Below are 57,671 nucleotides of genomic sequence, written 5' to 3'. Positions count from 1 at the left end.
ACACTGAATTGATTGAAAATTTAAAATTTGATAATCAAGTACAAATGTTTAAGTTTTTTGATCACTACTATAATGTCATAACCGTTCCCAATCCCGGTTGGTTACCATCTGTAACGGAACCTCTTGTTATTAATTGCCCGACTGATTATGATTTAAAATGCTATATAACTCATGATTTTACTAATAATTGGGAAGTTTCCTACTTATACTCTTTTACAATTAATTATAAGAATAATCCTGATAATGATGATCAAAATTCTATCAATCAAAAATTAGATGCAGCTAAACTGGCTTATCAGATTATAGAAAGTGTTATCGAGGAAATGCAGGTAAATCACTAGATTACTCATTATCTAATAAACACGAATAGCCATACTTAGATAAATTTTAAATCGGAGTTATCTGCAATGAAAGATAAAAACTTATTTGAACACATAAATTAATATTAATATCTTCTATTATAATTAATTTAATAATAATTAATCAGACATTCATCTTCATTTCAATGATAAATCTGACTATGGTTTAATTGAATATCCTGCAATATTAATACAGGTAAGAATTACACCAGATTAGTTTCATCTTTATCTAAATTTTTTAATAATTATTTTAATCAATTACTACTTACCATAGCAAAATAAAAGCCATCTGTATAACAAGATGGCTGATGATTGCAAATGAACATTCATTTATAAATTCGCATTGGCATCTGCCAGATTATTCGCAATCTGACGAACGGCTGCCACATAATGCCGGCTGTGGTTATATTGCCAGATAGTGTAGAAATTATTCAGACCAAACCAGTAATCATATTCGCCGGGAGATCTTTCCAGACGATATAAAATACCCTTTTCCTGATCTTTAATCTGCGCGGGAATGACTACGCCTAACTGACGCAACTGACCTGCGGTGTATTTAAGCGAAGTAGGTTCATCAATGATTTGCTGTAATCGCGGTGTTGGCTGCATATTTACCGGAACGGCAATCGGCGCTCCGGACTGCCAGCCATGCTGTTTCATATAATTGGCCACTGAGGCCAGTGTATCACCGGAATTACGCCAGATATCCCGATGTCCGTCACCATCCCAGTCAACGGCAAACTGGCGAAAACTGGATGGCATGAACTGTGGCATACCCATTGCCCCGGCAAAGCTGCCCTTAAAGCTTAATGGATCCTGCTTTTCTTCATAAGCCAGTTGCAAAAATTCAGATAGCTCACGCTGAAAATATTCAGCCCGCCGTGGATAGTGATAGCCCAATGTTGTCAGTGCATCAGCAACCCGATATGAGCCCATAGTATTGCCGTAATTGGTTTCAATCCCAACAATCGCCACCAGCAATTGCGGCGCTACTCCATAACGTTTTGATACTGCCTGAATTATTCCGGTGTTATTTTTCCAGAAGATATTTCCGGTATTAATACGAACATTATTGGCATTATTCTGTACAAATGTATACCACGGTAAGGATGTTCCCGGTTTATCCATACCACGAACAATACTTGGCCGGTAGCTTACCTGCCGGAAAAAATTTTCCAATTGAGCCCTGCTATATTGTCCCCGCTTAACTTCAAAATCAATAAAACGATTTACATCATTACGTTTCAGTAAATCTATTCCACTGTCCGTCAAAGCAAACACTTTATTATCAGCTGGTGACGATACACTGGTTGTAGCAGTAGGCTGAAGTGGTTTTTCCTGAATTGGATGGGTACTTTGACAAGCAGACAGAAACAAAGCTGCACTTATCATCCTGACTAATTTCATTATTATGGTTCCTAGCATATGCTTCATGCACAGTTTAAACTAATTTTACCATCAATAACAAAAAAGCTGTCCGGATTAATCCGAACAGCTTACGCTTTCCTGATGTGTGTCAGTTATATTTATTCTGCAGCAGCCACAACAGTTACTGTGATAGCAGCAACAGCATCACTGTGCAGAGCTACTTCGATTTCATATTCACCAATGGCTTTCAAAGGACCATTAGGCAAACGCACATTAGCTTTAACTACTTCAACACCAATAGCAGCTTTAATAGCTTCTGCAATATCATGAGTAGTTACAGAACCAAACAGACGACCATCAACACCAGCTTTTTGCGCTACACTGATGTTCTGACCATCCAGTTTCAGTTTACGTGCTTCAGCATCAGCAAGAACAGCAGCCTGATGTGCTTCATATTCAGCACGTTTTTCTTCAAATGCAGCCAGATTGGCAGCATTGGCACGCTGAGCCTTACCCTGAGGAATCAAAAAGTTACGGGCATAGCCGTTTTTTACATTAACCAGATCACCCAGATTACCCAGGCCACCGACTTTTTCTAACAAAATAATCTGCATAATAACTCTTCCTTATTATTTATGTTGATCGGTGTAAGGCAGCAAAGCCAGAAAACGGGCACGTTTTACCGCTGTAGACAGCTGACGCTGGTAATGTGCTTTGGTTCCGGTAATGCGTGCCGGAATGATTTTACCATTTTCAGTAATAAAATCTTTTAACAAATCAACTGCTTTATAGTCTACTTGTTTGATACCTTCCGCAGTAAAGCGGCAAAATTTTCTACGTTTGAATGATTGACGAGCCATGTCGTTTAACCTTTATATTCACGAATTTGTTGGATATGCAGTACCGGACGGGAGTGGTATATACCTTTCTGGCTGAGAAATCCGCTGACTTCGACCATATTTCCCGGCTGATACGACCAGTTTTCAGCCAAATTGCCCAGTGCTTTCGCCTGAATTTCCACTTTTGCCAGATACTGCTGCTGCAGTTCCGTTTGCCATGACTCATGGGTAAGCCACATGGTCAGAACCGGCAAACCGGCTGGCGTATAGCGTAAATTGTCCAGACTTTTAATCTGTGCACACAGGCATATTTGATTCAGCAAACCGGCCTCAGTAAATTAATCAGGCTTCAGCTGCTTCTTCTGAAGCAGTTTCAGTGCTGTTACCTGCTAACAGATTTTTAGACTTCTCGTCTTTCATCATTGGAGAAGCTTCAGTCACTGCTGCGTCCATTTTTACAGTCAGATGACGCAATACAGCATCATTAAAGCGGAATGCTGTTTCAATTTCGTCAATCACTTCAGGTGTGGTTTCAATATTCATTAACACGTAGTGTGCTTTATGAATTTTATTGATCGGGTAAGCCAGCTGACGGCGACCCCAGTCTTCCAGACGGTGAATTTTACCATTAGCTTCGGTAATCATGGTTTTGTAACGTTCAACCATAGCACCGACCTGTTCGCTTTGATCCGGATGGACAATGAACACGATTTCATAATGACGCATGAGTACTCCTTGTGGCTAATCGATCCCTTTACCATGCGAAAGTGCAAAGGGCAAGGTTGGAAAACCGATTATTATAAGCACCTTTGCATTCAGAATCAAATAATAAGTTGTCTGCTTAAGCTGATTTATTAAAATCACAACAAAAATATGTTTTTTATAAACAATTTTAAATAAACCATTATTCTTAGAAGTATTATTCACCCCTATCATATGCACAGATTAAGTTATCTATATTTGATAATTTTAATAACGACAGTTTACAGAAACCAATTAGAACACCTACCATTAGGTCAATTTTAAAATTTTTTCTTTGCCCTACCATGAATAACTACTTTGACTCCATGTTTGCCCGCAAAGAATTTCTGGCACGCCTGATAGTACATAGTTTAAAAACCACTACCGGCTGGCTGGAACTGGCCTGTGCAGTGGTGATTATGATTGGTACTTATTGGCTCAGCCTGCAAATGCTGTCGGCCGTATCCAAACGTACTGAAAACCAGAACAACATTAAATTTCCGTTTCTGTACCACCTGTTTACACGCCTGCTATGGCCCGTATTGCTATTTATCTGCACTATTATTGCAATGATTATCTGGCGTGCCGGCACAGGTGAGTCGGTATTATGGTTACAAATAACTGTTTTTACTGCGCGCTGGTTACTGATGATTCGCATCATTATGGCCGTGTTGCACAACGCTATCCCGAATAACCGTTTTAATGAGCATTATGAGCGCTCACTATCCACATTCCTATGGGTATGTTTTATTCTATGGCTCACCAGTCTGGATACTTTTATTATCCGCCTGCTCAAGTCACTGGCTCTGCCCATAGGTTCAACCAGTCTGAGCCTGTATACAGTAATCACCGGTAGTATTATTGTCGGGATTGCCATTATTATTGCTATGTGGCTGTCCCGATTTACCGAAAAACGTATTCTTAAAGCAGAAAAACTCGACGTCAATCTGCGTTATGTACTGGTAAAAATTGTCAAAACATTACTGGTAGTGGTTGCCGTACTGATTGCCCTGCCAATGGTAGGAATTAACTTAACTATTCTCTCTGTTTTTGGTGGCGCTCTGGGTGTTGGTCTCGGACTTGGTTTACAGAAAATTGCCAGCAATTATGTATCCGGTTTTATCATTCTGGCAGACCATTCCGTGCGTCCTGGCGACAGGCTGAATATTAATAATTTCACCGGCTATGTAACCAAGATAACTGCCCGTTTTGTAGTACTACGCAGCAGTGATGGCTCAGAAGCCCTGATTCCGAATGATACCTTTGTTTCCAATACGGTTATCAATGATTCTTATTCCAGTAAAATTATGTCCAACAACCTGACCTTACAGGTAGCCTACAATACAGATCTGCCTCAGGCTTTGGAAATACTAAAAGAAGCTGCAGCCAAACAGGCAAGAGTATGCGATGATCCTAAACCAAACAGTTATGTTACCGGCTTTGCTGATTCCGGAATTAATCTGTATGTTAATTACTGGATTCGTGATCCAGAAAATGGTTTTCTAAGTATCAATTCTGCAATTTTGCTGGAAATCTGGAATCGTTTTAAAGAAGTTGGTATAGAATTTCCATTTCCGCAGCAGGAAATACGTATTCTCAATGATAAAGAAGATCCGATTACCTGCGATACCATAACCAGTTCAGTAAAAACTGAAACTGCTTCAGCTTATCCGGAGCCCTTACCCACCGCATTAAGCGTTTCATCTTATCGCTCAGCTCATCAACAGCATCATGATTAACAATAAACCATATAAACAACCTGTATCTGTACTGGTTGTTATTTATGATAACAACCGGCAGATACTGCTACTGGAACGCGCAGATAAGCCGGATTTCTGGCAATCTGTAACTGGCAGTCTGGAACCGGGAGAAACAATTGAGCAGACTGCAAAACGAGAACTGGCAGAAGAAACCGGCATTTACAGCAATGATATTCTTAACTGGCAGCAATCCACTATCTACGAAATTTATCCGCACTGGCGTCATCGCTATGCTCCCGGAGTTACTCATAATACCGAGCATATCTTTTCCCTGTGTGTTACAGCAGAAACACCTATTCTTCTGTCACCACGCGAACATTTAGACTATATATGGTGTTCGCCTGAACAGGCTGCGGAAAAAGTATTTTCGCCATCGAACCGTTCAGCAATACTGCAACTACCCCAACACTGGTAATTTAAAATCACCGGCCATTTTCATGAATAAAATCACTATTGCCTCCTATAACATACATAAAGGCATGTCAGCACTTAATAAAAAAGTACAGCTTCCTCAAATGGCGGCAGCACTGCATCAGCTGGCACCAGACATATTGTTTTTGCAGGAAGTACAAGGAATCAATAGTAAACGGGCAGAAAATATGCCGGATTTTCCCAAAAAACCCCATTACCAGGTACTCGGCGAACAGTTAGCCTATAACGTCAGTTACGGACGTAATGCCCGTTATAAATACCGCGATCATGGTAATGCTATTTTAAGTCAGCTGCCAATTGTAACCTGTCATAATCTGGATATAAGTGTAAACAGTGTTGAACAACGAGGACTGTTACATTGTGAAATACAGCCCCCGCACTGGACACGACCTTTGGTATGCCTATGTGCCCATTTAAACTTACGTGAACCAGACCGAATAAAACAGTATCAGACTATTTATGACTATATCCAAAGTGAAATAGATCCGGCCAATCCATTAATTTTAGCCGGCGATTTCAACGACTGGCGCCAGCGTTCCCACGATACTTTAGGTTTAAAATTAAATTTGCATGATGCATTTTATGCTTATCGCCATGCACCGAAAACTTTTCCCGCCCGCCTGCCTATTTTAAGTCTCGACAGAATCTTTACCCGCCATCTGGAAATACATGAAGCAAAACCATTAACAGGTCTGCCATGGCAAAAACTCTCCGACCATCTGCCTTTGTACGCAGTTGTCAGCCCTCTGAGTAAAACTTAATAACCTGTTTTCAAATGAATCTAAATCATGATTCCTAAACTGGATTTCATCAAAGCCATTTTTATCCAGACATTTTCCATATAATTTTAAAAACCATCGGTATTATTGAATTAATAAAGCTTCCTGCAAAATTATTAATAAAATAAACTTTTTATATAAATATACTTTAATATAACAAGTAATAGAAATTGCGTTGATTATTTTACATTTCAATAGTTTAATAGGTTAAACTCAATGTTTGCTTTGCTATCAGGACTAGGCCTTGGCTTTTCATTAATTATAGCTATTGGTGCCCAAAATGCATTTATTTTAAAACAAGGTTTAAAGCAGCAATATGTTTTCTGGGTATGCCTGATCTGCTCAGTATCAGATACTATTCTGATTTATTTAGGGGTAACCGGATTTTCTAAAGTCCTTAACCGCTATCCGGAAATTATTATTTATGCCAAATATTTTGGTGCTACTTTTTTATTTATGTATGGCATAAGAAGTTTTTATTCTGCATTGAATCAAAATTCAGCACTGAAACCCAGCCTGATTGATAAAAGTTCCTTAATGAAAGTTATTGGTGTTTGTCTGGCTTTTACATGGTTAAATCCGCATGTGTACCTAGATACAGTGATTTTAGTTGGTTCAATATCGTTATCATTTAAAGATAATCTTTATTTATTTACACTTGGTGTTATGCTTTCATCATGGATATTCTTTTTTTCATTGGGCTATGGTGCCAAATTTTTATCTCCTTTATTTAATCAAAATCTTTCATGGAAGATATTAGACTTAGTTATAGGGATTATTATGTGGAGTATAAGTTTTAGCTTGATTTTCACTAAATAGTTATATTGAACGCTAATTTCATTGAAAAATCAGCTTTCTTTCAGCAATAAAAAATTATTCTATCAACTAACTCATTTAGACTTTGTTTCAAATATTTACTGCTTATCAATTTTAATTAAATACTAAACAGAAGGAATTTTAAAAGCAATTATGCTTTTTCCTAATTACATCTTATAAATACACTTTTAATTACAAACCAAAATTTAATAGTTTTTATTAATAATCAGTACAGAATTATGTCATTAGAAGTCCTGCCTGAAAGGGTTTAGAATAACAATCCAAATTTCACTAAGCTTTACAGAACGTGATTTTAGCCAGCTTATAGGTGGCTGTAATTATTAAAAATCAGGATTACTATTATGAACTTTCCTCCTCGAATTATGCCCAATACACGTATGCGGCGTATGCGACGTGATGATTTTTCACGGCGAATGATGCGTGAAACCATACTGACAGCCAATGATTTTATTTTGCCGGTATTTGTGCATGAACAAACTGGGCGTATGCCTGTTGACAGCATGCCCGGAGTAGAACGTTTATCTATTGATGAATTATTAAAAGTTGCGGAACAGGCTTTAAAACTGGGCGTACCGGTTCTGGATTTATTTGGTGTTCCCAATCCTGATAGCAAAACCGCTGACGGACGGGCGGCATGGGATGAAAACGGTATCATTCAGCGTGCTATCCGTGCTCTGAAATCCCGTTTTCCTGAGCTGGGTGTAATGGCAGATCAGGCTCTCGATCCTTATACAACCCACGGACAGGATGGCCTGCCGGATGAAAATGGTTATATTAAAAATGATGAAACGATAGAAGCGCTTATCAAACAATCACTTTCACATGCAGCAGCCGGTGCGGATATTCTTTCTCCAAGCGATATGATGGATGGACGTATCGGAGCTATCCGCGAAGCATTGGAAGAAAATAGTTTTATTCATACCCGGATTATGTCTTATGCTGCCAAATATGCTTCAGCTTTTTACGGTCCGTTTCGCAGTGCGGTAGGCAGTGCCGGTAATCTGGGTAAAGGTAATAAATATACTTATCAGATGGATCCTGCTAACAGCAATGAAGCACTGCATGAAGTAGCACTTGATATAGCTGAAGGAGCAGATATGGTAATGATTAAACCGGGTATGCCTTATCTGGATGTAATCAGACGGGTTAAAGATGAATTTGGCGTTCCTACATACGCCTATCAGGTATCTGGTGAGTACGCCATGCTGCAGGCAGCCATCAGTAATGGCTGGCTCGAGGCTGATAAAGTAATTTTAGAAAGCCTGCTTGCATTTAAACGAGCCGGTGCAGATGGTATTCTGACCTATTTTGCCTTGCAAGCAGCGCAGCAATTACAACAAAATAGCTAGAATAAAAAGATATATAGCCATCAGGAATGCATCAGTTTGCAAACAACCCAGCCGGTATGAAAGCAAACTGATGCATTTATATATTTATATTTGAATGCATGCTGATTTATTTTGAATTTGATCACTGATTCTTCTATACCATCATACAAATATCATTAACAATATAGATAATCAGATAGTTAAAACACTTAATGATTATTTTGAGAAATTACAATAAATATGAATTCAATACAGAAAATATGCAAAATGGTATGAAAATTGCTAAACATTTACTCAAATGTTAACAAGTAAGGAAAATAAGCATAAAAACAATAAAGATAATAATTATCTAATTTGAATTAGATTGTTTACTTTAGTTATATTATTTAAACCATGTTGCAAAAAGAAATCAATCAATATTTTATTTCAGTCGATACCTTTACAACACCCGAATATTTGTTTATTTCAAAACGAGTTCATAAAAAACCATATAATACAAAATTTTAAATACAACAATTAGACGATCTGGCTTTTAATTATTGTTGAAATTATTTTAAAAAAATTATTTTTTAAAATAATTCACACAAAATTGATACAGATTAACCTTTTTATAATCTTAACATTTATCTTCTTTTTTTTCAGAAAAAAAGCTTGCTGTTTTTTTCTTAAAACATACACCCTATATTTATCTATATAAATCAGTATTTTATATTTAATAAAAATTTAAGTTTATTCATGATAAATTTAAATATTAAACTAATTTTCAAGATGACATTTATGTGTTAATAAACGGATTTTATCGGAAATCAAAGCAGTATTCTTATCTTCACGACAAAGAAATATAAAGTAATTTTTTAATATACATATTTGTTTTATATTATAAATAATAAAAATATTTTAAAAATTTTTTATTTATTCCGCTATGTTTTTTAATAATGTGTTGAATACTGCAATATACAGTTCAGCTACATTGTCTTAAAATAGTAGCACCCGTTTTTTACAAACGTTAATCGTGTTTCCCGTAATGTTGAGGTCGTTACATGAAATTAAGTAAGCTCTCAGGGATAGTATTGACGATGCTGATCGGTTCGCTTTTTTTAAGCGGCTGTGATGCAGCTCTGCTAAACCCTAAAGGCCATATAGGTCAGGAAGAACGCACACTGATACTGACAGCCTTAGGCTTGATGTTGATAGTCGTAATTCCGGTGATTATCATGGCAGTTTTATTTTCTCTGAAATTCAGAGAGGGTAGTAATGCCAAATATTCACCGAAATGGGCGCATTCCAACAAACTCGAAGCCGTAGTTTGGGGTATTCCTATCCTGATTATTCTCATTCTGGGAACAATCACATGGAAAACCACTCACTCTCTGGATCCCTATCGTCCGCTGGAAAGTGATAAAAAACCGGTGGTAATCGAAGTAATTTCATTAGACTGGAAATGGCTGTTTATTTATCCTGAACAGGGTATTGCCACTGTTAATGAAATTGCTTTTCCGAAAGATACCCCGGTGGAATTCAGAATCACTTCCAATACAGTGATGAATTCATTCTTTATTCCGCAGCTGGGTAGCCAGATTTATGCTATGGCTGGTATGCAAACCAAATTACATCTGGTTGCTGATACAGCAGGTGAATACAAAGGTATTTCATCCAGCTACAGCGGTGCCGGTTTCTCTGGCATGAAATTTACTGCCATTGCGACACCGGATGAAGCCAGCTTCAATCAGTGGGTGGATAAGGTGAAACAGTCGCCCAATACACTTAATGACATGGCTTCATTCAACAAACTGGCTGCGCCTAGTCAATTCCATAAAGTGGAATATTTCTCCAGCGCAAATCCGGGTTTGTACGGCAACGTGATTGCTAAATTTGCCAATCACAATATGCCTGCTGCTCTACAGGCCAGTGCAGCCAGCAGTGCTGAGTAAGCTTGCGAGGAAATAAACAATGTTCGGAAAATTATCTTTAGATGCGATACCGTTCCATGAACCGATTGTCATGGTAACGATTACAGCTATCATCGTCATTGGTCTGGCGCTGGTAGGTGCAATTACGTATTTTCATAAATGGGGCTATCTGTGGAAAGAATGGTTTACTACAGTTGACCACAAACGCATCGGTATCATGTATATCATTGTCGCTATTGTGATGCTGGTTCGTGGTTTTGCCGATGCAGTGATGATGCGTAGTCAGCAGGTTTTAGCCTCATCAGGTACCAGTGACGGCTTTTTGCCACCACATCACTACGATCAGATTTTCACCGCTCACGGTGTAATCATGATTTTCTTTGTTGCCATGCCTTTTGTAATCGGCCTGATGAACTTTGTCATCCCGCTGCAACTGGGTGCGCGCGATGTGGCCTACCCATTCCTGAATAATCTGGGTTTCTGGTTTACTGCTGTAAGTGTGGTACTGGTTAACTTATCACTGGGAATCGGTGAATTTGCACAAACCGGCTGGTTGTCCTATCCGCCGCTGTCTGGTCTGGAATTCAGTCCGGGGGTAGGTGTTGATTACTGGATATGGAGTTTGCAGATATCAGGTATCGGGACAACGGTTAGTGCTGTTAACTTTATTGCTACTATCCTGAAAATGCGTGCACCGGGCATGACTATGATGAAAATGCCTATTTTCTGCTGGGCATCTTTCTGTAGCAATATTCTGATTCTGACTTCCTTCCCTATCCTGACAGCCTCTGTTGCCATGCTGACATTAGACCGTTACCTCGGCACCCACTTCTTTACTAATGAACTGGGCGGTAACATGATGATGTACATCAACCTGATCTGGGCATGGGGTCATCCGGAAGTATATATTCTGATACTGCCAATCTTTGGTGTGTATTCAGAAGTTACAGCTACATTCTCACGCAAGACCATGTTTGGCTATACTTCAATGGTATGGGCAACTGTGTGTATCACCATATTGTCTTTTATCGTATGGCTGCACCACTTCTTTACCATGGGTTCAGGTGCCAATGTCAACGCATTCTTCGGTATCGCAACCATGATTATTTCTATCCCGACCGGGGTAAAAATCTTCAACTGGCTGTTTACCATGTATGAAGGTCGTATTTCCTTCCATGTGCCGATGCTGTGGACTGTAGGCTTTATCATTACATTCTCTGTAGGTGGTATGACCGGTGTACTGCTTGCTGTGCCGGGTGCGGATTTTGTATTGCATGGCAGTCTGTTCTTAGTCGCTCACTTCCATAACACCATTATCGGTGGTGTAGTGTTTGGATTGTTTGCAGCATTTAACTACTGGTTCCCGAAAGCATTCGGCTTTAAGCTGGATGAAAAATGGGGCAAACGGGCTTTCTGGTGCTGGTTTATCGGCTTCTTTGTAGCATTCATGCCTTTATACGCACTGGGCTTCATGGGTATGACCCGCCGTCTGAGTCAGCACATTGATCCGGCTTACCATAATTTGTTGTGCGTTGCTGCCAGTGGTGCTGCCATTATCGCTCTGGGCGTAGTATGCATGGTGATTCAAGTTGTAGTTTCCTGCCTGCATCGTAAGGAAAACCTTGATGTTACGGGTGATCCGTGGGATGGTCGTACTCTGGAATGGTCTACTTCTTCCCCTGTACCTTTCTATAATTTCGCTGTGCAGCCACAGGTTGAAAGCCGTGATGCATTCTGGGATGAGAAAGAAAAAGGTATTGCTTACAAGAAACCAGCCAAATATGAAGAAATTCATATGCCGAAAAATACTGCTGCCGGTCTGGTGATTGCAGTGTTCTCAATGATTTGCGGCTTTGCCCTGATCTGGCATATCTGGTGGATGGCTATCGTTGGCTTTGCCGGCATGATTATCAGCATTATTGTCAAGAGCTTTGACACGGATGTGGATTACTACGTTCCGGTTGCTGAAATCGAAGCCATTGAAAGCAAACGTTTTAATGAATTAACTAAAGCAGGACTGAAATAATGTCAACTGAAACCTTGATTCACGGTAGTGCGCATGAGCACGCTCACCACGACAACGGTTCACTGAAGGTATTCGGGTTCTGGATTTACCTGATGAGTGACTTGATTTTGTTCTCCTGTCTGTTTGCCACCTATATCGTGCTCCTGCCGGGCACAGCAGGTGGTCCAAGCGGCAAAGACATTTTCGAGCTGCCTTTTGTGCTGGTAGAAACTTTTGCTCTTTTATTGAGTTCCATTACTTACGGCTTTGCCGTGCTGGCAATGAATCGCAATAATCAGAGTCAGGTTTTATTATGGCTGGTGATTACTTTTGTATTCGGTGCATGCTTCATCGGGATGGAACTGTATGAATTTCATCACCTGATTACAAGTGGTATGGGTCCTGACCGCAGTGGTTATCTTTCTGGCTTTTTTGCTCTGGTCGGCACCCACGGTCTGCACGTTACTGCCGGTTTAATCTGGATGGCTGTAATGATGATTCAGGTAGCTTCACGCGGTCTTACTAGTGTTAACCGCATGCGCATCAACTGCCTGAGCCTGTTCTGGCACTTTCTGGACATCGTGTGGATTTGCGTGTTCTCAATTGTATATCTGATGGGGGTAGCGTTATGAGTCAGTCAAACCATCAAGACCATATCCCACAACATGGCAGTGCTAAAAACTACATTATCGGGTTTATCCTGTCTGTAGTTTTAACTCTGATTCCATTTATGATGGTAATGAATCAGTCCGCTGACAAACAAACTCTGTTTGCTGTGATTGTCATTACTGCCGTTTTGCAGCTTATTGTTCAGCTGGTATGCTTTTTGCATCTGGGCAGTAATCCTGAAGAACGCTGGAATCTGATTTCATTTATCTTCACTGCTATTGTGATTGTATTGCTGGTAGGTCTTTCCATCTGGATTATGTGGAGCCTCAACGCAAACATGGTGTTAGGTTAAAGGCAGTTCATGATTAAGCCATACCTGCAAGTAACAAAACCAGGTATTATCGTCGGCAACCTGATTTCGGTTGTCGGCGGGTTTTTGCTGGCGTCAAAAGGCAGCATAAACGGCTACCTGCTAATCCTTACCCTGCTGGGCGTGTCTTTGGTAGTAGCCTCCGGCTGTGCGTTTAATAATCTGATTGACCGTGATATTGATCCGAAAATGGAGCGTACTAAGAATCGTGTGCTTGTGCGGGGCTTAGCATCTGCCCGTGTAACATTTGCACTGGCCACGATACTGGGTATTGCCGGATTTATTGTGCTTTATTTTGGCGCAAATCCCTTAGCCATGTGGTTATCTGTAATGGGCTTTGTGGTTTATGTAGGGATTTACAGTCTCTATATGAAACGGCATTCAGTTTACGGAACTTTAATTGGCAGTCTGTCGGGTGCCGCACCTCCAGTAATCGGTTATTGCGCTGTAAGCAATAATTTTGATGCTGGTGCACTTATTCTGCTGGCGATTTTCAGTCTCTGGCAGATGCCGCATTCCTATGCAATCGCGATTTACCGCTTTAAGGATTATCAGGCGGCTAATATTCCGGTTTTACCGGTAGTAAAAGGCATTGCTGTAGCAAAACACCATATCACGTTTTATATTATTGCCTTTATGTTTGCAACATTGATGCTGTCAATAGGCGGCTACGCCGGCTACAAATATCTGGTCGTTGCTGCTGCTGTCAGCGTGTGGTGGCTGTGTATGGCATTATCCGGCTATAAAGCACAGAATAATGATCGTATATGGGCACGCAAACTGTTTGTGTTTTCGATTATTGCTATCACTACCTTAAGCATAATGATGTCGGTAGATTTTATGACTCCGGCCTCACAAACTGTATTAAGCTTTGCTGGCTGATACCGTGACATAAATATATAACAATACGCAAACCAACCCAACCTGCCTTTGTTTCTTTTACAATAGGCAGGTTTTTCTTTTAAGCAGTATTAAACATGAATTCCAAGAACAACACCGATACACACATGAATCTTGCCGAAAGGCGTGCAACTTGGGGGTTAGGGGCAGTCTTTTCGCTACGCATGCTGGGCATGTTTATGGTTCTTCCTGTTCTGACTACTTACGGTATGAAATTAGAGGGAGCAAGTGAAAGCCTGATCGGAATGGCAATCGGAATTTATGGTCTGATGCAGGCTATATTGCAAATTCCTTTTGGTTTGTGGTCTGACCGTTTCGGGCGTAAACCTTTAATCGTAGGCGGCTTGCTGATTTTCACTCTGGGCAGCTTTATTGCTGCCTTAACATCCTCTATCTGGGGAGTCATACTGGGACGTGCATTACAAGGCAGTGGTGCTATCGCAGCAGCTGTAATGGCATTATTATCTGACCTGACGCGCGAACAAAACCGCACCAAAGCCATGGCTTTTATTGGTATTAGCTTTGGTATCACTTTTGCAATTGCCATGGTCTGCGGCCCTATCATTACACATGCAATAGGTTTACACGGATTATTCTGGGTTATTGCGATACTGGCACTGGCTGCTATCGGCCTGACATTGTTTTTTGTACCCGACAGTACTGTTCATGTACTTAACCGTGAATCAGGCATTGTACGCGGCAGTTTTGGTACTGTACTGCGCAACCCTGCCCTGTTTAAGCTGAACATCGGTATTTTCTGCATGCATTTTCTGCTTATGTCGACTTTTGTCGCGCTGCCTATACAACTGGAACAGGCAGGCTTTCCGGCAGCAAGACATTGGCAGATTTATTTATACACGATGCTGATTGCTTTCATTACTGTTCTGCCACCAATTATATACGCTGAAAGCAAACGGCAAATGAAGCAAGTGTTTATCTTGTGTGTTGCCGGACTGCTAATTGCTGAAAGTGTATTATGGCTGGCTAATATTTCTTTCTGGCCGCTTGTCACAGGTGTTTTATTATTCTTTATTGCTTTTAATCTGATGGAAGCACTCTTGCCTTCATGGGTCAGTAAAGAAGCACCGGCAGGTTATAAAGGCACTGCAATGGGCATCTATGCTACCGGACAATTTCTGGGCGTAGCCTGCGGAGGAACAATCGGAGGCTGGCTGGCTGCACATACCGGTGCACATAGTGTTTTTATCTTCGGCACAGGATTAACTTTTATCTGGCTTCTGCTGAGCCTGACAATGCACGAACCACCCTATTTGGCCAGTCTGCGCATTATCCTGAAACAGGGTCGTGTTTTACCTGACAATGCCCGACAACAATTACTTGAACAGGCTGGTGTACATCAGGTACTGATTATTCCTGAAGAACACAGTATATATATCAAAATAGACAGCAAAATTACTAACCGTGAACAACTGGAAGTATTCATCGATACCATAAGTAATTAAACCAAAACAGGCGCAAACCAATATTAGATAATTATTGATTTACGCCTGTTTCAGAAAATATCATTCTCAGGATATTGGATTATTTTTAAAAAACTAATAAAAAAATTATATTTTTCTATTGGAATCAATGTCAGTTTTCAGACCTGTCCGAATGCTTGCATAATTTCATTGGCCAGTACGAGCTGACTGTCAACAACTTTGGTTGCCCCTGCCTGAATAAACAATTGTTTGTCCTGTTCATATCTGCTGAATGTGACTATGTGCAGTTGCGGATTAAGCGCGATAGCAGCCTTTATAATTGATATCACTTCAGTTTTATTCTGAATAGTAATAATCAGATTTTTAGCCTGAGCGACAAATACAGCATCCAGCATCCCATCTGATAATGCATGCCCATAGGCCACAGGTATCTGACGTGCACGCAACTCGGTAACAACTTCTAAACGATTTTCCTGTACATAGACTGTTTCATTACGTGCGTGCAAATGTCTGATTATTTCTTGTCCGACCGGGCCTGCACCCACCAATACCGTATGATCGCTCACCGCAGGAGCAATAGCCATATCTTCATCTACAAAATAGATTGAAACCGGTTTAATTGGTGCAGCTACTTTTGCATGAGGTTTATCCGATAATCGATTACTCTCGGACACAATGGTTGTAGCAGAAGATTTTTGCTGTGACTGTTTTTCCAGATAGCGGTTCAGCCAGACAAATAAAAACGGGTTACAGATTATGGATATTAGTGCACTACCCAGAATCAGATCACTGGCTAATTGCGGCAAAATATTGTATACCGCGCCCAGACTGGCAATCATGAAGGAAAACTCACCGATCTGAGCCAGCGCAACAGCAATTGTTAGTGCAGTTTGAGGCGGATAGCCGAATACACGCACAATCAAAAATGCTCCCGCACTTTTACCTATTACTACCACCAATAAAGTGGCTAAGAGTAATAGTGGGTTACGGACAATAATACTAGGATCAAACAGCATACCCACTGAAACAAAAAACAGTACGGTAAAAAAATCACGTAAGCCGCCGGATGCTTCTTCAGCAGTGTGATTCATACTGGTTTCGCTGATGATGGCTCCGGCAAAAAAAGCACCCAGAGCAAACGACACACCAAAGAAATAATTGGCCAGTATGGCACAGCCTAAAGCAATAGCAATGACAGCCAGACGAAACAACTCAGGACTTCCTGTGCTCACTACACGCTGTAAAGACCATGGAATTATTCTGCGACCAAGAAAAAGCATAACCAGTATAAATGCAATGATTTGTGCTCCGGTTTTGCCCAGTAAATAAAGCAGATTTGCACTGGAAACAGCACCCTCTCCTGATAAAACCGGTGCCAGAGCCGGAATCATCACCAGCACAAACACCATGGCAATATCTTCAACAATCAGCCAGCCGGTAGCAATTCGCCCCTGTGTAGAATCCCCCAAATGCCAGCGCTGTAAAGCCGCTATTAAGACAACAGTTGAAGCACAAGATAGAGCCAATCCGAAGACGATACCGGCACCTGTTGTCCAGCCAGCCAGATAAGCAAGCAGCCAGCCAAGTAAAGTAGCCAGAATAATCTGGATAAGTGCGCCTGGTATTGCTACCCGCTTAACCGCAAGTAAATCGCGAATGGAAAAATGCAGTCCCACCCCAAACATCAGCAAAATCACGCCCAGTTCGGCCAACTGCTGTGATAAATGCATATCTGCAGTAAATCCTTTGGTATACGGTCCGACAATTATGCCGGCCAGCAGATAGCCGACCAGCGGGGGCATACGCAGCTTATGTGCGATATAACCGAGCACAAAGGCGAAAAATAAACCACCTACGATGGTTTCAACCAATGGAAATGAGTGATGCATTGCTTTCTCAGGGTAATAGTAAATAATAGTAAGTAATCTATACTAGCGGAAAAATATCAGCAAATAAAAGCTTTTATACGCTTTTAGGTTATAATTATCATATTTTATCGATAATTTTCATATCTTATGTATAAGTATCCCCATTTATTAATTACGTTACTAATACAGGCAGTGAGAAAAGCCGGGTTTATTACTCGGTTCGGTTTACAGTGCTGAACGTATTTACAGGCAATTTTTATGACATAGTTAAAAATATTTAAATTCATGTCAGTTTGTACTTAATAATGTACGTTGATTTCATTATAATAATGGTTTAGGAAAGTATTTATTAATGACAATATACAGAACACCTTCAGTATTAGCTTATCCGGGTAAAAGTGCTTTATTTATTACGTTAGGGATACAGAATAATCAGGCAGCGATTACCAAGGTACTCGAATTTATTACTGGTTTTTCAGCGTTAGTACGCAGTATGCATGGCCGGTTTCATGATGAAAATTTTAATGCATTAATGGGGATTGGTTCGGAAGCCTGGGACAGGCTGCGGCCGGGCAAACCAAAGCCTAAGGAACTGACTCCTTTTACTGCTATTAAAGGCGAAAAACATACTGCTGTAGCGACAGCTGGCGATCTTTTCTTTCATATCCGTGCCGATCGTCAGGATATTTGTTATGAAATGGCCGCAATGATTGATGAATTACTGGCTGATGCGACTTATTCCATTGATGAAGTAAGTGGTTTCCGTTATCTGGATGGTCGCGCTATCATCGGTTTTGTTGACGGTACCGAAAATCCGGAAGATGTATCCAAAGCAGAATATGCTCTGGTGGGTGATGAAGATCCGTTATTTCGCAACGGCAGTTATGCTTTTACTCAGAAATATCTGCATAACATGCAGGCATGGCGGCAATTATCAGTAGAAGAACAGGAAAAAGTCATTGGCCGGCGCCGTTTTAATGACATTGAGCTTTCTGATGAAGAAAAGCCGAAAACTGCACATAGTAACGTGAGTAAGGCTTATGATGCACAAGGCAATGAACTGAAAATTATTCGTGCCAATGTAGCATTTGCTCATCCGTCAAAAAATGAGTACGGTACGTTTTTTATCGGTTATGCACGTTCATTTGCAGTAACACGCCAAATGCTGCAGCATATGTTTACCGGAAATGACGAAGGTCACGTAGACCGTCTGCTGGATTTCAGCACACCGGTAAGCGGCAGTCTCTATTTTATTCCAGCACCTGATTTACTGGATGAATTTGATTCGTAAGTTATTATTGCAAGTTTTGATTCAAGGGGAACCTGCTACAAACTGCGACAGATTCGATTCATCAGCAACTTATTACAATACTTAAATAAAGGAAAACTGTTTGCATGGGTAGTGTACTTTTTTTACAGGCAATAACGGTTATTTTTTCACTGTCTATTGTCACCACATTATTAAATAAACGCTTATTTGATATGCCGCAGGCCATTGGTGTACCGATTGTTTCAGCCATTCTGGTGTTTGCACTGCAATGGGGCATGAATTTATTCGGACGCAATCATTTTATCCATGTAGATATCATGGCCTTAAAGGCAGCCGTAAGTCATATTAATTTTTATGATTTTCTGGTAAACGGCGTAATCTGCTTTATTCTGACCTCCTCTGCTCTTAAATTTAAGATTTCTGATTTAAAGCGTTACTGGAGACAAATTCTGATTCTGGCCACTCTGGGATTATTGCTGTGCTCAGTGCTGTTTGGCGGTCTGCTTTATGGGTTTCAGTTTCTGGTCGGCGATCATGTTCCTCTGCTGGTTCTGCTGTTACTGGGCTCTGCTCTGGGTGCAACAGACCCTATCGGGATTAAAGGCGTACTGAGCTCAGTACGTACCCCACGCCATTTAATGGTTAAACTGGAAGGTGAATCATTATTTAATGATGCCATGTGTATCGTTGTATTTATGACCATTCTTACTCTGATTAATGGTCAGCACGTATCTCCTTTAGGTGTTATTGAAAATTTCTTCTATGAAATTGTTGTTGCCGTTATTATCGGGTTTATTTTCGGCATTGGCGCATTGCGCCTGTTGCATGGCAAACATGAAAATGAATCACTGATTCTGACAACAGCTTTGCTGGCTTCCGGTTCTTATCTGGTGGCTTATTTCGCTCATGCGTCCGGCCCGATTGCCTGTGTTGTCGGCGGTTTGATCGTTGGAAATAAATGGCAGGAAGTTTTACAGAAAAAAGAAATAGATGATGTTAATAACTTCTGGCACGCTGTAGAAGGCATCATCAATTCATTTCTGTTTACCTTAATCGGTCTGGAACTCTTTATCGTTGATATGAGTAAAACTCTGGTTATCGGCGGTATTATAGCTTTCGTATTACTGCATCTGAGCCGTTTTGCCGGAAACATACTGGCATTTATGTTGTTTCCGAAAGTATATAAGAAAAGCTACCATGGCAGCCTTACCATTTTGTCCTGGGGGGGTGTACGCGGTGGTATCTCTCTCGCCCTGATACTGGCTGTAGCCAATATGCCGGCATTGGCTAAATACAGCGATATTCTGGTTGGTTATACATTTATCTGTGTATTGCTTTCCGGTGTGGTATGCGGCCTTGGCTTACCGGAAATACTCAATGCATTCTATTACAACCCGAATGAACCTAAAACCGGGTTCAGAGGCTGGTATCAGCGCCAGTGCCACCGTTTCAACCGCAGCGGAGTGATGTACACTATTGAGGATCGTTCTGACGGATCAGAATACATTTCTGTTTATAATCCTGTTGCAGTAGCCACTGCGGCCGCTAATCCAAGTGAAGAAATTGCGCTGACTCCTGAAGAATTAAAACAGAAAGTAGATAAACTGGAAAATCCGGATAATTTCTAATTTGAAAAACTAAGGCCGGCATAACCATGCCGGCCTTTAATATTTAAAAACGCTTACATCTACTTTTATTTACCTAATTGTGTTTCCACAAACCGTTTAACCGCAGCCGCATCATTATCCATCACGGTAACATGCTGTGGTAAATCTTCCAGTCCATCTAGATTATCAGGGCGCGGTATGGTTACATCACTTCCAACTGCCTCATGAATGGTCTGTGCAAATTTAGCTGCCAGAGCAGTTTCCAGACACACAATGATTTCGCCGGCTTCGCGCAACTGTCGCGCTACCTTTACGCCATCTGCTGTATGCGGATCAATCAGTTCATTGTCTTCCCGATACACCTGAGCAATGGTTTGCAAACGATCAGCATGAGTACTTTTACCAGCAGCAAAACCATACTGATGCTGAATTTTATTCAGCATATGGCTTAAATCAAATCCCTCACCAGCTGCAACCTGCTGCCAGAGTTTTTGCACATGGGAACCATCATGGTCAAGCAAATCATAAACAAAGCGTTCAAAATTGGAAGCCTTGGAAATATCCATAGACGGGCTTGAAGTAACAAATGTATGTGCCGCATCACGGGGACGATAATGGCCGGTATTGAAAAATTCATTCAACACATCGTTTTCATTTGTAGCAACAATCAGGCGATGAATAGGCAGACCCATCCTTCGGGCAATATGTCCTGCCAGCACATTACCAAAATTACCACTGGGTACGCAGAATGAAACCTTCTGTTCATTTGTGCTGGTAGCCGCAAAATAGCCCTTAAAGTAATACACCACCTGCGCAACAATACGACCCCAGTTGATAGAATTAACTGTACTTAAATGATAGTGTGCCTTAAAAGCATGATCATTCTGCAGCGCTTTTACAATATCCTGGCAATCATCGAACATGCCTTTAACAGCAATATTAAAAATGTTACTGTCTTTCAGGCTATACATCTGAGCACGCTGGAAATCACTCATTTTTCCATATGGCGACAACATAAATACATTTACCCGTTTTTTGCCGCGCAGAGCATACTCAGCAGCAGAACCGGTATCACCACTGGTGGCGCCGATAATATTCAGAAAGCGGTTTTCACGTTCCAGCACATACTCAAACAAATTACCCAATAATTGCATGGCCATATCTTTAAATGCCAGCGTCGGACCATTTGAAAGTCCTTCAATCAGAATTCCATCATGCAAAGTTCTGACCGGAGTAATTTCATTACTTCCGAATATTTCTTTTGTATATGTCTTATTAACTATCTTCTGTAAATCTGCTTTGGGAATATCAGTTGCAAACAGACTGATAATCTGCATAGCCAGTTCAGCATAACTTAATGACCGCCACTCATGAAGAGTAAATGTATCAATATGCGGATAGCTTTGTGGTAATAATAAACCACCGTCATCTGCCAGACCTGCCATTAATGCCTGACTAAAACTTTTTGGCGCGGTCTGCCCTCTGGTACTAGTGTATTTCATTGTTTCTCCCGTATGATTTAATCATATTTGAGCTATAGTTAATAACGCTGTAATCTTATCCTGCATACTCTGGCCTGAGATACAGTAAATTCACGCACTCTTTGCTGACGAACCTGCGGATCGACCATTTTTGCAATTTCTTTAATACTGAGTTTTCGACTTGCATGTACTGCAATACAGTTACAATCCTTTTGACTGATTCTTTTGATGATAAATAATTCTGTCAACTGTTTATTTACCGATTGACCAAACTGACGCTGACATTCCTGATTGATCATATATCCGCCAATACCAGATATCAGCCCGTATTCTGATTTTCTGTCATAATTTATATAAGCCCCTATCACTACAACTATAAAAACTAGAAAAAACAATATTTTACTCATATAATTTCTTCAGTTGGATTAAATTTAAGTCTAGAATACAACTTTTCTTATTTATACAATATATAACCATACTGATTATACCTATAATCCAATGGTTACCAGCCCTGCAAAGTTTACATAATCAGGTACAATATATTACACGAATTATCGTGTACTGAATGACACGTTATGGATTTATTTAATCAGAAACCTTTACCACCACTGGCAGAACAGTTACGCCCGAAAAATCTGGACGAAGTAATCGGGCAGCAACACCTGATTGGTACAGGTAAACCTCTGCGTGTTGCTGTAGAAACCGGACATCTGCATTCCATGCTGTTATGGGGTCCTCCCGGCGTGGGTAAAACCACTCTGGCACGGATTCTGGCACAAAGCTTTAATGCTCTGTTTATTCCTTTATCAGCGGTTTTTTCCGGAGTAAAAGAAATCCGTACTGCGGTTGAAAAAGCTCAGCTGGCTTTACAACAGGGACAACGCACCATACTTTTTGTCGATGAAGTACACCGCTTTAATAAATCACAGCAGGATGCATTTTTACCTTATGTCGAAAACGGCTTATTTACTTTTATAGGCGCTACAACAGAAAATCCTTCTTTTGAGGTTAATCCGGCACTGCTAAGCCGATCACAGGTGTATACCCTGCACTCACTCAGCATTGAAGAACTGAAACAATTGCAAAATAAAATTTTCAGCCTGCCTGAGTTTCAATCATTCAGTATCAGTTCGGATGCACAGACATTAATCCTTAACAGCGCTGATGGTGATGGCCGGCGTTTTCTGAATTTACTCGAACAACTGATTCATACCGCACAAGCACAGCAGCAAACTGAAATCAGCGCAGAGTTAACTGCCGGCAGTCTTGGCACGCAATTACGCCGTTTTGATAAAGGCGGCGACAGCTTCTACGAACAGATTTCTGCACTGCATAAATCAGTACGCGGATCTCATCCGAATGCCGCTCTGTACTGGTTTACCCGGATGCTGGATGGTGGTGCTGATCCCCGCTATCTGGCAAGACGTATAATTCGTATGGCATGGGAAGATATTGGTCTGGCTGATCCGAGAGCGATGCAAATAGCCAATGATGCAGCGCAGACTTTTGAACGACTCGGCAGCCCTGAAGGGGAACTGGCTCTGGCGCAGGCAGTGCTGTATCTGGCGTGTGCGGCAAAAAGCAATGCCGGTTATCTTGCGTATAACGAAGCCTGTGCTTTTGTCAAAAAACACCCGTCCAATGAAGTACCGGTTCATTTACGCAATGCACCGACTAAGTTAATGAAAGAGCTGGGCTACGGGCGTGAATACCGCTATGCCCATGATGAACCTAATGCCTATGCGGCCGGAGAAACCTACATGCCTGAAGGGATGGATGAACCGGCATTCTATCAGCCGGTAGCTCGTGGGCTGGAAATTAAAATCGCCGAAAAACTGGCGTTCTTACATAATCTTGATGAAGAGGCCGGACAGAATGAAATCAAATGAACATTCATTATGTACGATTAGTACCCAGCCATTCGGTTTGGTAGACGGTGAAAGTGCCACATTGTGGACACTGACAAACAGTCAGGGGATGCAGGTATCTGTTATGGATTTCGGTGCCATAGTTACCTCGATCATCATGCCTGACAGAGATTGCAATCCTGTGCAATGTGTTCTGGGTTTCAATAATGCTGAGGATTATGCCAGCACCAGTTATCGTGCCAGCAATCCCCATCTGGGCGCTGTAATCGGACGGCATGCCGGACGCATCAGCTTTGCACATGCACCGCTCAACCATGAACTGCTCCACCTGACTGCCAATCAGGGAGAACATCATATGCATGGCGGATATACTGGTTTTGATCAGAAGTGGTGGAAAGTATGTGCTACCCACAATGATGAACATTGCGCTTCGGTTACCATGCAGCTTTTTAGTGCCGATGGTGAGGAAGGCTATCCGGGTAACCTGAATGTACAGGTATGCTATACCCTGACAGTAAATAACGAACTGAATATTGATTTCAGCGCTGAATCAGATCGTGATACTTTAATTAATCTGACTCAGCATAGTTATTTTAATCTGGCTCTGAGAGAAAGCACGATCAGCGAACATCAATTATGGCTGTTACCACAAGAAGTCATCGTGACTGATAAAGAAATGATACCAACTGGTGATATTCATAAAGCACCGGCAACGCTTGATTTCCATTCAGCACGTCCCATAGGCAGCAGCATTATTGATACGGCCTATGTATTACCTCCAAATTCAGCAAACAACATTGTTGCGCGCTTAAGTGCTCCGGATACCGGTTTGTCCATGGCGGTAAAAACAGATGCGCCTGTAATGGTGGTCTATAATGCCCAAAATTTGCCTGAGCAGCAGATACCGGCACGTAAATCACTTCTGCCATTTGCAGCAATTTGTTTTGAACCGCAAGGCTATACAGATGCTCCGAATCACCATGCATTTCCGAATAATATTCTGCATGCCGGTACAAAGTTTAAACAGCATATAGCTTATATATTCAGCCGTGATCCCATTCAGCCAGTTATAAACTAACTGCAACCGGATTAATTGCCTGTAGTTTTATCCGGCTATGTCTGAACCTTAATAATACCGGATTGCTAAACAGAGTAATATACTGTTACCGGCAGCCTTACTGGTTATTTGAACATGATAAAATAAGCATGTCTTTTACCCAATCAATAAGCCAATCATGAAATGGAATGATATTCATGCCATAGCATTCGATCTGGATGGTACCCTGGTCGATTCAATCGCCGATTTATGTGCTGCTGCCAATCATATGCGCGCGGAACTAGGACTGTCACCACTGCCAGAATCTGAACTGACTACCTATGTAGGTGACGGTTTATCCAGCCTTGTACACCGGGCTCTCAGTGGTGATCGGGACGGTCTGGTGGATGAAACAATCTGGACACAGGGATTTACTGCTTTTATTTCCTATTACCGTACTCATTTGAGTGTTCACACCCGCCCCTATCCTGAAGTAGAAACCGCACTGGCATTATTCCGTGCCCGTGGTTTGCCTTTAGCAGTAATCACAAATAAAAATGAAATTCTGGCAGTGGAATTATTATGTGAGCTTGGATTGGCTGATTCATTCAGTTTGGTTGTGGGTGGTGATACACTGGCTGAAAAAAAACCTTCTCCTATGCCTTTATTGCACACAGCAGAAGTATTAGGCGTACCTATCGGAAATTTACTGATGGTTGGTGACTCTGCTAATGATATTCTGGCAGCTAAAGCAGCCGGAGCTTTAAGCTGTGGCGTCACATGGGGTTATGCAGATATGGCACAGCTGGCAAAAAACACACAGACTAAACCGGACATTATTGTTGATCATCTGCCTCAGATTGATGATGGCATACGTCATCATGCTAACAGCGAAATCCGCGCATGAAGCAAAAAACCAGTTTACGTGCCCGTGCCATTGCCCTACTGGCACGGCGGGAAATCAGCAGAGCTGAGCTGGCACGTAAACTGCATCCTTATGCAGATGAAAACGACAATCTTGAAGCATTACTGGATGAACTGGCACAAAAGCACTGGCAATCAGATGAGCGATATACGGAAACTTATATCAATAGTAAAAGCCGGCTGCATGGTAATCTGCGTTTAGAGCAAAGCTTGAAGCAAAAAGGTGTGGATGCAGCTCTGATTGCAGATTATTTACCGGACAGAGAACAACAGATAAATAATGCTATAGCTGTTTTGCAAAAAAAATATCGTCAGCCTCCCGCTGACTTAAAAGAAAAACATAAATGTATGCATTTTCTTGCTTACCGCGGTTTTAGTATGGATATTATTCACTCAGCTATCCGGCAGGCGTGGGCTGATACTTCGCTGCCTGACGAAGATGAATACTGATTATAATGCCAGGTACTGACTGCACATCCTAAAATACAAAATTTCGTCTATATACATACAAAATCAATACCTGTACATTTAATTCAGCAAAGCATTATTCAATAAAAAAGCCCGGACTCATAACCGGGCTTTTTGGGTATGTCAAATTAATTAATGTAAACTGACATCTTCACGTTTCACATGGTCGTTACTTGTACCTGTAGGCTTTCCCGACCAGTAGCTGGCGAGAAACGAACCGGAAATATTATGCCATAATGAAAATATTGCGCCCGGTAAAGCAGCCATCGAACCAAAAAATTCAGATCCCAATACTGCTGCCAGACCAGAATTCTGCATCCCTACTTCCAGAGCCAGTGTGCGACAGATGGATTTATCAAAACCAAACAACCGTCCACCCCAGTAACCGCCAATCAGCCCTAAAGCATTATGCAAAATCACACCAACAACAACAATTACCGTCTTTATTCCGATTTTATCGCTGCTTAATGACACCACAGTTGATAGCACAATAATAATCATACACATCGTTATCAGTGGCAGTGAAGGTATAATTTTTTTTACCAGTTTCGGCGCAAAATAATTAATACTTACCCCTATAGCAATAGGTAAGGCAACAATCAGCAAAATTTCCCTGAGCATATTTACGACAGGTACTTCGATTGATGCAGCTATATAAAGTTTTGCCAATAGTGGTGTAGCAAAAATACCCACTACAGTAGACAAGGCACTGATTGTGACAGACAGTGCAACATCACCTTTGGATAAAAACACCATCACATTCGAAGCAGTACCACTGGCCACACACCCTACCAGCACCATTCCTGCCTGCAATTCTGGCGACATGTTCAGCAATCTGGCAATCAGCCATGCGGCCAGTGGCATAATCAGATAATGCAGACCAATACCTGCCGCAATAGGCGCCGGCCGCTTCAATACCCGGGTAAAATCCTCAATTCTCAGCGTCATGCCCATGGATAGCATCACCAGCATCAGCATTTCAGAAATATAAGATTTCAGAGGAATAAAAACGGCAGGATTATAATAGGCAAAGATAGAACATAAGGCTGCCCACAATGGGAACAGCCTCGTGATAATAGCAATCATGAGAATCGTCTCATGCAATGACAAAAATCAGCTTAAGCAGCCATAGCCTTGATTTTGGCAGCCAGACGGCTTTTATGACGTGCAGCTTTATTTTTATGGAAAACACCTTTATCAGCAATGCGATCAATCACTTTAACGCTCTCGCTGTAGGTAACCTGAGCAGCTGCTTTGTCACCAGCTTCAACGGCTTTCAATACTTTTTTAACCGCAGTGCGAAAAGCGGTACGCAAGCTAGCGTTATGAGCACGTTGTTTCAGTGCCTGACGGGCGCGCTTACGAGATTGTGCACTATTGGCCATCAATATCTCCTAACATACATATACAAATCATGAAACGCAGAATTTTAATGACTTCACAGCATAAATGCAAGTACCGGTGTTGTTTTTTCAGCAGGCAACATATAAAAACAAGTAGCCAGGATTACCTGTCCTGCTGTGTTTTTTCATCCTTGATTATGCTATTTTCCGGCAATTTGCGGAAATAATCACTTCTCCAGTACGCCTGAGTTCCTTCCCGAATCAATACCAGACATATTGCAGCCAATGGTAACGCCAGCAGCATACCGACAAAACCAAGTAACTGCCCGAATGCCATTAATGAGAAAATAACCCAGAACGGCGACAGACCAATCCTGTCGCCCACAATTTTCGGAGTGACAAAGAAGCTTTCCAGAAACTGACCAATGGCAAATACACCCCAGACAAGCAATAGTCCTGTCCAGCCATCAAACTGCAATAATGCTGCCAGCGTGGCCAGCAGCAGACCGGTAAAAGCACCCAGATAAGGCACAAACACCAGCAAACCGGCAACCATACCTATAGCAAATCCAGATTCCAGCCCTACCAATGCCAGCCCCAGACCATAAACCATGCCCATAATTACCATTACCAGCAGTTCGCCGCGAAGGAATTCGCCCAGTACCGTATCCATATTGGTAGCGATACGATTATAAGTAGGTAAGGCACGGCGCGGAATCAGATGCCGGATACCGGAGGTCCAGCGATTCCAGTCCAGCAGAAAATAATATAAAAGAAAAGGCAGTAACAGCAGATTGGTCACCCACTCTACCATACCACTGCTATGCTGCCATACTACAGGTAAAACTTTTGAAGCGGCATCTTTAATACTGGCATTATGAGTTTGAATCCATTGTGCTACATACTTGGACATATAATCCGCATCCCAGCGGATACGGATATGAAATGTCTGATTAAGCCATGGAACAAGCCGATGATGCACCCAGTCAAGAAATGCGGGCAGTTTCTCATAAATACTGTCCAGCAAATTAATCAGCATCGGTATCACAATCAGCAGCAAAATCACAATAACACTCAGTCCCAGAAACATCACCAGCATTGCTGCCAGCGAGCGGGAAATTTTTAGACTATGCAGTTTTACTACCAGCGGATTTAAAATATAGGCCAGTACTCCGGCTGCGGCAAAAGGCATTAAAATCGGTTTTAGCCCTACAAATAGACCGATGGTTGCCAGCAGTACCAACCCGCCTATAATCCAGGGGGCAATACCAGAAGAGGTTTTGCTGTTCATATTCATTTAATTACACTCATACTGATTAATAAAAATATAAGCTCACAGCAATATACGGATAATGATTTATCAGCATATTTATTTTGATAATAGCTGAATAAGCACAGTACTGGAATGTCTAAATGTAACATACGTATCAGATACTGATATTTTTTTGCAAAAATTATTCAATTTAACCAGCTGATTTAATCAATTGTTTCCGAATTTACCTTTTTTCATCCAATAAAAAAGCTGTCCGGAAAAACCGGACAGCTTGTGACATAAGAATTTTAGTTCTTACTTTTTACGCTGTGGTGGCAGGTCAGTACACGTACCCATAGCGACTTCAGCCGCCATACCTATTGATTCACCCAGCGTCGGATGAGGATGGATGGTGCGACCGATATCATCTGCATCACAACCCATTTCAATAGCCAGACAGATTTCACCAATCATATCGCCGGCACTCGGACCAACAATTGCACCGCCGATTATCTGTCCACTGTCAGCGTCAAAAATCAGCTTAGTTGCACCCTCACTGCAACCATTGGCTACAGCACGGCCGGAAGCAGCCCAAGGGAATACAGATTTAGTGATTTTTACCCCGTCTTTTTTCGCCTGATCTTCTGTCATGCCTACCCATGCAACTTCCGGATTGGTATAAGCCACTCCGGGGATAACACGTGCATCAAAATACGCTTGATGACCGGCACAATTTTCAGCAGCCACATGGGCTTCATGTACAGCTTTATGCGCCAGCATCGGCTGACCCACAATATCACCTATGGCAAAAATATGCGGTACATTAGTACGCATCTGCTTATCAACATTAATAAACCCGCGATCTGTAACGGCCACTCCGGCGTTTTCTGCACCTATCAGCTTGCCATTAGGTGCACGACCGGCTGCAACCAGAACCAAATCATAGCGTTGCGGCTGTGTCGGAGCTTTAGCGCCTTCAAATGTCACGTAAATACCATCTTCTTTAGCTTCAACAGCTGTGGTTTTGGTATTCAGCATGATATTATCAAAACGATGTTCGTTTTTCTTCTGCCAGATTCTGACCATATCGCGGTCAGCACCCTGCATCAGACCATCCATCATTTCTACTACATCCAGACGTGCGCCCAGTGTGCTGTACACTGTACCCATTTCCAGACCAATAATACCGCCGCCGATTATCAGCATTTTTTCCGGCACAAATTTCAGTGCCAGAGCGCCTGTTGAATCAACAATGCGCGGATCTTCAGGAATAAACGGTAAATTAACTACGCGGCTACCGGCAGCAATAATGGTATTTTTAAAAGCCAGTGTTCTGGTTTCACCGGTTTCAAAACGTCCTTCACCTGAAGTCAGTTTGACTTCAATATGATGCGGATCGATATAACGACCATTACCGCGAATAATATCAACTTTACGGGTTTTAGCCATGCCGGCCAGACCGCCGGTCATTCTCGCTACTACTTTTTCCTTGTAGCTGCGCAACTGGTCGATATCAATTTTTGGTGCCGGATACTCAATGCCATTGGCTTTCAGCTCTTTAACTTCATCAATTACAGCTGCATTATGCAGTAAAGCTTTGGATGGAATGCAACCAACATTCAGACAAACACCGCCCAAAGTTGCATAACGTTCCACGATAGCAACTTTCAGGCCTTCATCAGCTGCGGCAAAAGCCGCAGAATATCCACCCGGGCCGCCGCCAAGTACAACAACATCGTACTCAGCATCACTGCTGCCGGAGTAACTGGCTGCCTGAGGTGCTGCTACCGGTGCACTTTCAGCCGCAGGAGCACTTGCTGCAGGTTTAGCTGTAGCTTCTACTACTGCAATCACACCACCTTCAGAAATTTTATCACCAACTTTAACTTTAACCTCTTTCACCACACCGGCTGTTTCTGCCGGTACATCCATCGTAGCTTTATCTGTTTCCAGCGTAATCAGTGTGTCATCTACCGCAACGGTATCGCCCGGTTTGATTTCTACCGCAATAATATCGACATCTTTATAATTGCCGATATCCGGTACTTTCAATTCAATTAAGCTCATGGTCTTACCTTTTGCCTGACTGTTGCATCAGATACAACAGTAATTGCCTGTATTTCATGTATACAGGCTGCCAGAAACCAATCTGTTTTCAGGCAGCCTGTTATTTAAAAACTTACAGAGATACGCGGCGGAAATCAGCCAGCAGCTGGCTGATAAATACCAGAAAACGCATACCGGCTGCACCATCAATCACACGGTGGTCAAAAGACAGGGACAGCGGGCATTGTAAGCGCGGCTCAAATTCCTTACCATTCCAGGTCGGTTTGATTTGTGATTTACAAACGCCAAGAATAGCCACTTCCGGCGCATTAACAATAGGCGTAAAGCCTGTACCGCCAATACCGCCTAAAGAAGAAATGGTGAAAGAAGCGCCTTGCATTTCCTGAGGTTTCAGCTTGCCTTCACGGGCACGCTTACTCATATCAGCCAGTTCCTGCGTGATTTCTTTCAGACCTTTCTGGTCAGCGTTTTTAATAACCGGCACAACCAGACCATTCGGCGTATCAGCGGCAAAACCGATATGAATGTATTTCTTCAGAATCAGGTTATCACCATCAAGCGAAGAATTAAATTCAGGGAATTCCTGTAATGCTTTCACGCAGGCCAGAATGATGAAAGCCAGCGGAGATACTTTAATACCGGCACGCTCCCATTCTTTATTCAGCTGTTTACGGAAAGCCTCCAGATCTGTCATGTCTGCATCTTCATGTAAAGTAACATGAGGAATCATTACCCAGTTACGAGCCAGATTCTGACCGGAGATTTTCTTGATGCGTGACAGTTCTTTAACTTCAATTTCACCAAATTTGCTGAAATCTACTTTAGGCCATGGCAATAAATCCAGTCCGCCTCCGAGAGAAGCACCACTACCACCCTGCTCAACCTTCTGCATAACCGATTTAACAAATTCACGCAGATCAACAGGGGTAATGCGCCCTTTACGTCCACTACCACTCACACGTCCTAAATCTACGCCAAGTTCACGAGCCAGTTTGCGTACAGACGGGCTGGCATGGGCTTTTTCAAAACCTTTCTCATCAATATCAGAGCTGCCAAAAGCCTGAGGCACATGGCTTTTGATTTCGGCACGTAATTCATTATTTTCAGCAGATGGTGTGGCAGCAACCTGTTTTTTGATTTCAGAAGCTTCTTTTTGTTCCGGGGTTAACGGTGCGGCAGCAGCACTTGCCGGAGCAACAGCCACTTCAATCAGAGCACTTCCTTCTGATACTTTATCGCCAACTTTTACATGTACAGCCGTTACTTTACCGGCAACAGTAGACGGTACATCCATCGTCGCTTTATCAGTTTCCAGGGTAACCAGTGTCTGATCAACAGCTACATCATCACCGACCTTAATATCTACTTCAATTACATCAACATTCGAGAAATTACCGATGTCCGGTACTTTCACAGCAACAGACTGAGCAGCTGTACCGGCTGCTTCGGTAGTTGTTGCCTTAACCGGAGCTTCAGTAGTGGTACCAGCAGATGAAGATGCACTTGCGGCAGCAGAAGTTTCTACTTTCACAATCACATTACCTTCAGATACTTTATCACCCACTTTAACCAGGACTTCTTTCACCACACCAGCCTTATCAGCAGGAACGTCCATAGTGGCTTTATCTGTTTCAAGCGTAATCAGGGTATCGTCTACCGCAATGCTATCGCCAACTTTGACCGCCACGTCAATAACATCGACACCGGTATAATTACCGATATCAGGCACTTTTATTTCTACAATCTGACTCATCATTATGTCCTTTGATGACAGCAGGCTTAAGCCTGCGTCCGACAATCATTAGCTTGCACAGCCAGCAAAACCTGCCTGAAATCCGAATGAACTTCAGGCATTGGGTTTATTAACGTGCCCAGCTCGGTTCTACATCAGCCTTGATACCATATTTATTGATGGCATCCTGTACCACCTGTTTACTGATCTTGCCTTCATCAGCCAGACCATTCAGAGCAGCTACAGCCACGTGGTAACGGTTGATTTCAAAGAACTCACGTAAATTGTCACGGGAATCACTGCGACCAAAGCCATCTGTACCCAGAACTGTGAACACATCCTGTGGTACATAAGCACGAATACGGTCAGCAAAGTGACGTACATAATCGGTTGAAGCCACAATCGGACCTTCATGACCAGACAGTAATTGAGTCACATAAGGTACTTTCTGGGTATCGGTCGGATGCAGACGGTTGTAACGTTCGATATCAATACCATCACGGTACAGTTCGTTAAATGAAGTCACACTCCAGATATTGGCATCAACATCGAAATCCTGTTTCAGCAATTCTGCTGCAGCAATCACTTCCTGCAAAATAACACCGGAACCCATTAACTGCACTTTCAGTTTACCGCTGGTACCTTCCTGCAACAGATACATACCTTTCAGAATCTGCTGTTCGATTCCATCACGCTGCGGCATAGCCGGATGTTTATAGTTCTGGTTCATCAGAGTGATGTAATAGAACACATCTTCACGATCTACATACATGCGCTGCAGACCATGCTGAATAATGACAGCAACTTCATAAGAGAAGGACGGGTCATAGGAAATGCAGTTCGGAATCAGCTCAGCCTGAATATGGCTGTGACCATCCTGATGCTGCAAGCCTTCACCGTTCAGAGTTGTACGGCCGGAAGTACCGCCCAGCATAAAGCCGCGGGCACGCTGATCACCAGCAGCCCAGGCTAGATCGCCGATACGCTGGAAACCAAACATTGAATAATAAATATAGAACGGGATTAGCGGGCAATCATTATTGGAATAGCTTGTTGCAGCAGCAATCCATGAGCTCATTGCACCCGGCTCATTAATACCTTCCTGGAAAATCTGACCATTTTTAGATTCTTTATAGAACATCAGCTGGTCGTGATCCTGCGGGGTGTAAATCTGACCTTTTGGATTCCAGATAGCATACTGACGGAACAAACCTTCCATACCGAATGTACGGCTTTCATCCGGCACAATCGGCACAATCCGCTTGCCGATATTTTTATCTTTAAGCAGTGTACTCAGAATACGTACAAAGGCCATTGTTGTAGAGAACTCACGGTCACCGCTATCCTGCAACTGAGCTTCAAATTCACTTAATGGCGGAATTGGCAGCTGCTCAGAATCAGGATGACGGTAAGGCAGGAAGCCACCCAGCTGAGCACGGCGCTCTTTCATGTATTTCATTTCTTCGCTGTCTTCAGGCAGTCGGAAGAATGGCAGAGTATGCTCCATCTCTTCATCAGTTACCGGAATCTGGAAACGATCACGGAACTGTTTCAAAGATTTCATATCCATTTTCTTAGCCTGGTGAGCAGTATTCTGTGCCTCACCAGAAGCACCCATACCATAACCTTTAATGGTTTTAGCCAGAATTACAGTCGGACGTCCATCCGGATTATTAACTGCTTCATAGTAAGCGGCATACACCTTATGCGGATCGTGACCACCACGGTTCAGTGACCAGATTTCATCGTCTGACATATTAGCCACCATGGCTTTCAGTTCAGGCGTATTGAAGAAGTGTTCGCGCACATATGCGCCATTCTGTGATTTATACATCTGATAATCACCGTCAACACATTCTTCCATGCGTTTTTTCAGCAGATTATCTTTATCCTGAGCCAGCAGTGCATCCCACTTACTGCCCCAGATTACTTTCAGTACATTCCAGCCGGCACCGCGGAAGTTGCCTTCCAGTTCCTGAATAATTTTACCGTTACCGCGTACCGGTCCGTCCAGACGCTGCAAGTTACAGTTAACAACAAAAATCAGGTTATCTAATCCATCACGGGCAGCCAGTGCAATTGCGCCCTGACTTTCCGGCTCATCCATTTCGCCGTCACCACAGAATACCCATACTTTACGGCCCTGAGTTTTCGCCAGACCACGGGATTCCAGATATTTCAGCAAACGAGCCTGATAAATACCCTGGATTGGTCCCAGACCCATAGATACTGTCGGGAACTGCCAGAAGTCAGGCATCAGCCATGGATGAGGATAAGAAGACAGACCATTACCATGTACTTCCTGACGGAAATTACTCATCTGTTCTTCAGTTAAGCGGCCTTCAACAAATGCACGTGCATAGAAACCAGGTGCACTATGACCCTGGAAAAATACCAGATCACCTTCCTGATTATCTGTTTTACCATGCCAGAAGTGATTGAAACCAACATCATATAAAGTAGCACAAGACTGGAAGCTGGCAATATGCCCGCCCAGCTCAAGATTCTTTTTGCTGGCATTTAATACCAATGCTGCTGCATTCCAGCGCACCAGTGATCGGATTCGGTGCTCTAATTCATGATTACCCGGTGATTTTTTTTCTTTACCAACAGGAATAGTATTCAGATAGGCTGTTGTGGCACTGAACGGCATATAAATGCCTCGGCGGCGGATATAGCGCACCAGGCTTTCCATTAAATAATGCGCACGTTCAGGTCCCTCTTGTTTCAGCACCGAGCTGAGTGAATCCAGCCATTCCTGGGTTTCAATCGGATCGATATCTTGATCATGGAAGTCAGCAGACATAGCAATATCCTCTTTCATTTGGGATTGAGTCATGAACAAAACACTTTATGTTGTTGCTATTTCATTTATCATTTTCTTTATTAACCAGATGCTTTACCAAATTAATTAAAAGAAATACAAATAAATTCAAATAACTTACAATAAATCTGCATAATCTTAGTTGAATAAAAGCATATATTATTGTGATGCAACATACTGTATTTTCGTTTAAATCGTACCAGCGTAATACCTAAACAGCAATGTATTTTTACACCAATTTTCTGATTTAAAACAAGTAAACAAATTATCACAGAAATTTTATCAGAATGTGGTAAATGATTTTTACTATGCCAAAAACAGGTAATTAGATAAAACAAAAGTAAATATAATAAGTTATATTAATACTAAATACGTAATTATCATTAACAAAAACTATTTCTTATTAATAAATTCAGAATTGAAATTATTTTTGAATTTATGCACATTAGTTGGCATTTATTAACAAATAAATTTTATTTTATACAAACGCTATTAATGAGTAATCATATTTGTTTATTCGCTGCTTTAAACAACCAAACCTAAATCAAGTTATCAGTATCAGTTTTATTCAGACAAATGAGATTTTCTTTATTTTTTATCTTAGTTTTAATTCTTTAGAATTTTATTTATAGTTTAATGTTAAATAATTATCATAAACTGATCCCATAAAATTATTTCACATTCTGTTATTTTCAATCTCAATTTATAATTTATTTAGTCTAATCAATATTATATTAGCTGGATTATTACAATTTTTCTTTATCGCATTATTAAATCAAGTTTTAATTTCTTTCAGACTTCAAAAATTAATCATTTCATTTTTATTTAACTATAATTAAAACACAAATATACATTTTATTAATTGTTTTTACTACCTAAAATAAGCACTTTAAATCTTAATCATTTGACCTTATTTTAATTTAAATAGTATTTTGAAAACGAATAGAAATTTCAGCAAAGGATAAAATATGGCTGAACGCAATTATTATGAAATTCTGGGTGTTGATCGAAAGGCCAGCGAAGACGATATCAAAAAAGCTTATCGTAAACTGGTTCGCAAATATCACCCAGATGTAAGTAAAGATCCTGATGCCGTAGCTAAAACTAGTGAAATCAATATTGCTTATGAAACCTTACATGATAAGGAAAAACGGGCTGAATATGATGAAATGCTGGACAATCCGTTCCGGCATAGCAGCCGGCAGGCTGGAGGCAGCCAGGGTGATTACAGTTATCAGCAGTATGATTTTGACCCTAGTCACTTTGGCCAGAACGGAGCCTTTGGCAATGGCGATTTTCGTTTTGACGACTTGTTCTCTGCTTTCGGCAGCAGTGCAAGACAAGGCTTTCAACAACGCCGAAGCGGCCCGGTAGGCGGAGAAGACCAGCATGCTGAGCTGGTTATTGATATTGCCGCAGCCTATCAGGGAGCACAGCGTAATTTATCCCTGGATATGCCTACACTGAATGCTCAGGGGCAAATGGCTTATGAGCGTAAAACACTCAATGTAAAAATTCCGGCAGGGATTACTGAAGGTCAGCAAATCCGGCTTAGCGGTCAGGGATTACCTGGTTTTAACGGTGGTTCATCCGGAGATTTATATTTAAAAATCAGTTTCCGTAATCAGGATAATTTATATGTCCAGAACCGTAAAGATGTTTACCAGCGTATCAACGTTGCTCCCTGGACTGCTGCATTAGGCGGTAAAACAGATATTACTACTCCGGCCGGCAAACTGAGTGTCAATATTCCTGCCAACAGCCACAACGGGCAGAAAATGCGCCTGAAAGGTAAAGGTATACCGGCAAAAGCAGCCGGTGATTTGTATCTGCTGATAAATATTGTGCTGCCACAAGCCAGTAACGAAGCAGACCATGCCGCATGGCAGGCACTTGCGACGCATTACGCCGGTTTTAAACCCCAGAATCATGTTTGATAACAGGAGCGAAGAATGAATAAAAATCAACAAGATATTGAATTGAGCTTTGATGATCTGGTTCGTGCCTGTGACAATCAGAGTAACTGGATATTAAGCCTGATTGCTGAAAGCGTTATTCCTGTTGAACAAGAACCGCAATTGGCGCGCTATAGTGGCTACCATATGGCTATTGCCCGCCGCGCATGGCGTATTCATCGTGATTTTGATGCCAGTGCGAGTGCCACTGCACTGATTCTGCAATTACTGGATGAAGTAGAAGATTTACGCCGACGCGGTTAATCCGGAGTGAGTAATTAACCAATACTCTTTGCAGTTACTGGTCATTATCCGGCAATTGTGCAGAACCCATTCGCCGTAAAATAACATTGGCTTTACGGCGGATTTCTTTATCTCGCGGATGATCAATGTAATAAAGCGGTCTGGGTACACGCGCAGCGAGTTTGGCTGCCTGCTGCGGAGACAACTGCATGGCGGTTCGTCCATAAATCGTTTCACTGGCCGCTTCGGCACCGTATACCCCATATCCCCACTCAATTACATTCAGATATAGCGCAAAAATCCGGTCTTTATTGGTTGTAGCTTCAAGTAGCGAAGTAATCACTGCTTCCTCTGCCTTACGCCAGTAACTGCGGCTTTCAGATAAAAACAGATTTTTAGCCAGCTGCTGGCTGATGGTTGACCCGCCAGCCTTAATATTACCCTGACGTTCATTTTTTTTAATGGCCGTACGGATACCATTCCAGTCAAAACCATCATGTTCGGCAAAACGCGCATCTTCTGAGGCAATCAGCGCTTTTTTCAGATTTGGCGAAATACGGTTGTAAGCTACCCACTGATAATTCAACTGCGTATCCGGACGGGTTTCAGCCAGCTCATGTATACGTAACAACATAAACATGGTACGGTGCGGCGCCACTGTCCGATAGATTAACAGACTGCCATAAATATAAACATTAAACAGCAAAAACAGCGTAACGAGCACAATTAACAAATTACGCACGATTTTCATGACTGTTCCATTTCTTTACGTATCTGCTCGGTTACCGGTCGGATATCAGGATTAAAACCATGCCACAATGCATATGAGGCTGCTGCCTGCGCTACCAGCATACCAAGACCATCAGCCAGATGCCGGCACCCTGCTTCATGAGCCTGAAGCAAAAAAGGGGTTAACTTTGCCGAATACATCATATCGTAAACCAGTTGCGCCCTGGCCAGTGCTGGCGCAGATACAGGTAATTTCTGCCCGTGTAAACTACCTGAGGTAGCATTGATAACGACATCATATTCCGGTTTTATCTGCGTTACCGCGCACCAGTTTACATTATGCTCCTGAGCAAGCAACTGCGCTTTTTCTGCTGAGCGGTTAGCAATAGTCAGCGAAGCCGGCAGTTGCTGTAAAAGTGGCTGAATGACACCACACGCTGCACCACCCGCTCCCAGCAGTAATATATGTTTATTACTCAGAGAAAAAGACAATAATTCTTCAATTGCCCGCACCAGACCGATACCGTCAGTATTGTCTCCCAGCAACTGTCCGTTGCGCCAGAATAAAGTATTAACAGCTTTTGCTGCTTTAGCCCGTTCAGTCAGCACATCAGCCAGAATATAAGCCTCATGCTTAAAAGGCACAGTAACATTGGCCCCGGTTCCGCCAGCTTTAAAAAATTCTCTGGCTTGTGCAGCAAAATCATCAACAGCAATCAGACGCCGCTCATAAATTAACTTTTGACCGTGCTGAGCAGCAAAAGCCTGATGAATTTGCGGAGAACGACTATGCGCTACAGGATTACCCAATACTGCAAATATACTCATTGACTCCCCTCTGCTATGTAAATAACTGTTGCCATTATCCAGACTACACCGGTTAAAGGCAAAACCCTATCATAAAACCATTAATTTTTCTTTCATGATAAGCAGACGCTGGCTTTCATACGCATGCATATCTGGTCGCTAAATAAATTTCTGACTGAATAAAATTAGTTTTTTAGCCTGAAAACCAGACCAATTAGCAACAATTGTAAAAATTATTTTTATTTAACTTCAATTTACCGTATGATTTACTCGCGCTTACTCTTTAATTTTCGGATTATCGATTAACCGTAATAAAACCTGATTACATCCAGGTAAACACAAAACTACTTATCAATCAGCTGGCATTCAATCAATCAGCACGTTCAAAAAATAATCTGATATCAGGCCAGCATCTGAAGCAAAAATTTTTAATTTTTATGCAATGCATATTGCAATGCCAATTGATATAGTTTTTATCAGGATGAATCATGCATACTCGCCGGCCTGTCATTCCTCACACATTCAATAAATTACCCTTACACGTTAAACTGGGATATGCCATCGGACAAATGGCTGATTCACTCGCCTATAATCTTTTTTATGTTTTTTATCTTTTTTTTCTGACAAACGTTGCCAGCATTCCTGCTACTCAGGCAGGTACTATTGTTCTGATTGCTGTTATCTGGGATGCTGTAGCTGATCCGCTGGTCGGTCAGTTTTCAGATAATATCTGTTCACACTGGGGGCGACGCAGACCATTAATGCTGGCAGCTATTCTGCCATATACCCTGCTATTGTTACTGCTCTATACTGATATTTCATCTCTCAGCACCAATCAGAAAACAGTTTATTTCACCATAATTGCCATTCTGTTCTGGTCTGCTTACAAAATCTACGTCATACCTTTTTACACTTTAGGTGCAGAAATGACCAATAACTTTGATGAACGTACTTCGCTTCGGGTATGGGCGGGTTATGCACTTAATGCAGCCGTTCTTGTATCTTCTTCCGCTCCGCCGCTGATTGTTAAATGGATTGTAGATCATGGATTCAGTGTCAGCAGCGGCTGGCAAGGCGTGAGTGTGATATTTGCTGTCCTGACTTTACTGAGTGGACTCACCTGCTGGTTTCTGACTCGTGGTTATGAACTGCCTGTCCGGCAAAAAACAAGCCGAATACACAGCAGAAACCGGCTTCTGGCTTTTATTCGCGAAGTTATCAGTAATATGATTGAAATCTGGCGTCTTTCATCAAGTAAATTTCTTGGCGCATCAGTTTTTTTCTGGTCGGCTGCTTACGCGCTCAGTACCGGAGCCTTATATTATTTATTCTTAAACAACATGGCATACAGCGAAAAAGATGCTGCGATCTGTTTTTTGATTTACAGCTTACTGGCTCTTGCCTGGCTTCCCGCTGTAAATTATACCGCGCAGAAATTTGATAAAAGAAATGTCTATTATCTGTCTATGCTCATCAGCTCAATAGGCACAGGCGTATTCTTTTTTTGCGGATTTCCTAACAGAGCTATGCTGATAATTTTTTTAATTCTGCTGCAACTTGGTAATAGTTATTTTTGGACTATATATTATTCCATGATGTACGACATTAGTGAGCTGGATGATTTTATTAACAACAAACGAAGAGAAGGAGCAATTACAGCCCTGATGTCATTCTTACAAAAATTCGGTAGTGCACTGGCCATTTGGTTTATTGGTTTTTATCTGGAGAAACATGGATATATATCATCTACAGGTCAGGAAACCATTATTCAGCCACCACTGGCACAACAGGCTATTCTGGAGTTAAACACATGGATTCATGCATTAGCCGGCATTATTGCTGCACTGTGTGCCATTGGTTATCCACTGACCCGCAGCCGTTATCAGGCATTACTTACCGCTCTTAAAGCAAAAAAAGAGCAGCAGCCGTACACCACCAGTAATTTCAAACAACTATTGTAAAAATACTGCAAAAGCTGATACTTACAATATAATCAAGATAAACAACATGATACATGTAAAAAGGAGAAATATTATGACTAAGAAACGTGCACGGGAATTAGGAATTCCTCTAACCGGCACCACTGGCAAAAACAATGCGATAACCGATGTATGCGGCATTGAAGTTGGCTACAGTACCGTTATCTATGGTACACCGGATGATTATACAGGTCAGGGTTCAGCCTTTGCCCGTACTGGCGTAACCGCTATTTTGCCCAGAGGTAAACAACGCAGTGCTGTATTCGTCGGCAGGCATGATTTAAACGGTAATGGAGAATTAACCGGCACGCACTGGCTGGATGATTCAGGTTTAATGCATGGTCCGGTACTCATTATGAACAATATGATTCAGAAGATGATATTGAGGCATTACGAATAAAAGCAGAGGCTATTTGCACAAGAATAAAATAGGGCTAATATGGGAATAAAAGTAACGGGCATTGATAGATGCATAAAGAGCTTTGATAAAACTATAAACAGAACAACAAAAAATGCGGTTAGAGCGATGCACGCGTCAATGATTGTAGGAGCTACACAAGCGGCAATCTACACTCCTATAGACACATCAACATTAATTAACTCACAATATCGGGAGGTCGTCATTAATGGCACTCGTATCACTGGTAGAGTTGGTTACACTGCAAATTACGCGGCTTATGTTGCAGACCCATCTATAAAAATGAAATTTAAGCGCCCTACTGCTAAAAAAGATTTTCTAAATGAGGGCTTCAAAGATGTAGAAGCTGAAATACTAGATATCTTTAAACGTGAATTATTTCGTTAAAGTTATAATCAATATATCAACCGCCTGATTGGCGGTTTTTTGTATTAAACAAAATAGATGCTTAAGGAAATAAACAAATATATTAAGGCTAAGGCTAAAATTACTTTGAAGTTAAGTGATAACTTTCAGTCAGTAAATCGAATATTTCTTTATCTGATAAATGTCCAGAAAGAATAATGCTGATCCAATGTTCTTTATTCATATGATATGCAGGCAAAATACCTTCTTTTTTCCTTAAAGAGCCTATATGTTCAGGTCTTGCTTTAATATCCAGAACATCAATCTCTTTATCGTCTTTTAGTCCAAGTTTTGAACCAGATACATTCATAACAATAGCATACCATTTATCACCATCCTGATGATGGCGCAATACTGCATAGTTAGGTAAATTTTCCCAAAGATAGTTAGGTTCTGAATGAAAATGTTTTTTGGCATAGTTAAATAATGTTTCTCTATTCATTATAATCTCCTAAAGATGTTGGATATAGAAAATACAAATTAACTGCATGTGAGTTTACTCATATAAGTATAACATTATAGTTGACTTGGAATAATCAAAATCATAAAAAATAAATAGCCCAACCAATACTAACAGCGTAGGTATTGTTCGTGATACCACCAGCAAATGGATGATAGATAATCACTTTTATTTTCCATATGTTAACAATGGTCAGCCTGTAGACGGCGTAGGATATTTTTATCCGGTAGTGGGCGAAACATGGGACGGATTATTAAACGACATTAATGGTTTTCATATCAGACCTGAACATGCACTTGAGGCTTTAAATAATGCACACGCAGGTGCCATTGCTGAAGGTAACGTCGGTGGTGGCACCGGCATGATCTGCCATGATTTCAAAGGTGGTACCGGCACCGCATCACGTATAGTCAGCACAGAAGCCGGTGAATTTACTCTGGGTGTACTGGTACAGGCCAACCATGGGATGCGTGATACTTTTCAAATTTGCGGTATTCCGCTGAAAGATGAATTTGGCCCTGAAACCATGCCTGTAATCAATACTTTTGCCCCCAAACCGGGAACAGGATCTATCATCGTGATTCTGGCTACCGACGCCCCGTTACTTCCCTGGCAACTGAGTAAACTCACCAAACGTGTCCCTATTGGTATCGGCTTACTCGGTGCTTATGGTGATAACGGTTCAGGCGACATTTTTCTGGCTTTCTCTACCGCTAATGAAAATGCTTACAGTCTGGGCATCAGCAAAATTGACATGCTGAGCGATGAGATTATTGATCCGCTTTATATTGCTACAGTAGAAGCAGTTGAAGAAGCAGTATTAAATGCTTTATGTGCAGCTGAAACCATGGAAGGTCGTGACCACAATCTGGTTCAGGCACTACCGCAGGATCAACTGTTAGCAATTTTAAAAAAATACGGAAAAATCAAATAAATAATTAATATTTATCAATTTCAGCCCGTTAATTATGAGTTAACAGATAACTTACGGGCTGAAACAAATCAATACGATTCGATTCAAATATCAGCATTCCGAATCAATTACATAAGAAAATTTGAAATAACGCCTTTTATTTACGGTAATATTCTGCCTGATACATCAACCTGGCTCTTCCTTATTTCCTGACAATATTTGATTTATTAAATTTTTCTGTAGTGAATATCTAAATCTGATAGTTCACAAATTCTGATATAAACCAGAATAGATATATATAACAACATGTTTTTAAATAAATTAATTTAATCCGTTATAAAAAACCGGCTTTTTTTACATCAATGCGTTTTTTTTACAAATTGAATGTGGCAGAATCACCTTAACTTGCCGGAGAGTTTGTCACTCTCCAGACCTTAATGGGAGCCTTAAATATGTCAATAAAAAAAGTAGTTAGCCTGATTGAAGAAAATGATGCCAAATTCATTGATTTGCGCTTTACCGATACAAAAGGCAAACAACAGCACGTATCCGTACCAGCCAGAATTGTGCTGGAAGACCCTGAAGAATGGTTTGAAAACGGTCAGGCTTTTGATGGATCTTCCATCGCCGGCTGGAAAGGAATTCAGGCTTCCGATATGACTCTGAGACCAGATGCATCGACAGCATTTATTGACCCTTTCTATGATGACACCACAGTTGTTTTAACCTGTGATGTTATCGATCCGGCCAATGGTCAGGGTTACGACCGTGATCCGCGCTCCATCGCAAAACGTGCCGAAGCTTATCTGAAATCAACCGGTATCGGTGATACTGCATTCTTTGGTCCGGAACCGGAATTTTTCGTGTTTGACGGCGTAGAATGGCAAACCGATATGAGCGGTACCCGTTATAAAATTCATTCTGAAGAAGCCGCATGGTCTAGCGGTAAATCATATGACGGTCAGAATACCGGACACCGCCCGGGCGTTAAAGGCGGCTATTTCCCTGTAGCACCTGTTGATTCCGGTCAGGATTTACGCTCAGCCTGCACCCAGACACTGGAAGCGATCGGCATTCCGGTAGAAGTACATCACCACGAAGTTGCCACTGCCGGTCAGATGGAAATCGGTACCCGTTTCAATACACTGGTGCGCCGTGCTGACTGGACACAAGATATGAAATATGTCATCCAGAATGTAGCGCACAACTTTGGCAAAACTGCTACTTTCATGCCAAAACCTATTCTGGGTGACAATGGTTCCGGTATGCATGTACATCAGTCTATCTGGAAAGACGGACAAAATCTGTTTTCCGGTGATGGCTACGCCGGCTTGTCTGATCTGGCTCTGTACTACATCGGCGGTATCATTAAACATGCTAAAGCACTGAATGCGCTGACTAATCCGTCAACCAACTCTTACAAACGTCTGGTACCGCATTTTGAAGCCCCGACCAAACTGGCCTACTCTGCCAAAAACCGTTCAGCTTCTATCCGCATTCCGTACGTTGCCAGTGCAAAAGCCCGCCGTATCGAAGCTCGCTTCCCGGATCCTACCGCTAATCCTTATCTGGCTTTCACTGCTTTGTTAATGGCCGGACTGGACGGCATCCAGAATAAAATTCATCCGGGTGATCCTTCAGATAAAAATCTGTACGATTTACCACCGGAAGAAGATGCTCTGGTACCAACCGTATGTGCTTCTTTAGAAGAGGCACTGGAAGCACTGAAAGCAGACCATGAATTTTTAACCCGTGGCGGCGTATTCAGTCAGGACTGGATCGACAGCTATATTGAATTCAAGAGCGATGATGTAAAACGCATCCGTATGGCACCACATCCGCTTGAATTTGAAATGTATTACAGTCTGTAAAATATTAGTCTCAAGCTGATTCTCAGACCGCTTTATCTGTGGGATAAAGCGGTCTGAATTGTATCCGGATTTTAGCTGACTCAAGCTTTATACACTTCTGCAATCTGCCAGCATAATAGCAAATGTTAAGTCTTTAAGAATGAAAAAATTTTCATATTCAATTTTGCAAATATGATTAGTATACCCTTTGTACCATTTCTTGCCCATTTATTCTCTTTTGAGAGAGTAATACATCATGCCGTCATTTTCTATGACTTCCCTAATACACCTATATCCTAGTGTTAAGCGATCTTCGCCAAAAAAGTGGGCAGATGTCTCTTCTATGATATTGGTCGACAAACAAGCCATCACATATTTAAAGTTTTTAACATAACAACACTATCATTAAGACAAAATATAGATTATATAAACTCTAATATATCACCAGTAGACATTTTTTTTGAATTTAATATTTTTTCTGCAATTTTACCTGTACAATGACATGTATAAAAATTAGTCGTATTTGTTTTTTTTAAAATTCTAAGCACGAATGGTAATTTTAATACCGAAAGCCCATTAAAATGTAATCCACCAACTATTGCATAAACTCTCTTATCCCCAGTTATTCTGATAGCTTTATTTATATGTTTCTTCAAACCAGCATGATTGCATCCGGTAATAATGACTAATCCCTTTTCTGAACAATAAACTAAACTAGAATCATCATTAATATAGTCTAACCTTATTTTATTATCAGTTTTAATAATTCCTGTGGGTAATTTGCATCCACCAACATCACCAAGGAATACCATTTTTTTTGTTAACCAAATAGCTTCTGTTGTTAACTTTATATCAAATTTTGTTTTCAATTTTTCCAAAGATAACCTGCCATCCGATCGAGTTTTTAATGGATTGATGGCATATCTTTTTTCTAATGCATCAGGATGCGCTATCAGCGTTATTTTTTCTAATGCATCCTGATTTATATTTACATGTTTTATTCCACCAGAATGATCATAATGACCGTGTGATAAAACTATATAATTTATGTTATTTAGAGTTAAATTATCACTCCATTCAGATCCACAATCCATTAGAATTTTTGTATTATCATCTTCAATATAAAAACTAACACCTTTATTGGGGCTTAATTTGAAGCCTCTAATATCATTAATTAATAATTTTATTTTCATATACTACTCAAAACATGATTTTCCAAAAAAACTAACAAGCATGGTAATTTGAAAATTATTATTGTCTGTGTGATGGATCTCACTTATTTTAAACTAAACTGGTAAAGGATGGTTATATTTGTTTGGGCGTAAAATGAAAAGTATTCAGCTCTGCCAAAATACTTAAGTACATTCAATCACAAATTTCCCCTTTTTATTTTTACCCAAAAATAAAATTCACTGTTACTTGTGTATCATTTTCGCCGATAGCATTTGGTAAAACAGCCTTTCATGGCAGTTGTGGTAGGGATACGGTAACATTAAGCCTATCTGAACTAAAAAATATTTATTATGACCACGCAAGACATGCTCGCTACTGTAGACCTAGGCTCTAACAGCTTTCGTCTCCAGATTTGCCACAATCAGAACGGCCATTTACAGGTCATTGATTCCATCAAAGAAATGGTAAGGCTGGCAGCAGGACTGGACGAACAAAAAAATCTTGATCAGGATTCTCAGCAACGCGCATTGGATTGTCTGGCCAGATTTGGAGAAAGGCTGCGTGGTTTCAATCCTGATCAGGTAAGAGTTGTTGCAACCAATACTTTTCGCGTTGCCAAAAATATCAGCCAGTTTATACCGCTTGCCGAAGCCAGACTGGGTTTTCCGATTGATATTATTGCCGGACGCGAAGAAGCCAGACTAATATATACCGGTGTGGTTCATACCTTACCGCCTAAGGGTGAAAACATGCTGGTAATAGATATTGGTGGCGGCTCTACTGAATTTGTTATCGGACAGGATTTACAGCCTGCCATTACTGAAAGCCTGAATCTTGGCTGTGTTTCCTACAGTATGCGGTTCTTCCCGCGCGGTAAAATACACCATAAAAATTTTCAGGCCGCAGTCAACAATGCACGGGCAGAAATTCAGCGTATTTCCGTCGCACTTAAAAATATTGGCTGGCATTACGCTATTGGTACCTCCGGCTCTGCCCGCTCAATTCGCGATGTGATTGCAGCCGGTGACACAACCATCGATGCAATTACCGCAACACAAATGCACAAAATTGCCAATCATATTATTGCAGCCGGAAGTACCAAAAAAGCCAAACTGGAAGGCTTAAAATCAGACCGGACAGAGGTTTTTGCCGGCGGACTGGCTGTAATGATCGCCGCCTTTGCCGAACTGAATATCAGCGAAATGACAGTAACCGATGCCGCACTGCGGGATGGTGTGTTTTACGACATGATCGGACGACAACTTGGTGATGATATGCGCAACCAGACTATAGCTGATTTTCAGCAGCGCTATCATGTTGATACCATCCAGGCAGAACGCGTAGCCGAGCTAGCTCAAATGATATTCAATCATCTGTCCGCCTCTGTTTCTCCTGATCATCCGGAACAATGGCAACAATATGTACATTGGGCTGGGCTGGTACATGAAATTGGTCTGGATATTTCTCATACTGGTTTTCATAAGCATGCAGCCTATATTCTCGATCAGGCTGATATGCCCGGTTTTTCACGTAAAGAACAGCATATTCTGGCTACAATGGTATTAGGACAGCGCGGCGACCTACGCAAAATAGCCGAATTCAGTCAGCAGGAAATGCTCTGGCTGGGTATATTGTCATTACGGCTGGCTGCACTGTTCTGCCGGGCACGGCAAGACATTCAGATACCGGTGAATCATTGTGACATTCACTATGACCAACAGTTAAGGAAACTGACCATCAGCCTGGGTAAAGAATGGTTAAAACACAATCCGCTTACTGACAGTGTCTTATTGCAGGAATCTGTTTTATGGCAGAAAATTGGATTACAGTTAGAAATCAAAGCCATGTAAACCATAAATCAGTCAAGGATGTCCCATGAGTACAACGCTAAATGTTTCCAGTAACAAACTGGCTCAGACCCATAATCTGCCTAGTCTGGTACATCGCAGCAATGTCAGCAACATGCCGGCACAATCCATGACTATTATCCGGATTAAAGAAAAGCAACTAATCAATCATAGCTTCACCGGCGACGATATATGCAGTAAAAACATACCGGCACCTGATACAGACTGTCTTACATGGATTCACCTAATTGGTATTACTGATAACGAACAGCTGCATCAGCTATTACAGCCTTTTAATATCCATGAACTGGCCATGGAAGACATGCTTAGTCGCAAGCAGCGTCCGAAAATTGAAGACTACGGACATTATCTGTTTTTAGCCGCACGAGTTTTTGTTTATAAAAAACAAAAACTGCAATATAACCAGATTTATATTATCATTGGTCAGAATTATATTATTACTTTCCAGTTTGAACCGCTCGGATTACTGCATATTATCCGTAAATATATTCAGCATAATTACAGCGATATCTACCGCAAAGGAATTGATTTTCTGGCGTATTCATTGCTGGATCGTATCATTGATGATTATTTCGTTACTGTAGATGAATTTGACAATCGGGTTGAAGGTGTTGACAAACGCCTGTTTAGCAACAGTAATAAAAACTTACTGATTCTGATCCACCAGTTAAAACGTGATGCCAGTAATCTGCGCCGTACCCTTTCCCCTATTCGTGATATTGTCGGCCGAATTGTACATGGAGAATTTTCCATGTTCAGTCAGAACACCCATGTTTATTTACTTGACGTGTATGACCATACCCAGCAATTAATGGAAACGCTCGACAGTGCACGAGATACTGTAATGGGCATGATGGATGTGCATTTATCCTATCAGTCAAACCATCTGAATGAACAAATGCGTATGCTTACCGTTATCACTATCATCGTCATGCCACTGAATGTCCTTACCGGTATCTATGGGATGAATTTTGATAACATGCCTGAATTACACTGGCATTATAGTTATTTTGTGGTACTCGGTCTTATGGCGACTATAATTATTAGCTTATTAATTTATTTCTACAGACGTCGCTGGTTATAACTATCAATAGCTTCTATAATAACAATCAGTCTTCATAGAAAGACAATAATTAACACAGAAACACACATAGAAACACACATCAGAGGCTAGTCCATGAAACCTACACCTTTACCACCGCAAGGTGCGCAGCATCAGCTTTCCATGTCTGTACTTATGACTCCAGCATTAGCAAATTTTCACGGAAATGTACATGGCGGAGATTTACTCAAGCTACTGGATCAGGTAGCCTATGCCTGCGCCAGTCGTTATTCTGGCGAATATGTAGTAACATTATCAGTTGATCAGGTAATATTCAAAGAACCAATTCACGTGGGCGAACTCGTTACTTTTTATGCGTCAGTCAACCATGTCGGCCGAACTTCTATGGAAGTTGGTATTCGCGTAGAAGCACAGGATATCCAGCATCGCAGTGCACGACACACTAATAGCTGTTATTTCAGCATGGTTGCTGTAGACAAAAACGGCAAACCTACAGTTGTGCCGCCGCTATGTATTGCCAGCGAAGAAGAAGCTCGCCGTTTTCAGGAAGGAGCCATTCGCAAAGAAGCCCGGTTAAAGGCTGCAAAAACCAGACATACACAATCTGCCTGATCTGTTTAAAGGGAATATAAATGTTTACAGGAATTGTCTGCGGTTTAGGTACCGTTACCTCTATTCAAGAGTATGAACAATTGCGCACAATACAGGTACGTCTCCCTAAAGGAGCCTGTGACAACCTGACTATCGGTGCTTCTATTGCCAATAATGGCTGCTGCCTGACCATTACAGCCATTAAAGGTGATGAAGTATGTTTTGATGTCATGGCGGAAAGTCTGGCCAAAACCAATTTAGGACAACTACAAGTAGGTGATGCGGTAAACATTGAGCGGGCTGCACGCTATGGGGATGAAATTGGCGGTCATATTATGAGTGGTCATATTTTTACTACGACCACCATTAGTAAAATTGAAGACACCCCTGATAATCGTACTGTCTGGTTTAATCTCCCTGAAAGTGCAGCCCCTTATATCCTTACTAAAGGTTTTATCGGGCTGAACGGTTGCAGCCTGACCATCGGCGAGGTAACCGCTACTGAATTTAACGTTCATCTGATTCCCGAAACCATGAACCGGACTTTATTTGGAAGCTGTCAGGTAAATGATCGCATCAATCTCGAAGTGGATGCTCAGACACAGGCAATTGTTGATACCGCGCAGAAATATATGCAACAGTATATAAATAAAGTAAAAAATTAATTATAAATTTGCTTATATACAAAATATGTTATATAAATATACAGAAACTGATTACTATTTATCCAAATAAGTATTAATCAGTTTCAAAATATTCGGCTATAAATAATTATAAGTTATTAATTTTATCTTTAAACTGAGTCTTATCATAAATATTAAAGTACCAAAGTGACAGATATATAGATAATATTGTTGCAGGTAAAATCAATAATCCTATTCCTAGCAGGTCACTAAAACTCAAACACAATACAGTGTTAGGAAAACCACAGCAAAAGCCAATAAGCACCAATATTTTCAGAAAACGATTAGTAGAAATATCAAATATCCATCCGAACATCATAATTAATAATATTACTGTGGCTAGAAAAGCCATTACTCCCAATGTGAAATAAAAAACCTCACTACCGCTCATATTTTCCGGCATAGGCATAATATGCAATAAACGTAAAAACGGAAATGCTTCATTTTCACCTACAATACCTAGAAAGAAACATGGTAACCCTATAATCAGACATATGACAGAAATAATAAAACGACGTAGAAATGTAGCCATAGTATATTCTTTATCCATAATAGTTATCCTCTGTAATAATATTGATTTAAAATACAATATATTTATTAAATTTATTAACTTATTTAACAAACTCAATACGAGCAGATGTGACAATTAGTTTTAATTAATGAAATATTTCACGGCCATTTATCATACTGATATTTTATATTTTTTTAATAGATATTTTTTAAATATAAAAACTAAATCATACTATAACTTTATTGATGACATATTTTAGCTGATTACCTTTAATCTAATTCTCTTTGGCTTTGTTGTGGGCTGGTAATTTGCACCACCTTTCAAATACCAATAAGCTAAGTAATAAGTAAATATGTATAAAGGGAGGCATAAAATACCTAGCAAAAATACCAAACTGAATAATAAATGAGGAATAGCACAACATGACGCGATGATCACAACTGTCTTAATCCAAATATTTGATTTACAGTTAAGAGCCCATCCTAAAATCATTAAAACAAGTATAGTAAGTATAAAGTAGACTGATAACAAAAGCAGAATTAAATCATTATTTTTGTTATCTTTATAAATTAATCCGATATACAACAATATTGGATATCCATAGCAAATTATAATTGCTAAAGAAAAACATAAACGCGAAAAAAATACTGTTGGTGTAAAAGAGCTCATTACTATTCCTATATTTTCATGAATAAACTTTTCTTTACATTTATAAACAAATTATAACTTTAATAATTTAGATTTTCAATATTATTTTTATTCTAAAAAACTACAATTTAATTTTTTATTATTTCAGACAAATCTAGATTAATTTGTTTAAATACATACATATATTCAGACATCAATTGATATATAATTTTATGTCTTCTAAGTTTAATTCATAAGGTATTTAAGGCAATACAATCCTATTCACACAAATTTATATCTGGAATAAAATTTTTAATAAAAAATTGAATTTAATAGCTAACAAATTTATCGAATACTTTATTTTTGTAATTATAAGATTTATTTATTCTGACTATATAAATAAGAAATGACTGGGACAATTACCATTGAGCTTGCAGATATGGCTTACGGCACGATGTGTAAGGGAAGCAAATTTAAAAAATCTATACTATTAAAGTTCAGAAATAATATTGATATCGGATTAAATCAAATGAGCCAATTACTGGCTTCTATAGATATCTATCAGGTAAAATCTGGCTCGAATTTTCTTCCCGAAACTGTTTTCCATAAAGTGCAGCTGATTAAAAAAAATTCTTATCTACAAGGTATTTAATTAAAAGAATAGAAAATATAATTAAATATTATTTTATCTCGATGATAAAAGCTATTCCTCCAAGTCTGTATTTATCCACTCTTCTACAATCAACCTGTTTTCAAAACATCTTACTGAGATATTCCGCCATATGCTCATGCAATCATAAGCAGAAACCTTTATAAACATCTTTTTATATACCGCGTAACATTATTTACCATACCATTCTGTCGTTACTTTCAAAAAATTTCCACTTTAATCTGAACATGCAGAATTAATTTATGAGTCTGCTTTATAGCAGATTGTACAATCTTATGACTGCCAGAATAATCTTTGTTGGTAAGTTGGCAAGTTTTGTGAGAAAAATTCACTAACTGACTGGACCTTACCTTTTTCAAAAATTCAACTTGCCAGTACCTGAATAAATAAAGCAAGCGACTGACTCATCTTTTATTCATCAATAATGCCTGCGAGTAAAATTGTATTATCTCATTGCCTATTCTGTAACTTGAGTAAAAAATCATTATTATTTATATAATTTCCTGCCTGATTAATGATATTGCAGCTTAATCTGTTTATTTTAATTTTTTTATTCCTGTAATTTCGTAGCCGGCATTCGAATAACGCTAAGATAAAAGCGCACCAGTCCCGGTAATCCAGAGTAAAATAACCTTTATTTTATTAAGGGAGCGTTGTTTACTATCATGAGTATTGCCACCATTCCTGAAATTATTGCCGACATAAAAGCCGGTAAAATGGTTATTATTACTGATGCAGAAAACCGTGAAAACGAAGGTGATTTAATCATGGCTGCACAGTTTGTCACACCTGAAGCCATCAATTTCATGATTAAATATGCCCGGGGTCTGGTTTGCCTGCCTCTGGAAGAAGAAATAGTAGATCGCCTCCGCTTACCACTGATGACACAGAATAATGGCGCTCAGTATGGTACTAATTTTACGGTTTCCATAGAAGCAGCACATGGTATTACTACCGGTATTTCCGCAGCAGACCGTGCCCATACTGTACAGGCAGCAGTTTCCCCTACAGCCAAAGCAGAAGATATTGTCCAGCCGGGTCATATTTTTCCATTACGTGCACAAAAAGGCGGTGTTCTGGTTCGTACCGGACACACTGAGGCAAGCGTTGATTTAGCCAAACTGGCCGGCCTGATTCCGGCAGCCGTTATCTGTGAAATCATTAATGACGATGGCACTATGGCCCGTATGCCAGAGCTAATGGTTTTTGCTGAAAAACATGATATTAAAATTGGCACTATTGCTGATTTGATTGAATATCGCAGCCGTCACGAAAGTCTGATAGAAGAACTGGGAGTAAATACTATCCATACAACATGGGGAGATTTTACTCAGCATGTATATGTTGATCAATTATCCGGTGAAACCCATCTGGCACTGGTTAAAGGCGATCCGGAAACTGCCGGTGAAGTGCTGGTAAGAGTACATGAACCATTTAGCGCCATGGATTTTCTGCAACCGGATCAGTTGCATACATGGCCACTACCTGAAGCTATGGCACGTATACAGCAAGCTGATGCCGGTATAATTATACTGATGCACCGTACTGAAACCGGAGCCACTTTATTAGACCGCACCTTACCCAAAGGCACTCATCAGACCAGACAGTGGGATAGTAAAACTTATGGTATCGGTGCTCAGATACTGGCTGGTTTAAAAGTCAAACGCATGCGGGTAATGGGTAAGCCTTCTGCCTTTACCGGCCTGAATGGATTTGGTCTGGAAGTTACCGGGTTTGAAGAACCATCCCGATAATAATTCTTTACTAAACAAGTATATATTTTAGTAACACAATTAAATACAATACCCCACCTCAGGCTGTCTGAATTATCTGTTGCCATTGAACATCGGCATCGGGTATTTTCCGACAGCCTATTGTAATGGCTGTTATTTAAGGATGGTATCTAATGCAACTGACCCCGCAAAAATGGGCTGCTTCCGGTTTAACTTTCGGCTGCGTTGTTTTCGGACTCGGCAGCCTGATTGTTAAATTTGTATCTATTGGTTCTTATGCCATTGCATTATGGCGTGTATTCATTGGTGGTATCGTTTTTCTGATTTTAAGTCGCTATTTTGGTCAGAAACTGCCTGAAAGCAATAAAGCAAAACGGTTTTGTATGCTATCAGGTGTATTTTTAGGTTTTGATCTGGCATTCTGGCATGAAAGCATTCATGCAGTAGGTCCGGGAATTTCTACTCTGCTCAACAGTATGCAGATTTTTTTTCTGGCGGCAATTGCCTGGTTTTTCTTCGGTGAACGACAGAGCAAATTACAACTATTCAGCATGATATTGTCTGTAATCGGCATTTTACTGATCGCCCACCCTGAACTCAGACACAATTCACATGGTGGTTATGGTATTTTTATCGGTCTGATTTCCGGTGCAGCAATGGCTGCCTCTATGGCATGTATTCGTCAGGCACATCTGGCAGAGCCGGTTGCATTATTTCCGCTAATGCTGCTGGTCAGTGTCGGAGCAGTCGGTGCATTAATTGTGCCAAGTATTCTCATTGATTCAGGTCATTTCTGGCCTACTAACACAAAAGATATTCTTCTGATCATGATTTATGGTGTGGTCATGCAGTGTTTTGCCTGGGGGTTAATTGCTTATGCCGTACCGTTGCTGTCACTGACTTTAACCGGTTTATTATTATTAAGTGAACCTGTTGCTGCGATTCTGATCGATTTTTTCTTGCTGAATAAACCGATAAATACTGTGCAATGGACTGGTACGGCACTGACCTTACTGGCCATTTATCTGGGCTCACTTAAGCCCAGACACAAACAGAAAAAAACAGTTTAAACATTCCACCCTATTGGCAAATTCGGTAAAATCAGAATGCTAAGCATAAATACTTGTGTGTCTGTGATATAAGTATTTTATTCTGGACAATGCAAGGGTGCTTGAGACGTAACAGATGAAAAAAGGAAACTGAATGAATACCATCACCCCGGAACATAACGGCTCTGGCCTGCGTATAGGCATTGTACAGGCACGCTTTACTAATCCTATCGGAGCAGAGCTGGTCAAAGCCTGTTGCAGCCGTTTAATTAAACTGGGGGTTAAAGAGAGCGATATAACTTTGGCTACTGTACCGGGTGCTTTAGAAGTACCTCTGGTATTAAAAAGCATGGCTGACAGCGGCAAATTTGATGCATTGGTGGCCATCGGAGTGGTTATCCGCGGTGAGACTTATCATTTTGAGCTAGTGTCCAACGAAGCCGCCGCAGGTGTATCCCGAGTTAGTCTGGATCACAATATACCCATTGCCAATGCTATACTGACTACCGAAAACGATGCTCAGGCACTGGCACGTATGCACAATAAAGGCAGTGAAGCGGCTATAGTGGCAGTAGAAATGGCCAATCTGCTTAAAATTCAATATTGATTATTTATTAAACAAGGACATTGTATACATGTCAATGATTACACCACGTCGTCGTGCCCGTCAGTTTGCTGTTCAGGCTTTATATCAGGCACAACTGAATAACGAAGAATCAGCTGCTATTATTGCGCAGAATATCCGTGATAATGAATATTTCGCCAAAGCTGATGAAGAATTGTTTACCCAGATATTTTTTGGTGCCTATAACAATCAGCGTGATTACATGAAACGGATCCGTCCTCTACTGGACCGCCACGAAGATGAGCTTAATCCAGTTGAACGGGCTGTACTGCTGATGGCCTGCCATGAACTTTCTGCCATGCCGGAAACACCCCATCCAGTAATCATCAATGAAGCTATCGAAATTACTAAAACCTTTGGTGGTACCGATGGCTATAAATTCATTAATGGTATTCTGGATAAACTCTCGGCTGAATTGAGAACATCTGCATGATATAAAAACGGATTAGCTACATCATAAAACAGATATTTTATTTAAAAATATCTGTTTTATTTATAAAAAAACATATTTACCAAATAAATCTAATGAAATATAAATAAATTCTGATATTATTATCAAATAATATTATGTAAATATATAATATTATTTTTTATAAAAATTAACTTAAAACATTGCTGATTTATAAGCATATTGAATTTGATTTCACACTAGGAGATTTATAAAATTATGTCCTGTACTCAACAATCATCAGCATTAAATGATAAACATAATTTTTTAATGACAGAAAAAGGCGGCCTGGTTGAACTGGCTCCGCCATGGAAAAGAGTTACAGCATATCTGATTAATTATGTAATATATTATTTTATATTTTACATTGCTTTACATGTTTACAATTTTCAAACTGATTATGAATCGAATTATTCACAAAATATTATAAATCCTTTTGAATTATGGTTTATTGCAGATTATGAAACTGATGATCCAATAATATCTTTTTTTTCATTCTTCTTAATTGAATTCTTATTTATAGATGATAAAATTAAGGGAATTGTGCATCAACCATTACGAATATTCTTATATATCATATTACCTTTACTCATTTATGTTGTGTTTCAATTTATACAAATGAGTCTAACAGGCCAATCTGTTGGTAAGCGATTAATGAAAATCAAAGTTATTAAAAAGAATGGTGAGAAAGCTGGGTTTTTCAATGCAGTATTAGTCCGTGAAATTTTTTATATATTCATTACTTCTATCCTTCTTTTTATATTAACGATAAAGGATATAAATCTCAGGCAAATGGAACATGCTAAAAATGTTGGTGTATACCTGAATTTTATTGATAAATTTTTAAAATATTTATATAATATTTTACATATATTCACTGAATTTTCAACTTTATTTCTTTTTATTTGTATAATTATGTTATTTATAAAAAAATCAAATTATCGTACGCTGCAAGACTTTTTGGCTAATACAATCGTTGTAAAAATTAAATAACTAAGAAGCCTCGGGGAAAATTAAAATTTCTTGAGGCTGACTAAATTTAAAATTATTCAAATAATATTAATATATTTTTTATAAAGCTATTCTGAAATATTTTGTACTACTTTGGTTTTTGCAAGTTTATCCTGTAAAGTGATAGATAAAAATTTATCTGAAAGTAGTCGATATAGACACGTTAAATTGAATATATTTACCAAAAGAATGATAAATAATAACGGAAGTGTTGTTACTGATGACCATAGCTTAAGCAACGTCAGTAAGAAAAAATTCCAAAAATCCTCATTATGTAGTGTAAATGTAAATACCCCATTGTTAGCACACAAACCAAGTAGAAAATCATGCTATTTGTTTCATGTTTCTATATTCAATTGGTGTCATATTATTTAATGCTTCATGCGGTCTTTCTGTGTTATATATTTCTAACCATTCTTCCGTTATTTTTCTTGCTTGTTC

54 protein-coding genes and 1 pseudogene (1 of these 55 running past the window's edge) are annotated in these 57,671 nt (G+C 40.5%); 35 read left to right on the top strand and 20 right to left on the bottom strand.

Annotation, left to right across the window (positions count from 1 at the left end; translation table 11 throughout):
• On the top strand, positions 1-341 hold the final stretch of the coding sequence (locus GYX91_RS03880) for a hypothetical protein (RefSeq protein ID WP_174829996.1). 817 nt of this gene lie to the left of the window's left edge; the window shows 341 of its 1,158 coding nt (coding positions 818-1,158); its start codon lies beyond the left edge, outside the window; its stop codon occupies positions 339-341.
• Between the two features lie 348 nt (positions 342-689).
• Here GYX91_RS03880 and mltB read toward each other — a convergent pair whose 3' ends face one another.
• From mltB to rpsF, 5 genes are all read right to left on the bottom strand, one after another.
• Complete coding sequence (mltB, locus tag GYX91_RS03875; RefSeq protein WP_370520372.1) at positions 690-1,769, bottom strand: lytic murein transglycosylase B; 1,080 nt, start codon at positions 1,767-1,769, stop codon at positions 690-692.
• 116 nt (positions 1,770-1,885) lie between these two features.
• On the bottom strand, positions 1,886-2,341 hold the full coding sequence (gene rplI, locus GYX91_RS03870; RefSeq protein WP_041880712.1) for a 50S ribosomal protein L9: 456 nt from the start codon (positions 2,339-2,341) through the stop codon (positions 1,886-1,888).
• 15 nt (positions 2,342-2,356) lie between these two features.
• Positions 2,357-2,587, bottom strand: coding sequence for a 30S ribosomal protein S18 (gene rpsR, locus GYX91_RS03865; RefSeq protein WP_025330416.1), 231 nt, complete (start codon positions 2,585-2,587; stop codon positions 2,357-2,359).
• Between the two features lie 5 nt (positions 2,588-2,592).
• Positions 2,593-2,889, bottom strand: a complete 297-nt coding sequence (priB, locus tag GYX91_RS03860) for a primosomal replication protein N (RefSeq protein ID WP_037394077.1) — start codon at positions 2,887-2,889, stop codon at positions 2,593-2,595.
• A gap of 19 nt (positions 2,890-2,908) precedes the next feature.
• Positions 2,909-3,292 carry a 30S ribosomal protein S6 gene (gene rpsF, locus GYX91_RS03855; protein WP_025330414.1) on the bottom strand — a complete coding sequence of 128 codons (384 nt, stop codon included), beginning with the start codon at positions 3,290-3,292 and terminating at the stop codon, positions 2,909-2,911.
• A gap of 320 nt (positions 3,293-3,612) precedes the next feature.
• Between rpsF and GYX91_RS03850 the strand changes: the two genes are divergently transcribed.
• The 11 genes from GYX91_RS03850 to GYX91_RS03800 all read left to right on the top strand — a co-directional run bounded on the left by GYX91_RS03850 (position 3,613) and on the right by GYX91_RS03800 (position 15,700).
• Positions 3,613-5,046: a mechanosensitive ion channel family protein gene (locus GYX91_RS03850; protein ID WP_078475307.1), complete on the top strand. Its 1,434-nt coding sequence runs from the start codon at positions 3,613-3,615 to the stop codon at positions 5,044-5,046.
• Entirely contained in the window at positions 5,039-5,482 is a 444-nt protein-coding gene (nudB, locus tag GYX91_RS03845; RefSeq protein WP_037394082.1) for a dihydroneopterin triphosphate diphosphatase, read from the top strand. The genes GYX91_RS03850 and nudB overlap by 8 nt, the downstream gene beginning before the upstream one ends.
• A 22-nt stretch (positions 5,483-5,504) precedes the next feature.
• Positions 5,505-6,260 (top strand): endonuclease/exonuclease/phosphatase family protein, encoded by a 756-nt coding sequence (locus GYX91_RS03840; RefSeq protein WP_078475308.1) that lies wholly within the window; start codon positions 5,505-5,507, stop codon positions 6,258-6,260.
• 234 nt (positions 6,261-6,494) lie between these two features.
• Positions 6,495-7,097 (top strand): LysE/ArgO family amino acid transporter, encoded by a 603-nt coding sequence (locus tag GYX91_RS03835; RefSeq protein ID WP_174829994.1) that lies wholly within the window; start codon positions 6,495-6,497, stop codon positions 7,095-7,097.
• A gap of 359 nt (positions 7,098-7,456) precedes the next feature.
• Positions 7,457-8,464 (top strand): porphobilinogen synthase, encoded by a 1,008-nt coding sequence (gene hemB / locus GYX91_RS03830; protein ID WP_078475310.1) that lies wholly within the window; start codon positions 7,457-7,459, stop codon positions 8,462-8,464.
• Between the two features lie 1,019 nt (positions 8,465-9,483).
• Positions 9,484-10,374 carry a ubiquinol oxidase subunit II gene (gene cyoA / locus GYX91_RS03825; protein WP_025330408.1) on the top strand — a complete coding sequence of 297 codons (891 nt, stop codon included), beginning with the start codon at positions 9,484-9,486 and terminating at the stop codon, positions 10,372-10,374.
• Positions 10,375-10,393: 19 nt separating this feature from the next.
• Positions 10,394-12,379: a cytochrome o ubiquinol oxidase subunit I gene (cyoB, locus tag GYX91_RS03820; RefSeq protein ID WP_084585578.1), complete on the top strand. Its 1,986-nt coding sequence runs from the start codon at positions 10,394-10,396 to the stop codon at positions 12,377-12,379.
• Entirely contained in the window at positions 12,379-12,990 is a 612-nt protein-coding gene (locus GYX91_RS03815) for a cytochrome o ubiquinol oxidase subunit III (RefSeq protein WP_025330406.1), read from the top strand. Before cyoB ends, GYX91_RS03815 begins: the two co-directional genes overlap by 1 nt.
• Entirely contained in the window at positions 12,987-13,319 is a 333-nt protein-coding gene (cyoD, locus tag GYX91_RS03810; protein WP_025330405.1) for a cytochrome o ubiquinol oxidase subunit IV, read from the top strand. The genes GYX91_RS03815 and cyoD overlap by 4 nt, the downstream gene beginning before the upstream one ends.
• A 9-nt stretch (positions 13,320-13,328) precedes the next feature.
• Positions 13,329-14,219: a heme o synthase gene (gene cyoE / locus GYX91_RS03805; RefSeq protein WP_025330404.1), complete on the top strand. Its 891-nt coding sequence runs from the start codon at positions 13,329-13,331 to the stop codon at positions 14,217-14,219.
• Between the two features lie 95 nt (positions 14,220-14,314).
• A complete protein-coding gene (locus tag GYX91_RS03800; protein ID WP_202983728.1) occupies positions 14,315-15,700 on the top strand; it encodes an MFS transporter in 1,386 nt (461 codons plus the stop codon).
• Between the two features lie 137 nt (positions 15,701-15,837).
• Here the strand turns inward: GYX91_RS03800 and GYX91_RS03795 are convergent, their stop codons facing one another.
• Positions 15,838-17,568: a cation:proton antiporter gene (locus GYX91_RS03795; protein ID WP_174829993.1), complete on the bottom strand. Its 1,731-nt coding sequence runs from the start codon at positions 17,566-17,568 to the stop codon at positions 15,838-15,840.
• A 331-nt stretch (positions 17,569-17,899) separates the two neighbouring features.
• Here GYX91_RS03795 and GYX91_RS03790 point away from each other — a divergent pair, with 331 nt between their 5' ends.
• Positions 17,900-18,838: a Dyp-type peroxidase gene (locus tag GYX91_RS03790; protein WP_078475312.1), complete on the top strand. Its 939-nt coding sequence runs from the start codon at positions 17,900-17,902 to the stop codon at positions 18,836-18,838.
• A 104-nt stretch (positions 18,839-18,942) separates the two neighbouring features.
• Complete coding sequence (locus GYX91_RS03785; protein ID WP_078475313.1) at positions 18,943-20,445, top strand: sodium:proton antiporter; 1,503 nt, start codon at positions 18,943-18,945, stop codon at positions 20,443-20,445.
• A gap of 65 nt (positions 20,446-20,510) precedes the next feature.
• On the opposite strand, the gene thrC is transcribed toward GYX91_RS03785, so the two are convergent.
• Complete coding sequence (gene thrC, locus GYX91_RS03780) at positions 20,511-21,926, bottom strand: threonine synthase (RefSeq protein ID WP_174829992.1); 1,416 nt, start codon at positions 21,924-21,926, stop codon at positions 20,511-20,513.
• Between the two features lie 38 nt (positions 21,927-21,964).
• The gene (locus tag GYX91_RS03775) at positions 21,965-22,312 is read right to left on the bottom strand and encodes a hypothetical protein (protein WP_110414093.1); all 348 of its coding nucleotides are present in this window, start codon (positions 22,310-22,312) and stop codon (positions 21,965-21,967) included.
• Positions 22,313-22,480: 168 nt separating this feature from the next.
• Between GYX91_RS03775 and GYX91_RS03770 the strand changes: the two genes are divergently transcribed.
• The 4 genes from GYX91_RS03770 to recX all read left to right on the top strand — a co-directional run bounded on the left by GYX91_RS03770 (position 22,481) and on the right by recX (position 26,183).
• Positions 22,481-23,794: a replication-associated recombination protein A gene (locus GYX91_RS03770; protein WP_174829991.1), complete on the top strand. Its 1,314-nt coding sequence runs from the start codon at positions 22,481-22,483 to the stop codon at positions 23,792-23,794.
• Positions 23,781-24,851: an aldose epimerase family protein gene (locus GYX91_RS03765; protein WP_174829990.1), complete on the top strand. Its 1,071-nt coding sequence runs from the start codon at positions 23,781-23,783 to the stop codon at positions 24,849-24,851. The genes GYX91_RS03770 and GYX91_RS03765 overlap by 14 nt, the downstream gene beginning before the upstream one ends.
• Before the next feature lie 157 nt (positions 24,852-25,008).
• Positions 25,009-25,716, top strand: a complete 708-nt coding sequence (locus GYX91_RS03760; RefSeq protein WP_041880341.1) for a phosphoglycolate phosphatase — start codon at positions 25,009-25,011, stop codon at positions 25,714-25,716.
• Entirely contained in the window at positions 25,713-26,183 is a 471-nt protein-coding gene (recX, locus tag GYX91_RS03755) for a recombination regulator RecX (protein WP_174829989.1), read from the top strand. The genes GYX91_RS03760 and recX overlap by 4 nt, the downstream gene beginning before the upstream one ends.
• 150 nt (positions 26,184-26,333) lie before the next feature.
• On the opposite strand, the gene GYX91_RS03750 is transcribed toward recX, so the two are convergent.
• The 6 genes from GYX91_RS03750 to aceE form a co-directional block, all read right to left on the bottom strand.
• Complete coding sequence (locus GYX91_RS03750; protein ID WP_174829988.1) at positions 26,334-27,287, bottom strand: bile acid:sodium symporter family protein; 954 nt, start codon at positions 27,285-27,287, stop codon at positions 26,334-26,336.
• Positions 27,288-27,319: 32 nt separating this feature from the next.
• Positions 27,320-27,586, bottom strand: a complete 267-nt coding sequence (rpsT, locus tag GYX91_RS03745; RefSeq protein ID WP_025330392.1) for a 30S ribosomal protein S20 — start codon at positions 27,584-27,586, stop codon at positions 27,320-27,322.
• 121 nt (positions 27,587-27,707) lie between these two features.
• Positions 27,708-28,835, bottom strand: coding sequence for an AI-2E family transporter (locus GYX91_RS03740; protein WP_084549997.1), 1,128 nt, complete (start codon positions 28,833-28,835; stop codon positions 27,708-27,710).
• A 276-nt stretch (positions 28,836-29,111) separates the two neighbouring features.
• Positions 29,112-30,863, bottom strand: coding sequence for a dihydrolipoyl dehydrogenase (gene lpdA / locus GYX91_RS03735; RefSeq protein ID WP_174829987.1), 1,752 nt, complete (start codon positions 30,861-30,863; stop codon positions 29,112-29,114).
• A 112-nt stretch (positions 30,864-30,975) separates the two neighbouring features.
• Positions 30,976-32,616 (bottom strand): dihydrolipoyllysine-residue acetyltransferase, encoded by a 1,641-nt coding sequence (aceF, locus tag GYX91_RS03730; RefSeq protein ID WP_078475322.1) that lies wholly within the window; start codon positions 32,614-32,616, stop codon positions 30,976-30,978.
• 109 nt (positions 32,617-32,725) lie between these two features.
• Positions 32,726-35,434 carry a pyruvate dehydrogenase (acetyl-transferring), homodimeric type gene (aceE, locus tag GYX91_RS03725; protein WP_370520371.1) on the bottom strand — a complete coding sequence of 903 codons (2,709 nt, stop codon included), beginning with the start codon at positions 35,432-35,434 and terminating at the stop codon, positions 32,726-32,728.
• A 953-nt stretch (positions 35,435-36,387) separates the two neighbouring features.
• On the opposite strand from aceE, the gene GYX91_RS03720 reads away from it, so the two are divergent.
• Entirely contained in the window at positions 36,388-37,356 is a 969-nt protein-coding gene (locus GYX91_RS03720) for a DnaJ C-terminal domain-containing protein (protein ID WP_078475324.1), read from the top strand.
• Between the two features lie 15 nt (positions 37,357-37,371).
• Positions 37,372-37,638, top strand: a complete 267-nt coding sequence (locus GYX91_RS03715) for a chaperone modulator CbpM (RefSeq protein WP_078475325.1) — start codon at positions 37,372-37,374, stop codon at positions 37,636-37,638.
• Between the two features lie 34 nt (positions 37,639-37,672).
• On the opposite strand, the gene mtgA is transcribed toward GYX91_RS03715, so the two are convergent.
• Together mtgA and aroE are read right to left on the bottom strand one after the other, a co-directional pair.
• On the bottom strand, positions 37,673-38,368 hold the full coding sequence (mtgA, locus tag GYX91_RS03710; RefSeq protein WP_174829986.1) for a monofunctional biosynthetic peptidoglycan transglycosylase: 696 nt from the start codon (positions 38,366-38,368) through the stop codon (positions 37,673-37,675).
• A complete protein-coding gene (aroE, locus tag GYX91_RS03705) occupies positions 38,365-39,174 on the bottom strand; it encodes a shikimate dehydrogenase (protein ID WP_174829985.1) in 810 nt (269 codons plus the stop codon). The genes mtgA and aroE overlap by 4 nt, the downstream gene beginning before the upstream one ends.
• A gap of 467 nt (positions 39,175-39,641) precedes the next feature.
• On the opposite strand from aroE, the gene GYX91_RS03700 reads away from it, so the two are divergent.
• The 3 genes from GYX91_RS03700 (at position 39,642) to GYX91_RS03690 (ending at position 41,937) form a co-directional block, all read left to right on the top strand.
• Positions 39,642-41,114: an MFS transporter gene (locus GYX91_RS03700; protein WP_174829984.1), complete on the top strand. Its 1,473-nt coding sequence runs from the start codon at positions 39,642-39,644 to the stop codon at positions 41,112-41,114.
• A gap of 73 nt (positions 41,115-41,187) precedes the next feature.
• On the top strand, positions 41,188-41,532 hold the full coding sequence (locus GYX91_RS03695) for a P1 family peptidase (protein ID WP_172349936.1): 345 nt from the start codon (positions 41,188-41,190) through the stop codon (positions 41,530-41,532).
• Positions 41,533-41,571: 39 nt separating this feature from the next.
• Positions 41,572-41,937, top strand: a complete 366-nt coding sequence (locus tag GYX91_RS03690; RefSeq protein WP_078475330.1) for a hypothetical protein — start codon at positions 41,572-41,574, stop codon at positions 41,935-41,937.
• Between the two features lie 100 nt (positions 41,938-42,037).
• Here GYX91_RS03690 and GYX91_RS03685 read toward each other — a convergent pair whose 3' ends face one another.
• On the bottom strand, positions 42,038-42,397 hold the full coding sequence (locus tag GYX91_RS03685) for an MmcQ/YjbR family DNA-binding protein (RefSeq protein WP_037489287.1): 360 nt from the start codon (positions 42,395-42,397) through the stop codon (positions 42,038-42,040).
• A gap of 109 nt (positions 42,398-42,506) precedes the next feature.
• Here GYX91_RS03685 and GYX91_RS03680 point away from each other — a divergent pair, with 109 nt between their 5' ends.
• Together GYX91_RS03680 and glnA are read left to right on the top strand one after the other, a co-directional pair.
• Positions 42,507-43,349: a P1 family peptidase gene (locus tag GYX91_RS03680; RefSeq protein ID WP_174830164.1), complete on the top strand. Its 843-nt coding sequence runs from the start codon at positions 42,507-42,509 to the stop codon at positions 43,347-43,349.
• Positions 43,350-43,780: 431 nt separating this feature from the next.
• Positions 43,781-45,199, top strand: coding sequence for a type I glutamate--ammonia ligase (glnA, locus tag GYX91_RS03675; protein WP_025330382.1), 1,419 nt, complete (start codon positions 43,781-43,783; stop codon positions 45,197-45,199).
• A gap of 401 nt (positions 45,200-45,600) precedes the next feature.
• Here the strand turns inward: glnA and GYX91_RS03670 are convergent, their stop codons facing one another.
• Positions 45,601-46,371 carry an MBL fold metallo-hydrolase gene (locus tag GYX91_RS03670; RefSeq protein ID WP_174829983.1) on the bottom strand — a complete coding sequence of 257 codons (771 nt, stop codon included), beginning with the start codon at positions 46,369-46,371 and terminating at the stop codon, positions 45,601-45,603.
• A gap of 330 nt (positions 46,372-46,701) precedes the next feature.
• Here GYX91_RS03670 and ppx point away from each other — a divergent pair, with 330 nt between their 5' ends.
• The 4 genes from ppx (at position 46,702) to GYX91_RS03650 (ending at position 50,538) form a co-directional block, all read left to right on the top strand.
• Positions 46,702-48,201, top strand: coding sequence for an exopolyphosphatase (ppx, locus tag GYX91_RS03665; RefSeq protein ID WP_084585087.1), 1,500 nt, complete (start codon positions 46,702-46,704; stop codon positions 48,199-48,201).
• Positions 48,202-48,226: 25 nt separating this feature from the next.
• Positions 48,227-49,303 (top strand): magnesium/cobalt transporter CorA, encoded by a 1,077-nt coding sequence (gene corA / locus GYX91_RS03660; protein ID WP_174829982.1) that lies wholly within the window; start codon positions 48,227-48,229, stop codon positions 49,301-49,303.
• A 93-nt stretch (positions 49,304-49,396) separates the two neighbouring features.
• Positions 49,397-49,894, top strand: coding sequence for an acyl-CoA thioesterase (locus GYX91_RS03655; protein WP_025330379.1), 498 nt, complete (start codon positions 49,397-49,399; stop codon positions 49,892-49,894).
• A gap of 20 nt (positions 49,895-49,914) precedes the next feature.
• Entirely contained in the window at positions 49,915-50,538 is a 624-nt protein-coding gene (locus GYX91_RS03650) for a riboflavin synthase subunit alpha (protein WP_174829981.1), read from the top strand.
• Positions 50,539-50,644: 106 nt separating this feature from the next.
• Here GYX91_RS03650 and GYX91_RS03645 read toward each other — a convergent pair whose 3' ends face one another.
• Positions 50,645-51,106, bottom strand: a complete 462-nt coding sequence (locus tag GYX91_RS03645; protein ID WP_174829980.1) for a hypothetical protein — start codon at positions 51,104-51,106, stop codon at positions 50,645-50,647.
• 994 nt (positions 51,107-52,100) lie between these two features.
• Here GYX91_RS03645 and GYX91_RS03640 point away from each other — a divergent pair.
• The 6 genes and pseudogenes from GYX91_RS03640 to GYX91_RS03615 all read left to right on the top strand — a co-directional run bounded on the left by GYX91_RS03640 (position 52,101) and on the right by GYX91_RS03615 (position 57,212).
• A complete protein-coding gene (locus tag GYX91_RS03640; RefSeq protein ID WP_174829979.1) occupies positions 52,101-52,346 on the top strand; it encodes a hypothetical protein in 246 nt (81 codons plus the stop codon).
• 689 nt (positions 52,347-53,035) lie between these two features.
• Positions 53,036-54,118, top strand: a pseudogene (gene ribBA, locus GYX91_RS03635) (bifunctional 3,4-dihydroxy-2-butanone-4-phosphate synthase/GTP cyclohydrolase II); the annotation flags it as partial.
• 152 nt (positions 54,119-54,270) lie between these two features.
• The gene (locus tag GYX91_RS03630; protein ID WP_100116340.1) at positions 54,271-55,167 is read left to right on the top strand and encodes a DMT family transporter; all 897 of its coding nucleotides are present in this window, start codon (positions 54,271-54,273) and stop codon (positions 55,165-55,167) included.
• 133 nt (positions 55,168-55,300) lie between these two features.
• Positions 55,301-55,753 (top strand): 6,7-dimethyl-8-ribityllumazine synthase, encoded by a 453-nt coding sequence (gene ribH / locus GYX91_RS03625; RefSeq protein WP_100116341.1) that lies wholly within the window; start codon positions 55,301-55,303, stop codon positions 55,751-55,753.
• Positions 55,754-55,787: 34 nt separating this feature from the next.
• Positions 55,788-56,204, top strand: a complete 417-nt coding sequence (nusB, locus tag GYX91_RS03620) for a transcription antitermination factor NusB (protein WP_084586444.1) — start codon at positions 55,788-55,790, stop codon at positions 56,202-56,204.
• 234 nt (positions 56,205-56,438) lie between these two features.
• Positions 56,439-57,212, top strand: coding sequence for an RDD family protein (locus GYX91_RS03615; RefSeq protein WP_174829978.1), 774 nt, complete (start codon positions 56,439-56,441; stop codon positions 57,210-57,212).
• 342 nt (positions 57,213-57,554) lie between these two features.
• Here GYX91_RS03615 and GYX91_RS03610 read toward each other — a convergent pair.
• On the bottom strand, positions 57,555-57,671 hold a 117-nt coding region (locus GYX91_RS03610; protein ID WP_144340592.1), incomplete at its 5' end, for an integrase core domain-containing protein.

Origin of the sequence: Snodgrassella sp. ESL0304 (assembly GCF_013344995.1) — a bacterium.
Lineage (GTDB): Bacteria > Pseudomonadota > Gammaproteobacteria > Burkholderiales > Neisseriaceae > Snodgrassella > Snodgrassella alvi.
The sequence above is the reverse complement of the archived record's forward strand: the minus strand, read 5'-3'. Positions and strand labels throughout refer to the sequence as shown.

Bases quoted from the DNA above. Each gene is read 5' to 3' on its own strand.
- GYX91_RS03740 (WP_084549997.1), bottom strand. From the start codon at position 28,835: ATGAACAGCAAAACCTCTTCTGGTATTGCCCCCTGGATTATAGGCGGG.
- thrC (WP_174829992.1), bottom strand. From the start codon at position 21,926: ATGAAATACACTAGTACCAGAGGGCAGACCGCGCCAAAAAGTTTTAGT.
- rpsR (WP_025330416.1), bottom strand. From the start codon at position 2,587: ATGGCTCGTCAATCATTCAAACGTAGAAAATTTTGCCGCTTTACTGCG.
- GYX91_RS03760 (WP_041880341.1), top strand. From the start codon at position 25,009: ATGAAATGGAATGATATTCATGCCATAGCATTCGATCTGGATGGTACC.
- rplI (WP_041880712.1), bottom strand. From the start codon at position 2,341: ATGCAGATTATTTTGTTAGAAAAAGTCGGTGGCCTGGGTAATCTGGGT.
- GYX91_RS03790 (WP_078475312.1), top strand. From the start codon at position 17,900: ATGACAATATACAGAACACCTTCAGTATTAGCTTATCCGGGTAAAAGT.
- cyoB (WP_084585578.1), top strand. From the start codon at position 10,394: ATGTTCGGAAAATTATCTTTAGATGCGATACCGTTCCATGAACCGATT.
- lpdA (WP_174829987.1), bottom strand. From the start codon at position 30,863: ATGAGCTTAATTGAATTGAAAGTACCGGATATCGGCAATTATAAAGAT.
- GYX91_RS03645 (WP_174829980.1), bottom strand. From the start codon at position 51,106: ATGGATAAAGAATATACTATGGCTACATTTCTACGTCGTTTTATTATT.
- mtgA (WP_174829986.1), bottom strand. From the start codon at position 38,368: ATGAAAATCGTGCGTAATTTGTTAATTGTGCTCGTTACGCTGTTTTTG.
- GYX91_RS03650 (WP_174829981.1), top strand. From the start codon at position 49,915: ATGTTTACAGGAATTGTCTGCGGTTTAGGTACCGTTACCTCTATTCAA.
- rpsT (WP_025330392.1), bottom strand. From the start codon at position 27,586: ATGGCCAATAGTGCACAATCTCGTAAGCGCGCCCGTCAGGCACTGAAA.
- GYX91_RS03785 (WP_078475313.1), top strand. From the start codon at position 18,943: ATGGGTAGTGTACTTTTTTTACAGGCAATAACGGTTATTTTTTCACTG.
- GYX91_RS03800 (WP_202983728.1), top strand. From the start codon at position 14,315: ATGAATTCCAAGAACAACACCGATACACACATGAATCTTGCCGAAAGG.
- GYX91_RS03690 (WP_078475330.1), top strand. From the start codon at position 41,572: ATGGGAATAAAAGTAACGGGCATTGATAGATGCATAAAGAGCTTTGAT.
- GYX91_RS03835 (WP_174829994.1), top strand. From the start codon at position 6,495: ATGTTTGCTTTGCTATCAGGACTAGGCCTTGGCTTTTCATTAATTATA.
- ppx (WP_084585087.1), top strand. From the start codon at position 46,702: ATGACCACGCAAGACATGCTCGCTACTGTAGACCTAGGCTCTAACAGC.
- GYX91_RS03850 (WP_078475307.1), top strand. From the start codon at position 3,613: ATGAATAACTACTTTGACTCCATGTTTGCCCGCAAAGAATTTCTGGCA.
- GYX91_RS03775 (WP_110414093.1), bottom strand. From the start codon at position 22,312: ATGAGTAAAATATTGTTTTTTCTAGTTTTTATAGTTGTAGTGATAGGG.
- GYX91_RS03795 (WP_174829993.1), bottom strand. From the start codon at position 17,568: ATGCATCACTCATTTCCATTGGTTGAAACCATCGTAGGTGGTTTATTT.
- GYX91_RS03770 (WP_174829991.1), top strand. From the start codon at position 22,481: ATGGATTTATTTAATCAGAAACCTTTACCACCACTGGCAGAACAGTTA.
- corA (WP_174829982.1), top strand. From the start codon at position 48,227: ATGAGTACAACGCTAAATGTTTCCAGTAACAAACTGGCTCAGACCCAT.
- GYX91_RS03765 (WP_174829990.1), top strand. From the start codon at position 23,781: ATGAAATCAAATGAACATTCATTATGTACGATTAGTACCCAGCCATTC.
- GYX91_RS03640 (WP_174829979.1), top strand. From the start codon at position 52,101: ATGACTGGGACAATTACCATTGAGCTTGCAGATATGGCTTACGGCACG.
- cyoD (WP_025330405.1), top strand. From the start codon at position 12,987: ATGAGTCAGTCAAACCATCAAGACCATATCCCACAACATGGCAGTGCT.
- aroE (WP_174829985.1), bottom strand. From the start codon at position 39,174: ATGAGTATATTTGCAGTATTGGGTAATCCTGTAGCGCATAGTCGTTCT.
- glnA (WP_025330382.1), top strand. From the start codon at position 43,781: ATGTCAATAAAAAAAGTAGTTAGCCTGATTGAAGAAAATGATGCCAAA.
- GYX91_RS03695 (WP_172349936.1), top strand. From the start codon at position 41,188: ATGACTAAGAAACGTGCACGGGAATTAGGAATTCCTCTAACCGGCACC.
- GYX91_RS03840 (WP_078475308.1), top strand. From the start codon at position 5,505: ATGAATAAAATCACTATTGCCTCCTATAACATACATAAAGGCATGTCA.
- recX (WP_174829989.1), top strand. From the start codon at position 25,713: ATGAAGCAAAAAACCAGTTTACGTGCCCGTGCCATTGCCCTACTGGCA.
- GYX91_RS03685 (WP_037489287.1), bottom strand. From the start codon at position 42,397: ATGAATAGAGAAACATTATTTAACTATGCCAAAAAACATTTTCATTCA.
- GYX91_RS03630 (WP_100116340.1), top strand. From the start codon at position 54,271: ATGCAACTGACCCCGCAAAAATGGGCTGCTTCCGGTTTAACTTTCGGC.
- GYX91_RS03715 (WP_078475325.1), top strand. From the start codon at position 37,372: ATGAATAAAAATCAACAAGATATTGAATTGAGCTTTGATGATCTGGTT.
- GYX91_RS03670 (WP_174829983.1), bottom strand. From the start codon at position 46,371: ATGAAAATAAAATTATTAATTAATGATATTAGAGGCTTCAAATTAAGC.
- aceF (WP_078475322.1), bottom strand. From the start codon at position 32,616: ATGAGTCAGATTGTAGAAATAAAAGTGCCTGATATCGGTAATTATACC.
- ribH (WP_100116341.1), top strand. From the start codon at position 55,301: ATGAATACCATCACCCCGGAACATAACGGCTCTGGCCTGCGTATAGGC.
- GYX91_RS03615 (WP_174829978.1), top strand. From the start codon at position 56,439: ATGTCCTGTACTCAACAATCATCAGCATTAAATGATAAACATAATTTT.
- rpsF (WP_025330414.1), bottom strand. From the start codon at position 3,292: ATGCGTCATTATGAAATCGTGTTCATTGTCCATCCGGATCAAAGCGAA.
- cyoE (WP_025330404.1), top strand. From the start codon at position 13,329: ATGATTAAGCCATACCTGCAAGTAACAAAACCAGGTATTATCGTCGGC.
- GYX91_RS03815 (WP_025330406.1), top strand. From the start codon at position 12,379: ATGTCAACTGAAACCTTGATTCACGGTAGTGCGCATGAGCACGCTCAC.
- nusB (WP_084586444.1), top strand. From the start codon at position 55,788: ATGATTACACCACGTCGTCGTGCCCGTCAGTTTGCTGTTCAGGCTTTA.
- nudB (WP_037394082.1), top strand. From the start codon at position 5,039: ATGATTAACAATAAACCATATAAACAACCTGTATCTGTACTGGTTGTT.
- cyoA (WP_025330408.1), top strand. From the start codon at position 9,484: ATGAAATTAAGTAAGCTCTCAGGGATAGTATTGACGATGCTGATCGGT.
- GYX91_RS03720 (WP_078475324.1), top strand. From the start codon at position 36,388: ATGGCTGAACGCAATTATTATGAAATTCTGGGTGTTGATCGAAAGGCC.
- aceE (WP_370520371.1), bottom strand. From the start codon at position 35,434: ATGACTCAATCCCAAATGAAAGAGGATATTGCTATGTCTGCTGACTTC.
- GYX91_RS03750 (WP_174829988.1), bottom strand. From the start codon at position 27,287: ATGATTGCTATTATCACGAGGCTGTTCCCATTGTGGGCAGCCTTATGT.
- hemB (WP_078475310.1), top strand. From the start codon at position 7,457: ATGAACTTTCCTCCTCGAATTATGCCCAATACACGTATGCGGCGTATG.
- GYX91_RS03655 (WP_025330379.1), top strand. From the start codon at position 49,397: ATGAAACCTACACCTTTACCACCGCAAGGTGCGCAGCATCAGCTTTCC.
- GYX91_RS03700 (WP_174829984.1), top strand. From the start codon at position 39,642: ATGCATACTCGCCGGCCTGTCATTCCTCACACATTCAATAAATTACCC.